This window comes from Halomonas sp., from assembly GCF_034520545.1.
In the GTDB taxonomy this organism is placed as follows: Bacteria; Pseudomonadota; Gammaproteobacteria; order Pseudomonadales; family Halomonadaceae; genus Halomonas.
Genome location: NZ_JAXHNN010000010.1, coordinates 1078608 through 1134572 on the forward strand (window position 1 = coordinate 1078608; position 55965 = coordinate 1134572).

At 65.0% G+C, this 55965-nt stretch carries 56 protein-coding genes and 1 tRNA gene (2 of these 57 running past the window's edge); 19 read left to right on the forward strand and 38 right to left on the reverse strand.

Features of this window, described 5'->3' with window-relative positions; all coding sequences use genetic code 11:
* From leuA to pgi, 7 genes are all read right to left on the reverse strand, one after another.
* Positions 1-1514, reverse strand: partial view of a 2-isopropylmalate synthase gene (leuA, locus tag U5L98_RS13730; RefSeq protein WP_322558823.1) — the 5' portion only. 193 nt of this gene lie to the left of the window's left edge; 1514 of the gene's 1707 nt are visible here — the first part of the coding sequence; the start codon lies at positions 1512-1514; its stop codon lies off the left edge, out of view.
* 337 nt (positions 1515-1851) lie between these two features.
* Positions 1852-2730, reverse strand: a complete 879-nt coding sequence (locus U5L98_RS13735) for an ion transporter (protein WP_322558824.1) — start codon at positions 2728-2730, stop codon at positions 1852-1854.
* A complete protein-coding gene (gene serB / locus U5L98_RS13740) occupies positions 2727-3941 on the reverse strand; it encodes a phosphoserine phosphatase SerB (RefSeq protein WP_322558825.1) in 1215 nt (404 codons plus the stop codon). The genes U5L98_RS13735 and serB overlap by 4 nt, the downstream gene beginning before the upstream one ends.
* Positions 3938-6190 (reverse strand): DNA topoisomerase IV subunit A, encoded by a 2253-nt coding sequence (gene parC / locus U5L98_RS13745; RefSeq protein ID WP_322558826.1) that lies wholly within the window; start codon positions 6188-6190, stop codon positions 3938-3940. The genes serB and parC overlap by 4 nt, the downstream gene beginning before the upstream one ends.
* A 160-nt stretch (positions 6191-6350) precedes the next feature.
* Entirely contained in the window at positions 6351-8231 is a 1881-nt protein-coding gene (gene parE / locus U5L98_RS13750) for a DNA topoisomerase IV subunit B (protein ID WP_322558827.1), read from the reverse strand.
* Between the two features lie 3 nt (positions 8232-8234).
* Complete coding sequence (locus U5L98_RS13755) at positions 8235-8903, reverse strand: YqiA/YcfP family alpha/beta fold hydrolase (RefSeq protein ID WP_322558828.1); 669 nt, start codon at positions 8901-8903, stop codon at positions 8235-8237.
* A 28-nt stretch (positions 8904-8931) separates the two neighbouring features.
* The gene (gene pgi, locus U5L98_RS13760) at positions 8932-10614 is read right to left on the reverse strand and encodes a glucose-6-phosphate isomerase (protein ID WP_322558829.1); all 1683 of its coding nucleotides are present in this window, start codon (positions 10612-10614) and stop codon (positions 8932-8934) included.
* Positions 10615-10699: 85 nt separating this feature from the next.
* On the opposite strand from pgi, the gene cmoA reads away from it, so the two are divergent.
* The 3 genes from cmoA (at position 10700) to U5L98_RS13775 (ending at position 12846) form a co-directional block, all read left to right on the forward strand.
* Positions 10700-11443, forward strand: a complete 744-nt coding sequence (gene cmoA / locus U5L98_RS13765; RefSeq protein WP_322558830.1) for a carboxy-S-adenosyl-L-methionine synthase CmoA — start codon at positions 10700-10702, stop codon at positions 11441-11443.
* Position 11444: 1 nt separating this feature from the next.
* Positions 11445-12437 (forward strand): tRNA 5-methoxyuridine(34)/uridine 5-oxyacetic acid(34) synthase CmoB, encoded by a 993-nt coding sequence (gene cmoB, locus U5L98_RS13770; protein WP_322558831.1) that lies wholly within the window; start codon positions 11445-11447, stop codon positions 12435-12437.
* A gap of 172 nt (positions 12438-12609) precedes the next feature.
* On the forward strand, positions 12610-12846 hold the full coding sequence (locus tag U5L98_RS13775; protein ID WP_322558832.1) for a hypothetical protein: 237 nt from the start codon (positions 12610-12612) through the stop codon (positions 12844-12846).
* Between the two features lie 149 nt (positions 12847-12995).
* On the opposite strand, the gene U5L98_RS19050 is transcribed toward U5L98_RS13775, so the two are convergent.
* The 8 genes from U5L98_RS19050 to U5L98_RS13810 all read right to left on the reverse strand — a co-directional run bounded on the left by U5L98_RS19050 (position 12996) and on the right by U5L98_RS13810 (position 19467).
* The gene (locus tag U5L98_RS19050) at positions 12996-13163 is read right to left on the reverse strand and encodes a DUF4160 domain-containing protein (RefSeq protein ID WP_416208247.1); all 168 of its coding nucleotides are present in this window, start codon (positions 13161-13163) and stop codon (positions 12996-12998) included.
* On the reverse strand, positions 13160-13834 hold the full coding sequence (locus U5L98_RS13780) for a zinc metallopeptidase (protein WP_322558833.1): 675 nt from the start codon (positions 13832-13834) through the stop codon (positions 13160-13162). The genes U5L98_RS19050 and U5L98_RS13780 overlap by 4 nt, the downstream gene beginning before the upstream one ends.
* Positions 13835-13867: 33 nt before the next feature.
* Positions 13868-15007 carry an App1 family protein gene (locus tag U5L98_RS13785; RefSeq protein WP_322558834.1) on the reverse strand — a complete coding sequence of 380 codons (1140 nt, stop codon included), beginning with the start codon at positions 15005-15007 and terminating at the stop codon, positions 13868-13870.
* A gap of 55 nt (positions 15008-15062) precedes the next feature.
* Positions 15063-16511: a sulfate adenylyltransferase subunit CysN gene (gene cysN, locus U5L98_RS13790; RefSeq protein WP_322558835.1), complete on the reverse strand. Its 1449-nt coding sequence runs from the start codon at positions 16509-16511 to the stop codon at positions 15063-15065.
* Positions 16511-17473, reverse strand: coding sequence for a sulfate adenylyltransferase subunit CysD (gene cysD / locus U5L98_RS13795; RefSeq protein WP_322558836.1), 963 nt, complete (start codon positions 17471-17473; stop codon positions 16511-16513). Before cysD ends, cysN begins: the two co-directional genes overlap by 1 nt.
* 122 nt (positions 17474-17595) lie before the next feature.
* The gene (locus U5L98_RS13800; RefSeq protein ID WP_322558837.1) at positions 17596-18369 is read right to left on the reverse strand and encodes a phosphodiesterase; all 774 of its coding nucleotides are present in this window, start codon (positions 18367-18369) and stop codon (positions 17596-17598) included.
* Positions 18369-18815, reverse strand: coding sequence for a DUF1249 domain-containing protein (locus tag U5L98_RS13805; protein ID WP_322558838.1), 447 nt, complete (start codon positions 18813-18815; stop codon positions 18369-18371). The genes U5L98_RS13800 and U5L98_RS13805 overlap by 1 nt, the downstream gene beginning before the upstream one ends.
* A 1-nt stretch (position 18816) precedes the next feature.
* Positions 18817-19467, reverse strand: a complete 651-nt coding sequence (locus U5L98_RS13810) for an NUDIX domain-containing protein (protein ID WP_322558839.1) — start codon at positions 19465-19467, stop codon at positions 18817-18819.
* 158 nt (positions 19468-19625) lie between these two features.
* Between U5L98_RS13810 and greB the strand changes: the two genes are divergently transcribed.
* Positions 19626-20165 carry a transcription elongation factor GreB gene (greB, locus tag U5L98_RS13815; RefSeq protein ID WP_322558840.1) on the forward strand — a complete coding sequence of 180 codons (540 nt, stop codon included), beginning with the start codon at positions 19626-19628 and terminating at the stop codon, positions 20163-20165.
* Here greB and U5L98_RS13820 read toward each other — a convergent pair whose 3' ends face one another.
* Together U5L98_RS13820 and U5L98_RS13825 are read right to left on the reverse strand one after the other, a co-directional pair.
* Positions 20166-21176 (reverse strand): methyltransferase, encoded by a 1011-nt coding sequence (locus U5L98_RS13820; protein WP_322558841.1) that lies wholly within the window; start codon positions 21174-21176, stop codon positions 20166-20168.
* Entirely contained in the window at positions 21173-21982 is an 810-nt protein-coding gene (locus U5L98_RS13825) for a methyltransferase domain-containing protein (RefSeq protein ID WP_322558842.1), read from the reverse strand. The genes U5L98_RS13820 and U5L98_RS13825 overlap by 4 nt, the downstream gene beginning before the upstream one ends.
* 130 nt (positions 21983-22112) lie before the next feature.
* Here U5L98_RS13825 and U5L98_RS13830 point away from each other — a divergent pair.
* A tRNA-Arg gene (locus U5L98_RS13830) sits at positions 22113-22189 on the forward strand.
* Between the two features lie 411 nt (positions 22190-22600).
* Here the strand turns inward: U5L98_RS13830 and U5L98_RS19055 are convergent.
* Together U5L98_RS19055 and U5L98_RS19060 are read right to left on the reverse strand one after the other, a co-directional pair.
* Positions 22601-22753: a hypothetical protein gene (locus U5L98_RS19055; protein WP_416208248.1), complete on the reverse strand. Its 153-nt coding sequence runs from the start codon at positions 22751-22753 to the stop codon at positions 22601-22603.
* Positions 22716-22982, reverse strand: a complete 267-nt coding sequence (locus U5L98_RS19060) for a diguanylate cyclase domain-containing protein (RefSeq protein ID WP_416208249.1) — start codon at positions 22980-22982, stop codon at positions 22716-22718. Before U5L98_RS19060 ends, U5L98_RS19055 begins: the two co-directional genes overlap by 38 nt.
* Here U5L98_RS19060 and U5L98_RS13840 point away from each other — a divergent pair.
* The 3 genes from U5L98_RS13840 to ligD (U5L98_RS13850) are packed head-to-tail and all read left to right on the forward strand — an operon-like array spanning position 22943 to position 25438.
* The gene (locus U5L98_RS13840) at positions 22943-23560 is read left to right on the forward strand and encodes a DNA polymerase ligase N-terminal domain-containing protein (protein WP_322558844.1); all 618 of its coding nucleotides are present in this window, start codon (positions 22943-22945) and stop codon (positions 23558-23560) included. The genes U5L98_RS19060 and U5L98_RS13840 overlap by 40 nt on opposite strands.
* Positions 23553-24554, forward strand: coding sequence for a non-homologous end-joining DNA ligase (ligD, locus tag U5L98_RS13845; RefSeq protein ID WP_322558845.1), 1002 nt, complete (start codon positions 23553-23555; stop codon positions 24552-24554). Before U5L98_RS13840 ends, ligD (U5L98_RS13845) begins: the two co-directional genes overlap by 8 nt.
* On the forward strand, positions 24551-25438 hold the full coding sequence (gene ligD, locus U5L98_RS13850; protein WP_322558846.1) for a non-homologous end-joining DNA ligase: 888 nt from the start codon (positions 24551-24553) through the stop codon (positions 25436-25438). Before ligD (U5L98_RS13845) ends, ligD (U5L98_RS13850) begins: the two co-directional genes overlap by 4 nt.
* A gap of 53 nt (positions 25439-25491) precedes the next feature.
* Here the strand turns inward: ligD (U5L98_RS13850) and U5L98_RS13855 are convergent, their stop codons facing one another.
* Positions 25492-27516, reverse strand: coding sequence for a TonB-dependent receptor domain-containing protein (locus U5L98_RS13855; protein ID WP_322558847.1), 2025 nt, complete (start codon positions 27514-27516; stop codon positions 25492-25494).
* 384 nt (positions 27517-27900) lie between these two features.
* Here U5L98_RS13855 and U5L98_RS13860 point away from each other — a divergent pair, with 384 nt between their 5' ends.
* Both U5L98_RS13860 and U5L98_RS13865 read left to right on the forward strand, forming a co-directional pair.
* Positions 27901-29061: a DcaP family trimeric outer membrane transporter gene (locus U5L98_RS13860; protein WP_322558848.1), complete on the forward strand. Its 1161-nt coding sequence runs from the start codon at positions 27901-27903 to the stop codon at positions 29059-29061.
* A 331-nt stretch (positions 29062-29392) separates the two neighbouring features.
* Entirely contained in the window at positions 29393-29611 is a 219-nt protein-coding gene (locus tag U5L98_RS13865; protein WP_322558849.1) for a hypothetical protein, read from the forward strand.
* Between the two features lie 136 nt (positions 29612-29747).
* Here the strand turns inward: U5L98_RS13865 and U5L98_RS13870 are convergent, their stop codons facing one another.
* From U5L98_RS13870 to U5L98_RS13910, 9 genes are all read right to left on the reverse strand, one after another.
* Positions 29748-30803 carry a hypothetical protein gene (locus tag U5L98_RS13870; protein ID WP_322558850.1) on the reverse strand — a complete coding sequence of 352 codons (1056 nt, stop codon included), beginning with the start codon at positions 30801-30803 and terminating at the stop codon, positions 29748-29750.
* 90 nt (positions 30804-30893) lie between these two features.
* The gene (locus tag U5L98_RS13875; protein WP_322558851.1) at positions 30894-31994 is read right to left on the reverse strand and encodes a porin; all 1101 of its coding nucleotides are present in this window, start codon (positions 31992-31994) and stop codon (positions 30894-30896) included.
* 409 nt (positions 31995-32403) lie between these two features.
* Positions 32404-33531 (reverse strand): ProQ/FINO family protein, encoded by a 1128-nt coding sequence (locus U5L98_RS13880; RefSeq protein WP_322558852.1) that lies wholly within the window; start codon positions 33529-33531, stop codon positions 32404-32406.
* Between the two features lie 159 nt (positions 33532-33690).
* Complete coding sequence (locus U5L98_RS13885) at positions 33691-34227, reverse strand: dihydrofolate reductase (protein WP_322558853.1); 537 nt, start codon at positions 34225-34227, stop codon at positions 33691-33693.
* Positions 34224-34997 (reverse strand): thymidylate synthase, encoded by a 774-nt coding sequence (locus U5L98_RS13890; protein WP_322558974.1) that lies wholly within the window; start codon positions 34995-34997, stop codon positions 34224-34226. Before U5L98_RS13890 ends, U5L98_RS13885 begins: the two co-directional genes overlap by 4 nt.
* 82 nt (positions 34998-35079) lie before the next feature.
* Entirely contained in the window at positions 35080-35331 is a 252-nt protein-coding gene (locus U5L98_RS13895) for a hypothetical protein (RefSeq protein ID WP_322558854.1), read from the reverse strand.
* A complete protein-coding gene (locus U5L98_RS13900) occupies positions 35328-35627 on the reverse strand; it encodes a nucleotidyltransferase domain-containing protein (RefSeq protein ID WP_322558855.1) in 300 nt (99 codons plus the stop codon). The genes U5L98_RS13895 and U5L98_RS13900 overlap by 4 nt, the downstream gene beginning before the upstream one ends.
* Before the next feature lie 53 nt (positions 35628-35680).
* Positions 35681-36469: a prolipoprotein diacylglyceryl transferase gene (lgt, locus tag U5L98_RS13905; protein ID WP_322558856.1), complete on the reverse strand. Its 789-nt coding sequence runs from the start codon at positions 36467-36469 to the stop codon at positions 35681-35683.
* A 142-nt stretch (positions 36470-36611) separates the two neighbouring features.
* The gene (locus tag U5L98_RS13910) at positions 36612-37742 is read right to left on the reverse strand and encodes a response regulator (RefSeq protein WP_322558857.1); all 1131 of its coding nucleotides are present in this window, start codon (positions 37740-37742) and stop codon (positions 36612-36614) included.
* A 105-nt stretch (positions 37743-37847) separates the two neighbouring features.
* Here U5L98_RS13910 and U5L98_RS13915 point away from each other — a divergent pair, with 105 nt between their 5' ends.
* Positions 37848-38624 (forward strand): NRDE family protein, encoded by a 777-nt coding sequence (locus U5L98_RS13915; RefSeq protein WP_322558858.1) that lies wholly within the window; start codon positions 37848-37850, stop codon positions 38622-38624.
* A gap of 77 nt (positions 38625-38701) precedes the next feature.
* Here the strand turns inward: U5L98_RS13915 and ptsP are convergent, their stop codons facing one another.
* The 3 genes from ptsP to U5L98_RS13930 form a co-directional block, all read right to left on the reverse strand.
* A complete protein-coding gene (gene ptsP, locus U5L98_RS13920; RefSeq protein ID WP_322558975.1) occupies positions 38702-40963 on the reverse strand; it encodes a phosphoenolpyruvate--protein phosphotransferase in 2262 nt (753 codons plus the stop codon).
* A gap of 83 nt (positions 40964-41046) precedes the next feature.
* On the reverse strand, positions 41047-41538 hold the full coding sequence (locus tag U5L98_RS13925; protein ID WP_322558859.1) for an RNA pyrophosphohydrolase: 492 nt from the start codon (positions 41536-41538) through the stop codon (positions 41047-41049).
* A 5-nt stretch (positions 41539-41543) separates the two neighbouring features.
* Positions 41544-41678, reverse strand: a complete 135-nt coding sequence (locus U5L98_RS13930) for a hypothetical protein (RefSeq protein WP_322558860.1) — start codon at positions 41676-41678, stop codon at positions 41544-41546.
* Between the two features lie 61 nt (positions 41679-41739).
* Here U5L98_RS13930 and U5L98_RS13935 point away from each other — a divergent pair, with 61 nt between their 5' ends.
* Positions 41740-42396 carry an HAD family hydrolase gene (locus U5L98_RS13935; RefSeq protein ID WP_322558861.1) on the forward strand — a complete coding sequence of 219 codons (657 nt, stop codon included), beginning with the start codon at positions 41740-41742 and terminating at the stop codon, positions 42394-42396.
* Between the two features lie 184 nt (positions 42397-42580).
* Here U5L98_RS13935 and U5L98_RS13940 read toward each other — a convergent pair whose 3' ends face one another.
* Positions 42581-43555 (reverse strand): malate dehydrogenase, encoded by a 975-nt coding sequence (locus U5L98_RS13940; RefSeq protein ID WP_322558862.1) that lies wholly within the window; start codon positions 43553-43555, stop codon positions 42581-42583.
* A gap of 220 nt (positions 43556-43775) precedes the next feature.
* Here U5L98_RS13940 and U5L98_RS13945 point away from each other — a divergent pair, with 220 nt between their 5' ends.
* Complete coding sequence (locus tag U5L98_RS13945; RefSeq protein WP_322558863.1) at positions 43776-44900, forward strand: efflux RND transporter periplasmic adaptor subunit; 1125 nt, start codon at positions 43776-43778, stop codon at positions 44898-44900.
* A 1-nt stretch (position 44901) separates the two neighbouring features.
* Positions 44902-47955 carry an efflux RND transporter permease subunit gene (locus tag U5L98_RS13950; RefSeq protein ID WP_322558864.1) on the forward strand — a complete coding sequence of 1018 codons (3054 nt, stop codon included), beginning with the start codon at positions 44902-44904 and terminating at the stop codon, positions 47953-47955.
* 26 nt (positions 47956-47981) lie between these two features.
* Here U5L98_RS13950 and rsd read toward each other — a convergent pair whose 3' ends face one another.
* Positions 47982-48485, reverse strand: a complete 504-nt coding sequence (rsd, locus tag U5L98_RS13955; protein WP_322558865.1) for a sigma D regulator — start codon at positions 48483-48485, stop codon at positions 47982-47984.
* Between the two features lie 295 nt (positions 48486-48780).
* Between rsd and U5L98_RS13960 the strand changes: the two genes are divergently transcribed.
* The 5 genes from U5L98_RS13960 (at position 48781) to U5L98_RS13980 (ending at position 53400) form a co-directional block, all read left to right on the forward strand.
* Positions 48781-49923 (forward strand): ABC transporter substrate-binding protein, encoded by a 1143-nt coding sequence (locus tag U5L98_RS13960; protein ID WP_322558866.1) that lies wholly within the window; start codon positions 48781-48783, stop codon positions 49921-49923.
* Positions 49924-50040: 117 nt separating this feature from the next.
* Positions 50041-50961, forward strand: coding sequence for a branched-chain amino acid ABC transporter permease (locus U5L98_RS13965; protein WP_322558867.1), 921 nt, complete (start codon positions 50041-50043; stop codon positions 50959-50961).
* The gene (locus U5L98_RS13970; protein WP_322558868.1) at positions 50954-51982 is read left to right on the forward strand and encodes a branched-chain amino acid ABC transporter permease; all 1029 of its coding nucleotides are present in this window, start codon (positions 50954-50956) and stop codon (positions 51980-51982) included. The genes U5L98_RS13965 and U5L98_RS13970 overlap by 8 nt, the downstream gene beginning before the upstream one ends.
* A complete protein-coding gene (locus U5L98_RS13975; protein WP_322558869.1) occupies positions 51975-52718 on the forward strand; it encodes an ABC transporter ATP-binding protein in 744 nt (247 codons plus the stop codon). Before U5L98_RS13970 ends, U5L98_RS13975 begins: the two co-directional genes overlap by 8 nt.
* Position 52719: 1 nt before the next feature.
* Positions 52720-53400, forward strand: coding sequence for an ABC transporter ATP-binding protein (locus U5L98_RS13980; protein ID WP_322558870.1), 681 nt, complete (start codon positions 52720-52722; stop codon positions 53398-53400).
* A 13-nt stretch (positions 53401-53413) separates the two neighbouring features.
* On the opposite strand, the gene U5L98_RS13985 is transcribed toward U5L98_RS13980, so the two are convergent.
* The 4 genes in view from U5L98_RS13985 to gshA are tightly spaced (at most 8 nt apart) and all read right to left on the reverse strand, a layout consistent with a single transcriptional unit that may run on beyond the window.
* Positions 53414-53797 (reverse strand): hypothetical protein, encoded by a 384-nt coding sequence (locus tag U5L98_RS13985; RefSeq protein WP_322558871.1) that lies wholly within the window; start codon positions 53795-53797, stop codon positions 53414-53416.
* Positions 53746-54285: an alpha/beta hydrolase gene (locus tag U5L98_RS13990; protein ID WP_322558872.1), complete on the reverse strand. Its 540-nt coding sequence runs from the start codon at positions 54283-54285 to the stop codon at positions 53746-53748. Before U5L98_RS13990 ends, U5L98_RS13985 begins: the two co-directional genes overlap by 52 nt.
* An 8-nt stretch (positions 54286-54293) precedes the next feature.
* Positions 54294-54830 carry a disulfide bond formation protein B gene (locus tag U5L98_RS13995; protein WP_322558873.1) on the reverse strand — a complete coding sequence of 179 codons (537 nt, stop codon included), beginning with the start codon at positions 54828-54830 and terminating at the stop codon, positions 54294-54296.
* Positions 54827-55965, reverse strand: the 3' portion of a protein-coding gene (gshA, locus tag U5L98_RS14000; RefSeq protein WP_322558874.1) for a glutamate--cysteine ligase. It continues 484 nt past the right edge of the window; only the last 1139 of its 1623 coding nucleotides appear in the window; its start codon lies off the right edge, out of view — the gene reads right to left on this strand; it ends in the stop codon at positions 54827-54829. Before gshA ends, U5L98_RS13995 begins: the two co-directional genes overlap by 4 nt.

Consider the following 55965-nt stretch of genomic DNA (forward strand, 5'->3'; position numbering starts at 1 on the left):
TGCTCGTGGTAGTCGATGATCTCCACGTCATGCCCGGCCGCTGCCAGCGCCTTGATGAAGGCAGCAAGCGGGCCATTGCCCTCGCCCTGGATGGTGCGACGCTCGCCGTCCTCCTCGATGGTCGCCTCCAGGTTCACCTTGGGGCTATCGGGCTCGGAAGAGAGGCGGTGGCCGACCAGACTGAAGGGTGAGGCCTTGGCCAGGTACTCGTCGACGAAGGCCTGGTAGATCATGTGCGATGTGATCTCGCGCCCCAAGCGGTCGGCCACCTCCTGCACCACATGACTGAACTCCATGGAAAGCCGCCGAGGCAGCTCGATGCCGTACTCCTGTTCCAACAGGTAGGAGACTCCACCCTTGCCGGACTGGCTGTTGACACGGATCACCGCCTCGTAGCTACGGCCGACATCCAGCGGGTCGATGGGCAGGTAGGGAACCCCCCAGATGGCATCCGGGTCGGCACGGCGCTCGGCCATGCCCTTCTTGATGGCGTCCTGGTGGGAGCCGGAAAAGGCCGTGAACACCAGATCACCGACATAAGGATGACGGGGGTGGACCGGCAACTGATTGCAGTGCTCCACCTCACGCATGATCGGCGTGATATTGGAGAAGTCGAGTCCCGGGTGCACGCCCTGGGTATAGAGGTTCATTGCCATCGTCACTATGTCGACATTGCCGGTCCGCTCGCCGTTGCCGAACAGGGTACCCTCGACACGATCACCGCCAGCCATGATCCCCAGCTCAGCGGCGGCAACGCCGGTACCGCGATCATTGTGGGGGTGCAAGCTGACGATCAGGCTCTCGCGGTTGGTGACGTTACGACAGAACCACTCGATCTGGTCGGCATAGTTGTTGGGTGTGGCAACCTCAACCGTGGCTGGCAGGTTGACGATCATCGGCTTGTCGACGGTCGGCCGGTAGACGTCCGCCACCGCTTCGACGATCTCCACGGCGAAATCCATCTCGGTGGTGGTGAACAGCTCCGGTGAGTACTGGAAGGTCCAGTTGGTCTCGGGGGCTTCCTCCATACGACGGCGAATCTGAGTGGTGGCATCCACGGCGATCTGGATGCACTCCTCCTTGCTGACATGGAAGACCACGCGGCGGAAGACCGGATCGGTGGCATTGTAGACATGGACGATGGCATTCTTCGCCCCCTTCAGCGCTTCGAAGGTACGATCGATCAGATGGGGCCGAGCCTGAGTCAGCACCTGGATCGAGACATCATCGGGCACCTTGTCCTGCTCGATGAGGGCACGCACGAAATCGAAGTCGGTCTGGGATGCCGAGGGGAAGCCCACCTCGATCTGCTTGAAGCCGATCTTGACCAGAAGGTCGAAGAGGCGCTGCTTGCGCTCCTGGTCCATGGGATCGATCAGTGCCTGGTTGCCGTCGCGCAGGTCGACGCTGCACCACTGCGGCGGCGTCTCGATGCGGCGATTGGGCCACTGGCGGTCGGGCAGGTCGACGGCCACGAATGGGCGGTACTTGGTGACGGGGTTATCGAGCATCATGGTGGCGTTCTCCCTGGTGTGCGGCGGCCTTCAGAAACGACGACGCCCCGCCGGCCGTGAGGCGAGCGGGGCATCGTGACGAGACGCCCGCACTGTCTCGACCATGACGTGCTCAGGATATGCACGAGAAGCATACTGACAGGAATCGGCAACAGCGGCAATGCATGGGGCAGGTACTGCGTGTGGTGGACATCGTGCGACCTCGTTTCAACCGGAACTTCGTACTAGCGGGTTGCGGGCTGGTCAGGCGATGGCGACGCCAAGGCGTCGCCCGTCGCGCTCAGCGAGCAGGCTAGTAGTAGTCGTAGATCGAGAACGAGGAAGCAAAATGTCATATTCATGCCTCTAGAGAATCAGTCTTTCTCGCTTCTGTCAACGTCGACATCTGCCGATGTCCGGCCATCATCGCCGCCTCCATGCGGTCGAGCTGGTCACGCAGCTGACGCACGTCGTGACGCAGGCCATGCAGTTCCGCGGCCTCGCCCTCGCCGCTCTCGAGCTCCATCTGCAGGTTTTCCTTCTGCATGACATCGAGCACGATGCCGATCATCATGTTCAGAAAGATGAAGGCAGTGAGGAAAATAAATGTCAGGTAGTAGATCCAGCTCCAGGCATACACCTCCTGAGTGGCGTACATGACGTCAGTCCAGTCCTCGAAGGTCGCCACTCGAAACAGGGTCAGCATCGCCGTCGAGATATTGCCCCACAGGAAGTCATCAATATCGGCGAACAGGAAGCTGCCGATGGCCGCGTAGATGTAGAAGATGATGAACATCAGCAGGGCAACGTAACCCATTCGCGGTATCGACTTGAACAGTGCAGCGATCAGCATGCGCAGCTCGGGAATCATCGATACCAGACGCAGCACACGGAAGATGCGCAGCAGCCGCGCCAGCAGCACCATCTCCGAGTCGTCCAGGGGAATCAGGCTAGCGGTAACGATGAGGAAGTCGAAAACGTTCCATCCCTTGCGGAAAAAGTCGCGCAGTCGCTTCTCGGCGGCCATGCGGATCAGGATCTCCACCAGGAAGAACACCGTAACCGCCACATCCATGGCCAGCAGCCACTGCTGGAAGGGGCTGACTTCCTCTTCGTAGGTCTTGGCGCCAATCAGCAGCGCTGAAACCACGATAATGGTGATCACCGTCAGCTCGAAGGCCTTGTGGGCGCGCAGCCGCTCGAAGCGATCGCGCCAGGTCTCGAAGCTTGTGCTCACGATTCCCTCTCCTCCAGATCCCCCTGGCGATAACCAATCAGATAGAGCACGGCATCCAGCCCCAAGGTGGAGATCGACTGGCGCGCTTCGGCCCGCACCAGAGGTTTGGCCCGGAAGGCGATGCCGAGCCCTGCGGCGGCGAGCATCTTGAGGTCATTGGCCCCGTCGCCCACGGCGATGGTCTGCTCCATGGCCAGGCCCTCGCGGCGAGCGATCTCGTGGAGCAGTTCGGCCTTGCGGTCGGCATCGAGGATCGGCTCGCGCACCTCGCCGGTGACCTTGCCATCTTCGATCAGCAGCTCGTTGGCATGGACTTCGTCGAATCCGAGCTTCTCCTGCAGGTGGCGGGCGAAATAGCTGAAGCCACCCGAGAGGATCGCCGTGCGATAGCCCAGTCGCTTGAGGTGCCACATCAGCCGCTCGAGGCCATCCATCAGCGGCAGGGATTCGGCGATCTCGGCGAGCACCGACTCATCCAGCCCCTTGAGCTTCGCCATGCGCTCGCGAAAGCTCTGCTGGAAGTCGAGCTCGCCACGCATGGCCCGCTCAGTGACTTCGGCGACTTCATCACCCACACCGTGACGCCGTGCCAGCTCATCGATCACCTCGGTCTGGATCAGGGTGGAGTCCATGTCGAAGCAGACCAGGCGGCGATGCCGGCGCCAGATGGAGTCTTCCTGAAGGGCAATGTCCACGCCGTGCATGGCACCCAGCGCCAGCGCCTTTTCGCGCAAGGCGTCGAGGTCGACCTCCTCACCGCGTAGCCAGCACTCCACGCAGGCGCCGTGCTCGGGCGTGCCACCGTCCAGCGGCTCGCGACCGGAGAGGCGGTGGATCAGCTCCACGGTCAGGCCGTGCTCGGCGGTCAACGCTCCCACCTCGGCCAGGATCCCCGCCGGCAGGTGAGGCGCCAGCAGGGTCAGGATCAGCCGCGGCTGGCTCGCCTGCACGCTCCAGCGCTGGTAGTCCTCGGCGCTCACCTGGATCGCCTGGATGTCCAGCCCCAGGGCCTCACCCGTCGCGGCCAGGGCGCCTTCCAGATCGCTCTCCTGGGCGAGCCCCACCAGGACCTCCAGGGAGAGGATGCCGAAGGTCACGCTCTGGTTGATGTCCAGCAGCCGGGCGCCGCTGGACGCCAGGGCCTTGCCGAGGCCAGCCAACTGGCCAGGGCGTGCCACACCGGTGGCGCGGATCAGTACTCGTCGTGTCATTCGGAAGCCTCCAGCCGGTCGACCTTCTGCAGGCCACGGGGCAGCTTGCTGCCGCGCCGGCCACGTTCGCCGCGATAGTAGTCCAGATCGGCGGCCTTGAGGGTCAGGTGGCGCTTGCCGGCATGCACCACCAGCGCCGCGCCGGCGGGCAGCACCACCAGGTCGCGCACGAACTCCTCGCGTCGGGCGGCCCGGGCGCCGGGGATGTCGATCATCTTGTTGCCCTTGCCCTTGCCCATCTCGGGCAGCTGCGCAAGCTCGAAGACCAGCAGCCGTCCCTCGTTGGAGACCGCGGCCACGCTGGCGCCCTCCCCGGCCGGCAGCTCCAACGGCGGCAGGACATTGCAGCCCTTGGGCACGCTGAGGATCGCCTTGCCCGACTTGTTTTTGCCGATCAACGCGTCGAGGGGCGCGATGAAGCCGTAGCCGCCGTCCGAAGCCAGCAGGAAGCGTCTGTCCGGCGGTGCCAGCATCAGACCGGCCATGTGGGCCCCGGCCGCCACATTGACGCGCCCGGTGACCGGTTCGCCCTGGCCCCGGGCACTGGGCAGGTTATGGGCCGACAGCGTGTAGGTCCGGCCGGTATCATCCAGCAGCACCAGCGGTTGGTTGGTCTTGCCCCGGACGGCGAGGTGGAAGCGGTCGCCGGCCTTGTAGGAGAGCCCGGTGGGGTCGATCTCGTGGCCCTTGGCGCTGCGGATCCAGCCCTTCTCGGAGAGCACCACGGTGACCGGGTCAGCGCCGACCAGCTCCACCTCGGAGAGCGCCCGTGCCTCCTCGCGCTCGACCAGCGGCGAGCGGCGGGCATCGCCGTGTGCCTCGGCGGCGGCACGCAGCTCCTCCTCGATCAGGTCGGTGAGCTTCGCCTCGCTACCCAGCAGCTCTTGCAGACGCTTACGCTCGGCCTCGAGCTCGTCCTGCTCGCCGCGGATCTTCATCTCCTCGAGCTTCGCGAGGTGGCGCAGGCGCAGCTCGAGGATCGCCTCGGCCTGGCGGTCGGAGAGTGCGAATGCCTCCATCAGTGCCGCCTTAGGCTCATCCTCCTCGCGGATGATGCGGATCACCTCGTCGATGTTGAGGTAGGCAGCCAGCAGGCCCTCGAGGATATGCAAGCGGTCCTCGACCTTGCCCAGCCGGTGCTCGAGGCGCCGACGCACCGTAGCACGGCGGAAGCGCAGCCACTCACCGAGCATGTCGGGTAGCGCCATGACCCGCGGGCGGCCGTCCAGGCCGATCACGTTCATGTTGACGCGGATGTTCTTCTCGAGGTCGGTGGTGGCGAAGAGGTGCGCCATCAGCGCCTCGATGTCGACCCGGTTGGAGCGCGGCTCGATCACCAGCCGCGTCGGCTCCTCATGGGTCGATTCGTCGCGCAGGTCGGCGACCATGGGCAGCTTCTTGGCCTGCATCTGGGCGGCGATCTGCTCGAGCACCTTGGCCCCGCTCACCTGGTAGGGCAGCGCGGTGACCACCACGTTGCCCTCCTCGCGCACGTAGCGGCCCCGCAGCTTCACCGAGCCGCGCCCGCTCTCGTAGAGCTTTCGCAGGTCGCTGCGCGAGGTGATGATCTCCGCCTCGGTGGGAAAGTCTGGCGCCGGCATATGTGCGAGCAGGTCCGTCGTGGTGGCCTGGGGGTTGCGCAGGAGGTGGCAAGTGGCCTCGACCACTTCGCTCACGTTATGGGGGGGAATGTCGGTCGCCATGCCCACGGCAATGCCGGTGCCGCCGTTGAGCAGCACGTGGGGCAGACGCGCCGGCAATACCACCGGTTCGTTCATGGTGCCGTCGAAGTTGGGGGTCCAGTCCACGGTGCCCTGGCCGAGCTCTGCGAGCAGCACCTCGGCAAACTTCGACAGCCGCGCCTCGGTATAGCGCATGGCGGCGAAGGACTTGGGATCATCGGGGCTGCCCCAGTTGCCCTGGCCGTCCACCAGCGGATAGCGATAGCTGAACGGCTGGGCCATCAGCACCATGGCTTCATAGCAGGCGCTGTCGCCGTGGGGGTGGAACTTGCCCAGCACATCGCCGACGGTGCGCGCCGACTTCTTGTACTTGGCACTGGCACCCAGCGCCAGCTCGCGCATGGCGTAGATGATGCGCCGCTGCACCGGCTTCATGCCGTCGCCGATGTGCGGCAGCGCCCGGTCGAGGATGACGTACATCGAATAGTCGAGGTACGCCTTCTCGGTGTACTCGCGCAGCGATAGGCGCTCGACGTCGCCCTCCGCTACCTGGATATCCATACTCATAGCTCGGTGGCCTTATTCACACTTGTGGAGTCATCGAGGACTGCGCCCCCTTCAACTTCTGTGATGAGCTGTAAGCCGTAAGCTTTAAGCTGTAAGTCACCCCACCTGCACAGGTGTTTCTTACAGCTTATGGCTTAAAGCTTACAGCTCCCCGAAGGGGCTAGACCTCTATATCCGCCAGGTTGCCGTAGTCTTCGAGCCAGCTCTTGCGGTCGCCGGCGCGCTTCTTGGCCAGCAGCATGTCCATCATCTCCATGGTGCCGTCGCCGACCTCGCGGGTGAGCTGCACCAGGCGACGGGTGTCCGGCGCCATGGTGGTCTCGCGCAGCTGCAGCGGGCTCATCTCGCCCAGCCCCTTGAAGCGCTGAACATTCACGGTGCCACGCTTGCCCTCGAGCTTGCGCAGGATCGCCGCCTTCTCGCTCTCGTCCAGGGCATAGTGGACCTCCTTGCCCAGGTCGATGCGGTAGAGCGGCGGCATGGCCACGAAGACGTGGCCGGCATCCACCAGCGCCGGGAAGTGACGCACGAAGAGCGCGCACAGCAGGGTAGCGATATGCAGGCCGTCGGAGTCGGCATCGGCGAGGATGCAGATCTTGTGGTAGCGCAACTTGGAGAGGTTATCACTGCCCGGATCCATACCCACGGCAACGGCGATGTCGTGGACCTCCTGGGAGCCGTAGATGTCGTGGGATTCCACCTCCCAGGTGTTGAGGATCTTGCCGCGCAGCGGCAGGATCGCCTGGGTCTCGCGGTTGCGTGCCTGCTTGGCGCTGCCGCCGGCACTGTCGCCCTCCACCAGAAAGAGCTCGCTGCCGGCAGGATCCTGCCCCGAACAGTCGGCCAGCTTGCCGGGCAGCGCCGGGCCCGAGGTAACCTTCTTGCGCGCCACCTTCTTTGAGCTCTTCTGGCGACGCTGGGCGGCATTGATCACCAGTTCGGCCAGAGCTTCGGCCTGGTCCACGTGGTGGTTGAGCCACAGCGAGAAGGCATCCTTGACCACACCGGAGACAAAACCGGCCACGGTGCGCGAGGAGAGCCGCTCCTTGGTCTGGCCGGCGAACTGCGGGTCGAGCATCTTCACCGAGAGCACGTAGGAGACCCGCTCCCACAGGTCCTCGGCGGTAAGCTTGACGCCGCGAGGAAGGAGACTCCGGTACTCGCAGAACTCGCGCAGCGCATCGAGCAGGCCGGCCCGCAGGCCGTTGACGTGGGTGCCCCCCTGGGTCGTAGGGATCAGGTTGACATAGCTCTCGAGCAGCGGCTCGCCGCCCTCAGGGAGCCACTGGATCGCCCAGTCTACGCCGTGCTCGTCGTCGGCGAAGTGGCCAATGAAAGGCGAGGCCGGCAGCACCTCATAGCCGTCTGTGGCCTGGGCCAGGTAGTCGCGCAGGCCATCCGCATACTGCCAGACACTCTCGTTGCCGTCGGGCTCGACCAGGGTGACCTTGAGCCCCGGGCAGAGCACCGCCTTGGCGCGCATCAGGTGCTTTAGGCGTGAGAGCGAGAGCCTGGGACTGTCGAAATAGCTCTCCTCGGGCCAGAAGCGCACTACCGTTCCGCGGGCACGTTTGGGGGCACTGCCGATCACCTGCAGGGGAGACGCCTTGTCGCCGTGCTCGAAGGCCATGCCGTGGCGGCTGCCATCGCGCAACACCTCGATTTCCAGACGCTTGGACAGGGCGTTGACCACCGAAACCCCGACCCCATGCAGGCCGCCGGAAAAGCGATAACTCGATTGGGAGAACTTCCCGCCGGCGTGAAGCCGGGTCATGATCAGCTCGACGCCGGAGACGCCGTGCTCGGGATGGATGTCGATGGGCATGCCACGGCCATCGTCGGAGACCTCGACGCCGCCGTCCTCGAACAGTCGCACGCTGACCTCCCCGGCATGGCCGGCCAGTGCCTCATCGACGCTGTTGTCGATGACCTCCTGGACCATATGGTTGGGCCGCGAGGTGTCGGTATACATGCCGGGGCGTTTGCGCACCGGCTCGAGGCCGGAAAGGACCTCGATGGAGCTGGCACTGTATTGCGTCATGCATCACCCAAAGTGGTTGCGATCATACGTGGCGCCCTCTATTCCGCGGGACTCGCTACCTGACCACCCTGGCGCCAGGCGATGGCCGCCATGGGCGAGGATCGAAGGCAGGTAGTCGGCCAGCGCCGCGAAGCCGTGATCCCCCTGCGAATGCAAGATGGTCCTGGCACCCCGATACAGGGCGAAGGCATCGGCCGGATCCAGGGTCTCGTCGGCGGTTCCCAGCAGCAGCAGATAGCGCTCGGCCATGACACGCTCGGGTGTCAGCGCCTCGAGCTCCTCGAGGTGCGCGGCCTCGATAACGAAGCGCTCGCCGGTATAGGCGTTGTCGAAACGCTCACCGAGCCAGTCTGACACCAGCCGGGCCGGGTTCACCGCCGGATTGATCAGCACCCCCGCCAAGTTGTGGCGCTCGGCGATCAGGCTCGCCAGGAAGCCGCCCATGGAGCTGCCCGCCACCAGCGGCTGTTCACCCAGTTTATCGAGCCGGGATTCCGCCAGCGCCAAGGCCGCCGCGGGCCGGTGCGGCAGCTGTGGCGTTGCGCAGGGCAAGCCGAGTGAGGCACAGACATCACGTACCAGCGCCGCCTTGGGCGAGCCGCTGCCACTGTTGAACCCGTGCAGGTAGAGGACCCCACTGGCGGCCGGTGGATGCCGGGCGGCACTCAGCATACCGCAACCCCTGTACATGCAGCCAGTGTCATCGCGCGCCGCGCTCCGCCGCCCAGACAGCCTCGATCAGCCCCCGGGTCGAGTCGTCCATGTCGGCGATGTCCGCCTGGTGCTCGAGGATCCGCTGGGTCTCGCCGGCGATCTGCTTGCCCAGCTCCACGCCCCACTGGTCGAAGGGATTGATGTCCCAGATCCTTGCTTGAACGAACACCTTGTGCTCATAGAGGGCGATGAGCGCACCCAGGGTCGACGGCGTCAGCCGTTCGAGGAGCAGGGTACTGGAGGGCTGGTTCCCACGATAGCGCTTGTGCACCGGACGCGGGCCGTCGTCGTCGATGGCCTCGTCGCCGAGCATCAGTACCCGCGACTGGGCGAAGCAGTTGGCCAGCGCCAGACGATGCTGGCTCTTCAAGTGCGCTCGGGTGGCACTATCCTCCACTTCATCGTAACGGCGCAGGGGAGCAATGAAGTCACACTCCACGGCCTGAGTCCCCTGGTGAAGCAGCTGGTAAAAGGCATGCTGGGCATTGGGCCCGAGCTGGCCCCAGAGCACCGGGCAGGTGGAATAGCCGACCTGGCACCCGTCGTGGGTCACGGATTTGCCGTTGGATTCCATCTCCAGCTGCTCGAGGTAGGCGGCGAAGAATTCCAGCCGACCGTCGTAGGGCAGGATCGAATGGGCACGAATATCGAGAAAGTTGACGTTCCAGATTCCCGCCAGGGCAAGCAGCACCGGCAGATTGTCGGACAGCGGCGCCTCACTGAAGTGGCAATCCATGGCATACGCCCCGGCCAGCAGCTCGCGGAAGTGCTGCATGCCCACCATCAGGGCAATGGGCAGGCCAATGGCCCCCCACAGCGAATAGCGGCCGCCCACCCACTCCCAGAATTCCAGTTGGTGGTCCTCGGCGATGCCCCACTCGTGCATCTTATCGGGGCTCGCCGAGACACCAATGAAGTGCTGGCGCATCACCAACTCGGCGTCGACGCCCTCCTCGCGATTGACACCCATCAGCCGGCCCATCAGCCAATCCCGCGCAGTGCGGGCATTGGAGAGAGTATCGATGGTGGTGAAGGACTTCGACGAGAGCACGAAGAGGGTCGTCTCGGGATTGAGTCGTGCCAGATAATCGGCCAGTTGGGAGCCGTCCATGGTCGAGGCGAAGTGTACATCGATGGTGTGCACACCCTGCGGTCGATAGTCGGCCAGGGCATGCGTCACCATCAGCGGGCCAAGGTCCGAGCCGCCGACCCCCAGGTTGACCACGTCGCGGATCGCCCGGCCGGTGGCGCCACGCCACTGGCCAGCGTGGAAGCGCTCGACCATGGTGGCCATGCGCTCGAGTGTGGCGTGCACCGAGGGCACCAGGTCCTCGCCCTCCACCATCAGGCTGGCCTCCGGCGGCAGCCTCAGCGCGGTATGCAGGGCCGGCCGGTCCTCGCTACGGTTGACCCGCTCCCCGGCGAGCAGGCCGCGAATCGCCTCGGGCACCTCCGCCTCCCGAGCCAGGGCGAGCAGCCGCTCCAGGGTCTCGTCACGCCAGCGCTGCTTGGAGAGGTCCAGGGTCAGCCCTGCGGCCTGGCGAGTGAAGACCGCGTGACGCCCCGGCGCGCCGGAGAACAGCTCACCCAAGTGGGTGGAGCGCATCTCTCGGGCGTGCGCTGACAGGGCCTGCCAGGCCTCGCGCTGGTCGATCGTGGGATGTGGCATGACCTCCTCCTGGACGTCCTGTCGTGCAGCCGGCGCGGGCACGGCGTAGAATAACGCCCCTTTCCCACGATAACCGGTCGGTTCCATGAGTGACGCATCTTACCGTGACGCGATCTTTTCGACACCCCTGGACCGAGTAGCACGCTTTTCGTTCGATGAGAAGGTCGTCGCCTGCTTTCCCGACATGATTCGCCGCTCGGTGCCCGGTTACGGCCAGATTCTGGGCATGCTGGGCCTGATCGCCGCCCGCCACCTGCGCCACGGTGCTCATGTCTACGACCTGGGATGCTCACTGGGCGCCGCCGGCCTGGCGCTGGCAGGGACGCTGCCCCCGAGCGCCTTTCGCTACACCGGGGTGGACCTTTCCCCAGCGATGGTGGCCCGCGCCCGGGAAACCCTTGCCGCTGAATGCCCCGACCACGCAATGGAAGTGCGCGAGGGCGATATCCGCACCCTAGATTACGGCCCAGCCGGCATGATCGTGCTCAACTTCACCCTTCAGTTCCTGGAACCCGGGGAGCGCGACGCGGTAATCGACCGGCTGTTCCAGGCCCTGGAGCCGGGTGGCGTGCTGGTGCTCTCGGAGAAGATCAAGGCCGCCGACGAGCAGGAGAACGCCTGGCTGGTGGAGCGCTACCACGACTTCAAGCGTGCCAACGGCTACAGCGAGATGGAGATCAGCCAGAAGCGCACCGCCCTGGAGAACGTGCTGGTGCCGGACACCCTGGCGGGCCACCACGAGCGCCTGGCCCGAGCCGGCTTCTCTCGCGCCCACACCTGGTTCCAGTTCCTCAACTTCGCCTCGCTGATCGCCTTCAAGGACGCCTGACATGCCGATCGCGCCCGAACACCGCGCCCTCTACCGGGCCTTTATCGACCAGGGGCTGGATGCCTGGCTGGCCCTCCTCCCCGAGCAGCTGGCCAGTGGACTTGACCGCCAGCGTTTTGGTGATATGCCGGCCTGGGAGAAGGCCGTGGCCAAATTGCCGACGCTGCCAGATGAGCGCCAGGTGTGCCTGGATGCCGATACCATCGCGGTCGAGGCGAATCTCGGTGACAGCCGGCGCCGCCAGTGCGAGAACCTGCTGAAGAAGCTCGCCCCCTGGCGCAAGGGGCCCTACCGGCTCGGCGGCGTCCCGATCGACACCGAGTGGCGCTCGGACTGGAAATGGCAACGAGTGGCGCCGCACCTGGCGCCGCTGGCCGGGCGCCGTGTGCTGGACGTAGGAGGCGGCAACGGCTACCACGCCTGGCGCATGGCCGGCGAAGGCGCCGCCTTCGTACTGGTGATCGATCCCTCGCCGCGCTTCTTCTGGCAATTCCGGGCGGTGCGCCACTTCGTCGGCGACGCCGATGGCGGCCGCACCCATTTCCTGCCGGTGGGTATCGAGGACGTCCCCGAGAAGCTCGGCTTCTTCGATACGGTATTCTCCATGGGCGTGCTCTACCATCGTCGCTCGCCCCTGGAGCATATCCAGCAACTCAAGGAGGCCCTTCGCCCAGGCGGCGAGTTGGTACTGGAGACCCTGGTGGTGGAAGGCGACGAGACGACGGTGCTGCTACCCGGCGAGCGCTACGCCGCCATGCCCAACGTCTACTTCCTGCCTTCATCGGCCGCGCTATGCCAGTGGCTCGAGCGCTGCGGGCTCACCAATGTGCGAGTGGTGGACGAGGCGGAAACCACCACGGAAGAGCAGCGCGCCACCGAATGGATGACCTTCCAGTCGCTGGCCGACTTCCTCGACCCGGACGACCCCACCCTGACCCGCGAAGGCTATCCCGCTCCGCGACGGGCGGTGCTTATCGGCAATCGGCCGGGGTGATGCCCGCTTCTTCACCGGAGCGAGCAGGTGGCCAGGCGCTGACGGTAATCGCCACTTCCGCGGGCGGGCATTGATGCCAGCCCGTTGGGCTCTATACTGAAAGGCAACCGGATACCAAAGCTGCCTTCGGGCGACAGGCTTCCTCTATTTCCCATCGCGTCAGGAGACCTCCATGCAAAATCCCAAGACCGTGATCAAGAAAGAACAGCGCAAGAGCCTTTTTATTCTCATGATCATGGCAATCTACAGCCTGTTGTTCGGCACGGCGATCGTGATTGGCCTGAGCCGTGGCAATCCTCAAATGGCCTCCAACGCCGGCTGGATCATGATCGGTATCGGCATACTCAGCGTCGTACTGTATATCTCTGCTCGCCGCCGTCCCACCAGGTATAACGAGCCCCCTTCCTGAAGCGGGTGGCTCACGAAGCGCCGCAGGCTTACCCGCCATCGCCGTCTATTTAGCGGACGGCAGGTCCACGTGAAGACGCTCTTGCCGGGAGGGAGGGAAAAGTCGCGCCGACTGCGAGCGGCTCGGACTCAAGGTTCAAAGTGTGCATACTATGCCCTCAGAAACTCGTCCCGGTGCCGTTCGACCAGCTTTCGTAACTGGTTGATCTCGTGGGCACGCAGGCGCTTGCTCGATTGTAGCTCTACAGGCTCCAGCCAGAACTTCGCTATCTGCTCGCCGGCCGTCAAGTGAATGTGAGGCGGCTCTCTTTCTATCAACGCCGCAGAATCACCAGCCAGCGCCCCAGGTTGAGAATGCTGGAAAGTGACGCCGCGACATAGGTGAAGGCGCAGGCGGTGAGCACATGGCGGGCACCGGGCATGTCGCGGGCAGGGATATACTCCTTGAGCAGCGGCAGGGCACGCTGGAAGCTGGCATCGAACTCCACCGGCAAGGTCACCAGGTGCACCAGGGCCGCGGTGCCGAAGCTGATCAGCGCGGCAGCCACCACGATGGCCAGCCCTCCAGGCAGGCGAGTCAACACGAACAAGAAGGGGGCGGCCATCATCAGCAATGCCCCGATCTTCTCGGCCTTCTGCGCCACCGCCACCAGCCGCGAGCGAGCCAGCAGCGGCGCGTAGCCCTGCTGGTGCTGAATGGCATGACCCACCTCGTGTGCCGCTACCGTCACCGCGGTGAGCGAACGGCCCCGGTAATGATCCGGCGAGAGCCGTACACGGCGCGCCTCGGGGTCGTAATGGTCGCCCTGCTCGGTCATTTCCACCCTGACACCCTCAAGCCCGAGACGCCGGACCAGGTGGTCGGCCAACTCGCCTCCCGTGCCGGGATACTCCTCTCGCCCACGGGCATGGCGCGCCAGAACCCACTTTGCCCAGACGTTGGGCAGCAGGAAGAGGGCCAGCAGCAGGGCAATCAGCAGTACCACCATGTGAGGTCTCCTAGGGCGTGATCACGGGACAGATCAAGGCGTGTCTCTGTCTGGCTCCATCACGTCCCGGCGAACGGCTTCCAGGCCGTGGATGGAGATATAGCCCCGCGCATGGGCATGTTCCGCCATCAGCAGACTGTCAGCCGCCAGGATGAGTTCACATCGGGTATGGCGTATCTGGTCCCGCAGCGCCTCGATGGCGCGCTCCCGATCCGGCTTGTCATCCACCCGGCGGATGTAGATCTCCTCGATGCGGCCGGGATGCTCCTCGACGATCCGCTTGTAGACCTCGGGATCGTGCTGGCCACTGTCGCCCACCAGGATGCAGGGTATGCCCTCGAACAGGGCCAGCATGCGGGTGATCACCGCTTGCTTGTGATCCTCCGCCCGGCGCGGCCAGGGATGGCGCAACGACAGGCCCCACTCGCGCAGGAAGAGGATGGGCCCCACGGGGATACGGTTAAGCTGAAAGAAGGTCTCGAGCACCTCGTAGATCGCCCAGGGCCCCCGTGACACATAGAGGATGGGCCGCTGGCCCTGTTCGTCGGCACCGCGATGCAGGGCCTGGTAAAGCGACGCCACTCCCGGGAAGGCCGTGCGGCGGTGGGGCTTCTCGACGAAGAGCCGGTAGAGCATGCCGAGCTTGTGGGCGACACCGGTGTACATCACCGTATCGTCGATGTCGCTTATCACCAGCAGGTCTGTCTCCGGCACGGGGATGAAGACCTCGGTCGTGGTGCGTACCGGCGTCTCCTTCCTGGCCCTCACCTGTAGGTCGGCATGGTGCCAGCACTCTTCCTTTGGCAGATTACCGCTGAGCGGCAGCTGAATATGGAAGTAGCCGTCGTGATCCGTAGTGACGGTGGCACTGTCCTCCCCCAGGCGCACCTCGACAGTGGCATTGGCCTGTCCGCGACGCGTGATGCGGCGAACCACGTCAGCCAGGTCACGAAGTATGCCCCGCCGAGGGATCACCCGGCCGAGCCCCACCTGGCGGTAGACCCGCCCCATGAGAAAGACCCTCTCCCGTGAGCCGTAGCCCCGGTAGGGGTGCACCACTAGTCCACCATGGCCATGATCGCGTTTCATCGGCTTGGCGAGGGTATACACCAACCGCCTCATGAAGCTGGTGACATGGCGTATCGCCACCCTCAGGCGTGACAAGGGAGACATCCGCTTCCTCCAGGCCCCTCGCCCCCCGCTGCAGCAGGCGACCTGGGCCTCCGATTCATTTCACTCGACCCAACAGCTCGCGCATGTCCTTCGCCTCCCAGTGCGGAAAGTACTTGCGCACCAGGGCGTTGAGCTCCAGCTCGAAGCCGGCCCAGTCCACCTCCCCTGAATGGCGGTCTCCTGAGCGAGCGACGCCGCGGACCATTCCCGCCCCCACTGTGACATTGGTAAGTCGGTCGATGACGATAAAGCTACCCGTGCCCGGGCTGGTGGCGTAGTCATCCAGAGGTACCTCGGCGGTCAGTTCGACCCGGCAGCGAGCGATGGCATTGAGCTCGAGGCGTTCTGCCGGGAGGCGCTCCAGGCTGTTGACGTCCACCTGATGGAGGATCTCGCCGACCTGCCCCGAAACGGAGCGCCCGGCCAGGCGGATATCGACCTGGCGCCCGGGGGCGAGTGGCTCGTCATGCATCCAGACGATATCGGCCTCGAAGGCATCGGCCATGGCCACCTCAGCATCTGCGGCAACGATCCAGTCGCCCCGGGAGATGTCGATCTCGTCCTCCAGCGTCACGGTGATCGCCTGGCCCGGCCAGGCGGCTTCCAGGTCGCCGTCGAAGGTGACGATGCGCGCCACCGTCGAGGTCCGGCCGGAGGGCAATACCTTGATCGCCTGACCTGGGCGCAGGATGCCAGCCTCAAGGGTGCCAGCATAGCCGCGAAAGTCCAGGTCGGGGCGGTTGACATATTGCACCGGCAAACGCAGGTCGGTCAGATTGCGATCGCGGCTGACCTCGATGCCCTCCAGCAGCTCGAGCAGAGGCGGGCCGGGTTCTCCATCGGCAGAGTACCAGTGTGTGCGCTCACTGCGGTTGACGACGTTGTCGCCCTCGAGCGCCGAGAGTGGCACGAAGTGGATGTCCGGTGCGGAAAGCTGCTCGGCGAAGGCCAGGTAGTCGGCGACGATCTCGTCGAAGCGCGCTTGGTCGAAGTCCACCAGGTCCATCTTGTTGACCGCGATCACCAGGTGCTGGATGCCAAGCAGGTCGGCGATAAAGCTGTGTCGTCTGGTTTGCGTTTGAACGCCATACCGCGCGTCGATCAGGATGATCGCCAGGCTCGCCGTGGAGGCGCCGGTCGCCATGTTGCGGGTGTACTGCTCGTGGCCCGGGGTGTCGGCGATGATGAACTTGCGCTTGTCGGTGGAGAAGAAGCGGTAGGCCACATCGATGGTGATGCCCTGCTCCCGCTCGGACTGCAGGCCGTCGACCAGCAGCGCCAGGTCCACCGTCTCGCCGGTGGTTCCGCTCTTCTTCGAGGCCTGGGTGATCGCCGCCAGCTGGTCGTCGAAGATCATCTTTGAGTCGTGCAGGAGCCGACCGATCAGGGTCGACTTGCCGTCATCGACGCTGCCGCAGGTGATGAAGCGCAGCAGGTCCTTATTCTCGTGCTCGTGCAGATACTGCTCGATGTTGTCGGCGATCAGGGTCGATTGGTGTGACATCAGAAATAGCCCTCGCGCTTCTTCTTTTCCATTGAGCCGGCCTGGTCGTGATCGATGGCGCGGCCGCTGCGCTCGCTGGTCCGCGTCAGCAGCATCTCCTGGATGATCTCCGGCAGGGTGTCCGCCCGTGACTCAACCGCGCCAGTCAGCGGATAGCAGCCCAGGGTGCGGAAGCGAACCCACTTGTCCTCGGGGACTTCACCTTCGGCCAGCGGCATGCGCTCGTCATCGACCATGATCAGCATCCCATCACGCTCGACCACCGGCCGCGGTGCGGCGTAGTAGAGTGGCACGATGGGGATGCCCTCGAGGTAGATGTACTGCCAGATATCCAGCTCGGTCCAGTTGGAGAGCGGGAAGGCGCGGATCGATTCACCCTTGTTGATCCTGGCGTTGTAGAGGTTCCACAGTTCAGGTCGCTGGTTCTTGGGGTCCCAGCGGTGATGCTTGTCACGGAAGGAGAACACACGCTCCTTGGCGCGGCTGGCCTCCTCGTCGCGGCGCGCCCCGCCGAAGGCGGCGTCGAAGCCATACTTGTCCAGCGCCTGCTTCAGGGCGGCGGTCTTCATCACATCGGTATAGCCGCTCGAGCCATGCTCGAAGGGGTTGATGCCGGCGGCACGCCCCTCCTCGTTGATGTGCTCGATCAGCTCCATGCCGGAGTCCGCTGCCATGCGATCGCGGAACTCGATCATCTCGCGGAACTTCCAGGTGGTATTGATGTGCATCAGCGGGAAAGGCGGCGGCCCGGGGTAGAAGGCCTTACGCGCCAGGTGCAGCATCACCGAGGAGTCCTTGCCGATGGAATAGAGCATCACCGGATTGTCGAACTCCGCGGCCACCTCACGGATGATGTGGATCGACTCGGCCTCGAGCTGCTGGAGATGGGTCTGCCTCTCTGGCGACGTAGCCAGAGCGGCCTCGACGGCGCTCTCGCGTGACGGTGCGTTAAGACTGCTCATGGCCCGGCTACCTCGCATGACGTTTGGCGGGTGTAATAATGCGAGACAGCGTAACGCCGGACCGATAATAACCCAAAAGAATTAATAACTATCTTTTTATACCCATATCAACAATCCGTCCATCACGGGTCGATGCGCTTAATCCAGGTCTCCAACTCCCCCTCGCTGAGCTCGATGAGGCGATAGCCGGGACGCGCAGCCTCATCGAGGGCGAAGGTCGACGAGCCAGGCAGGAAGGGATCGACGGTGGAGGGGCAGCCGTAGGCCGACACCTCGCGATCAACCAGGACCTGGACGCCATGAAAAGCTTGGTGGACATGGCCGAAGAATACCGCCTTGACCTGACGGTGGGGTGCGACAACACGCCAGAAGGCCTCGCCATCGGCCAGTCCGATCTCGTCGAGCCACGCCGAGCCGACGGGCAGCGGCGGATGATGCATCGCCAGCAGGGTCGGCCGGTCATCGGCAGCAAGACGAGTCGCCAACTCGCCCAAAGCCTTCTCGCCCAACTCGCCGTGGGGCTGGCCACTGACATGGGTATCCAGCTGCAGCACCCGCCAGCGACCCAGGTCCAACTCGTCGTAAAGCTCGCGACACTCTTCCATCAGCGCCGGCTGGTCGTGGTTGCCAGGCAGCCAGTACCAAGGGGCGTCGAGGCGGGACAGCGCTTGCTCCGCCAGCCGGTAGGAGGCCGCCGTTTCGTCCTGGCTGATATCACCGGTGACAAGCACCAGTTCCGGCCGCTGCCGGTTCACCGCATCCACCACGGCCTCAAGCTGGCGCAGCGGGAAGCCCGCCCGGGCGCGGACCGCGGAGTCGGCCTTGAGGTGGAAATCGGTGATCTGGGCCAGTCGCATCGGCTCGGCGTCCTTCATCATCAGGGCTGCTTTCTTCATCAGGGCAGCTGGGGCAAGTCCAGGGAGTGGCCATGAGCCAGGCCATGGTCCAGCCACTCGCCGAGAAATCGGTTGAGCTGCAGTTTTTCGTCGGGCTGGTGCATGCGCGAGTTGGGATAGCGGTAGCGGCCGTCGAAGTGACGCTGGCGCTGGAAGTCGGTGACCTCGGCCATGCGTACATCGTGATAGAGGTGCACCCGCATGCGCGGGGTCTCGATCAGCGAATCGAGGATGCCGCGCTGGGAAACCCGTACGATACTGGTATAGGGGGCACGCTCCTGGAGCTTGAGGCACAGTTCACCCACGCGCCGGCCATGAGTGACCAGCTCGACCTCGCGGGTCTCGCCGACCTCCAGATCGCCCAGCAGCCGGGTCAGCCGGATGAAGTTGGCGGTACACTCGCCCTGTAGTGTCTTCAGGTCGGTGACATAGGCGTTTCTCGGCACGCTACCTCCTCGCTCGCAACGATGCGCGTTCACCGACCAGCCAGTAAAAGCCGATCAGGCTCATGGCATTGTCGAGTCGACCGGCCTGCAGCAATTCCCAGGCTCGGGTAAACGGTAGCACATGAACGCGGATGTCCTCGTGTTCCTCGTCGAGCCCGTGCACCCCGCCGAGACCACGGCTGTCAACCAGGCCACAGAACAGAGTAACCCGCTCGTCGCAGGCCCCGGGGCTTGGATAGTAGGTATGCAACTCGATCAGCTCGCCCACTTCGCAGCCGGCCTCCTCCAGGGTCTCGCGGCGCGCCACCTCGGCGACACTCTCGCCGGCCTTGACCAGCCCGGCCACCACTTCCACTTTCCAGGGAGAGTCGGGGTCATCGAGGGCACCGGGTCGAAACTGTTCGATCAGCACCACATTGTCACGCTCCACATCGTAGAGCAGCACCCCCACGGCATCGTGCCGGTGATGCACCTCGCGCACCACCCTGCCGCTCCAGCCGCCCTCGAAGAGGCGATGACGCAGATGCAGCTCCTCCAGCCGGAAGAAGCCCTGGTGCAGGCAGCGACGCTCGGCAAGGTCCACGTCGGCGGCCGTGAAGGGCGCCGAGAGGGTCAGATCCTGATCGTCTGCGGGCGGGCGTTTCTCGCTCATGCCAGTCTCCGGATCGCAAAATATTTCATTATCGTGGCCCTGCCAGCGAATGCCAACCGCGTTCAAGCTTACGCCAGCTTGCCCAGCTGTGAACCGGCTTGGCTACACGGCTTACTTGGCGTATGTTCGCCGCCAGATACCGGAGTGCGAGAAACCCCATGAAAGGTCGCAACATGACGCGCTGGCGGGACCCGGCCAAGGATCCGCGCCAGGAACCCAAGAGCAACCTGATCACTGTAGAAGGGGCCGAGCGGCTGCGGGGCATTCTTGACCATCTCTCGCGGATCAAGCGCCCTGCCCTCTCGACCAAGGTAGGTGAGGCGGCGGCGCTGGGCGACCGCAGCGAGAATGCCGACTACACCTACAACAAGAAGGAGCTCAATCGGGTCATCGCCCGCATCCGTTACCTGACCAATCGACTCGACGAGCTCACGGTGGTGGACCGCCTTCCGGCGGATACCGGCAAGGTCTTCTTCGGCGCTTTCGTCACGCTGGAAGATGAGGAAGGCGAGGAGTTGCGCATCCGCCTTGTTGGTCACGACGAGACCGATACCACGAAGCGCTGGATCAGCGTGGATGCCCCGCTGGCGAAGGCCCTGCTCGGCAGGGCACTGGACGACGAGGTGACGGTGGCCGCCCCGGGCGGCGAGACCACCTACGTGATCACCGACATCGCCTATCGCGGCCCGCAGTCCTGATCAGGCCTTCACCGCCCGATAGACCCGAAACCGCCGGTCGTCGGCCAGCACCTCGAAACCACCGAACGCACGCTCCAGCAGATCCGGATAGGGCAGGAAGGCATTGGCCACCAGCAGCAGCTGACCGCCGGGTCGCAGATGATCCGGCGCCTCGAGGATCAGCCGCCCCGCCGGGCCATAGTCGATCGCCCGCTCCTGGTGGAAGGGCGGATTACTGACGATGGCATCGAAGCGCCGAGCCCCCAGCGCCGAGTAGACGTCGCTTGCCAAGACCTCGCCCTCGAGGCCGTTGGCCGCCAGGGTGCGCCGGGTCGCCTCCACCGCGAATTGGCCCACATCCACCGCCGTGACCCGCGCCCCGCGCCGGGCCAGCCAGGCCGCCAGGATACCGTCGCCGCAGCCCATATCGAGGACGTCACCTGCCGTCGCAGGAAGAACAGCGGGCAGCGTCTCCAGCATCAGCCGGGTGCCGTCGTCCAGCTTGCCGTGGCCGAACACCCCGGGATGGCTGACCAGACGCAGACTCTCGCCTCCCAGATCGGCCTCGAAGGCGGTCCAGACGGCGTTCGGATCGATGCCCACCCGGTCTAGACGGGTCTCATAGAGACCGCAGCGCCGGGCGCTGTCCAGCTTGCGACAGCCCAGCCCCAGGGCCGCCAGGGCCTTGAGGACCCGCTTGATGCCGCCATGATTCTCTCCCACCAGCTGCAGTGGGGTGCCCGGCGGCAGATGGGCACAGAGCCACAGCAGCCACCATTCGCCCAGGGCGTGGCTCTTGGGCCAGAACAGCACCGCCCCCCGGGGGGCCAGGTCGACGCCATCGAAGGGTGAGTGCGCCGTCAGCCCACGGGTTCGCCACGTCGTGAGAAGGGCCTGGTCGGCGGAGAGCAAACTCCCCTCACTCTCACCCTCCTCCAGCCAGGAATCCCGCGGCGGAGCCACCCACAGCCAGCCTCGGTAGTCGGCGTCCTGTCGTGCCAGCAGCTGGCAGACGGGGGTCTCGGGACTCATGCGGTGGCCTCTTCGGAGGAGCGTATGGGGCGCTCCAAGGTATAGAGCAAGTAGCGGCCCAGCCGCCAATGGGGATCGACGCGGCAGTAGCGCTGCTCCAGCGCCAGCAATTGCTCGCGGTCGGCATCGCTCTCCGGGGGTCGGCGCAGGTAGTCGGCAAAGACCCGGATGCCCGCTACTTCCCGGATCGCGAGGCCATTCTCGCCGCTCCAGGCCTCGATCTGGCCATGGGTCAGCGGCGAGATCGGCGTCAACCGCTTGCGCAGCCCCTTGCCCTCGAGCCGGTCGGCCAGGGCCTTCTCCAGGTTGCCCTTGACCACGTTGGACAGCCTCAGCGCATCGCGATTGAACACCATCAGCGAGAGCTGTCCACCCGGCGCCAGCAGATTGGCCAGGGTGGCCAGGGCCCGGCGCGGATCCGCCAGCCACTCCAGCACGGCATGACAGACGATCAGCGGCCAGGGGCCTGGTGCCATCTCGGGCAACGCCTGAAGCGGCGCCTGCAGCGGGCTTACATCATGGCCTGCCAGCTGCTCCCGCGCCCGAGCCAGCATGTCTCCGGCGGGCTCGGCCAGGGTCACGGCGTGTCCACGCGCGGCGAACCATTCAGCCTGCTGACCCAGGCCGCCACCCACGTCGAGCAGTGGCTGACCATGGAGGTCGAGCATCTCGGGTAGCAGGTGATCGAGCAGCGCCAGCCGCAGCTCGCCGCGGGCCCCACCATAGAGGCTCGAAGCGAACTTGTCGGCCAGGCCGTCGAAATGGCGGTCACCAGCCGGCGAGAGAGGGGAAGCGGATTCAGACATGCCGGCCACCGGTCACGGATTTGCCGCGCATTCTACCCGGGAATCACGCCAGACTCATGGCCCGCGACAGGGCCGTGGCTCGCTACGGGTTTATCTCGGCGGTTCAGGCGCTTATACTTCGCTCCGTCGCGCCCCCATAGCTCAGCTGGATAGAGCGTCCCCCTCCTAAGGGGAAGGTCCCAGGTTCGAATCCTGGTGGGGGCACCAAGAAAATCAATGAGTTGTCTGCATCTCTCGCCTCTCCAGCACCCTCAAAATCGCTTCCGCCCCCTAGCTCGCCCCCTAGTTTTAGTAGCACTGCCTGTTATCCAGCTTGTCTTTTAGTCAACTCTCAGGCCAGTAGCAGGTTAACGGAACGAGTATTTCATTCCACTCCTTCCGACACACCTTTGCCGAAGCGGCCCGGCGCGGGAAGATGCCAGGAGGCGAGACCATCCGTGACGACGACATCAGTTGGATACTCGGCCATGCCAATGGTCCGATGACGTCCCGATATGGCCGTGGACAAGACTTGGCATATTTACGCGACATAATCGAAGGGGTGGCCTACCCCGAGGTTGAATCAACGATGTCGGAACACGTCGTTATGACGAACCTGATCGCGAAGATAAAGGCCTCTCAAGAGTAATGACGGGCGCTGGCGACTAACTCCTTGGCCAGATCCTCATCATGACAGTGATCGGCAACGTCACCGATGGTGACAATACCCACAAGATCCTTGTCGGTAGCATTGTTAAGCACCAGCAGCCGCTGCACCTGCTGTTGCTGCATATTCTTGAGAACAGCAGTCAGGTCTTCGTCTTCGGAGGTGTTCGGTGAAGCGCACGATGCTCTCGTCTCCGGCCTGGTGGTCGAGTATAGCGTTGGCCGCCTTGAAATGATCCCGGTCGATCAGCACCAGAGCAGCCTGAGAACCAGTGGAACACCACCTCGACGCGCCAGGGAACAACAAAGGCCCTCGTGCTCGCTTTACCAAAAAAACGTCATCCCTTTTTGCCACCAGCGCCAGCGCCTATAGTCAAGAGAGAGCGCGACATCGAACCCGAAGGCGAGGAAGGCAAGGTGGGCAAGCAACGTACGTTCGTCATCCACAAGCACGACGCCAGCCAGCTGCATTACGACTTTCGCCTGCGCATCGGTGATGCCCTGGCCTCCTGGGCCGTGCCGAAGGGCCTCTCCACCGCCGCCAACGAAAAGCGGCTGGCGATCCGGGTGGAGGACCATCCGCTCGACTACGCCGACTTCGAGGGCGTCCTTCCCGAAGGCCAGTACGGCGCCGGCACAGTGATGGTCTGGGATCGGGGAACCTACGAGCCGCTTCTCGATGATGACAAGCAGAGCATGGAGGACGCTCGCGAGAGCGGCGCGCTCAAGTTCGCGCTCGACGGCGAGAAGCTCAAGGGCGGCTACGCCATGGCGCGCACGGGCACGCGCGAGGGCAAGGAGCAGTGGGTGATCTTCAAGCTGGACGACGAGCACGCCGATGCACGCCGCAAGCCGACGAGCACCGAGCCGGACTCGGTAAAGACAGGCCGCTCGCTGGAGGAGATCGCGTCGGAGGAGGACGAAGATGCATGACGCCCTGGCGGCGCTTCCCGAGGAGGCGCGTTCGAGGCTGAAGAAGGCGCCGCAACCCGGCTTCGTCGAGCCGATGAAGGCGACCCTGGTACACGCACCTTTTTCCGACCCCGACTGGATCTTCGAGCGCAAGCTGGACGGCGAGCGCTGCCTGCTGCACAAGAAGGGGCGCACGGTGACGCTCTACTCGCGGAACGAGAAGAAGAAAAACGCCACCTACCCCGAGATCGCGGACGCCGTGGGCAGGCTCGACGCCAGCTGCATCCTCGATTCGGAGATCGTGACCTTCGACGGCAGGGTGACGAGTTTCAAGCGGCTGCAGCAACGCATCCACAGAAAGGATCCCGGTGGGGAGATGCTCAGGGAGTGCCCTGTCTACGGCTACGTCTTTGATATCCTCTATCTCGACGGCTACGACCTGACCGACCTTTCCCTGCGTGAGCGCAAGAAGGTCCTGCACAGGGCCATCAAGGGCGAGGATCCGTTACGTCTTCTGCCCCATCGTAACGAGGAGGGAGAGGCCTACCTCCAGGAGGCATCGCAAAAGGGCTGGGAGGGCTTGATCGCCAAGGATGCCCACTCCGGCTACGTGCACAAGCGCTCGCGCAAGTGGCTGAAGTTCAAGTGCGGGCACCGGCAGGAAATGGTGATCGCCGGCTACACCGAGCCAAAGGGCGAACGGGTCGGCTTCGGCGCGCTGCTGCTCGGCTACTACGAGGACGGCAAGCTGTGCTACGCAGGCCGCGTGGGCACCGGCTTCGACGAAGCGTTTCTGAAGGACTTCCACGCGGCGATGCAGCGCAAGGAGCGCAAGACCTCGCCCTACGCCGATGACGTAGCGGAAGAGGAGGCCATCCACTGGATCGAGCCGATCTTCGTCGCCGAGGTGGGCTTCACGGAGTGGACGCAGGCGGGCCGCCTTCGGCATCCGCGCTTCCTCGGCCTGCGCGACGACAAGGCACCGGAAGAGGTCAGGAAGGAGAGCGCCCGATGACGCCCGACGAGATCGAGATATCCCACCCCGACAAGGTACTGTTTCCCGCCGCAGGCATCACCAAGCGCGACCTCGCCGACTATTATGCGCGCATTGCTCCGCGGCTGCTGCCCTATGCCAAGGGCCGCCCGTTGACGCTGCGCGTGTTTCCAGAGGGCATCGAGGAAGCGGGGTTTTTCAACAAGAACGCGCCCGATCATTTCCCTGACTTCATCACGCGTATTAAGGTACCTACCCGCGAAGCCGGCCGGGAGGCCGCCCTCATGTCCAGCGCCGACGAGGCGGCGGACCTGGTGTACTTCGCCGGACAGAACGTGATCGAGCTTCATGCGGCGCTCTCGACGCAGGCGGATATGGAAAACCCCGACCAGATCATTGTCGACTTCGACCCCTCCGATGACGATTTCGACAAGGTGCGCAAGGTCGCGCTGACGTTCAACGCGCTGCTGGAAGAGAGGGAACTCCCTGGATTCTGGAAGACCACGGGCTCGTCGGGCCTGCATGCCCATCTCCCCCTTCGTCCCGAACGCCCCTTCGCCACGGTCAAGGCGTGGGCGACCACACTCGCTCGCAGGCTTTACGACGAGATGCCCGAGGAGACCACGCTGGAACAGCGCAAGGACAAGCGCGGCAACAAGGTCTTCATCGACGTGCTGCGCAACGACTACGGACAGACGGCGGTCCTGCCGTACTCGGTGCGCGCCAGGAAAGGCGCCCCGGTCGCGATGCCGATCCGCGCCGACGAACTGGAACACGCCGACCTGACGCCGGACCGCTATACCCTCAAGAACGCCTTCCAGCGCCTCGCCCAGATCGAGGATCCCTGGCAAGGTTTCGCGCGCCGACGCATCGGGGCGCAGCGGCTGGCGGAGGCGGTCAGCTGAGGAGAGTCGTGCTTTCCTGCTGACTGGGCACGCCTGCCAGCAACGCCACCAGCCTAGAAGGTATAGTCCACACCCACCCAGAGGCTGCGGCCGGGCTCGTTCAGCGGCAGGGCCAGGCTCTCCGGGTCCTCTGACAGGAAGGGGTCGCCGGCGCTGCGGTTGCGGTTGAGGAAGTCGCTATAGGTCTTGTCGAGCAGGTTGCTGATGCCGGCGCGCAGCGTCATGGCCTGCCAGTGCCAGGCCGCCTCGGCATCCAGCACCACGTAGCCCGAGGTGGCCACCTCGTCCGGTCCCAGGCGGTCCTGGGCGTCGGAGAAGCGCGCGGTGAGGCCGGCCTCCCAGGCCTTGCGCACATGGAACTGCGAGAGCCGGCCGCGCAGCGGCGCGATATCGGCCAGAGCCCCGCCGTCGTCCAGGTTGTCGCCGCGCACCCAGCTCAACTGGCCGCGCGTCTCCCAGTGCCCGGCCCAGCGCAGGTGACCGGAGAGCTCCATGCCATAGAGGGTGGCGTCAATATTGCGGTAGGTACTTACCCCATTTGTGCGGTTGTCACGATAAATATAGTCGTCAACCCGATCGGCAAAGATTGCTACCTCGAAACCGGCATCTTCAAGCCGACGCTCGATGCCCAGGTCCAGCTGATGATGCACCTCAGGGTCGAGGCGGGGGTTGCCCACCCAGTCGCCCTTGGCGAAATAGCGTTCAGTCGCGTCGGCATCGCGTTCGGCACGGCTCAGGCTGGCGTAGAGGGTGTCGGTGTCGTTGAGGCGCTGCTCGCCGCGCAGGAAACCGCCCACCAGCCAGGCATCATGATCCAGATCGCCCGCCACGCCATATTCGCGGCGGTAGAGATCGGCCGCCACCACGCCGGTATCGCTGGCCTGGTCGGCGGCATCGGCGCTGGCCTCGGAATAGTCAACGCGCAGGCCACCGCTCAGGGTGGTGCGCTCGCCCAGGTAGTGGTCCAACTCGGCGAACACCCCGGATTGACGGGTGGTCACGTCGGGCCAGGAGAGGAAGGCCACCTTGTCGGCGGTGTCGTTGATGATCCGCGCGTCGCGGGCATTCTGGAGCACGTTGATCCCGACCCGCAGGTCGCTGTCGGCCAACTGCTGCACGGCCATGCTCTTCCAGGTGAGGGTGTCGGACTCGGTGGGCGAGCGCATCTTCATGGGCATCCCCTTCTTCACGGGCGGCTCTCGCAGCGAATAGTTATCCATCACATGATCGATGGCGGTGAACTGCAGGCGGTTCTCCATCCGCAGGGTGTCGGAGAAGGCGTGGTCGAGGCGGGCCCGAACGGTATCGTTGTCGCTCTGGGGGGAGTCCATGCCGGCCCCGGCGAACTTGACGTCGCGTTCCCGCACGCCCTCATAGCCAACTGCCACCTCGGTGTCGGCCGTAGGCGTGAAGCCCAGGGTGAGGCCACCGCTAGTGGTCTCGAAGCCACTGTGAATGCGCCGGCCGTCGCCATCTTCGTAGTCGTTGGCCTGCTGGCGCTCGCCGAACAGCCGCCAGTAGCCGTTCTCGTTGCCGGCCACCAGGTGGGCGTAGAGACCGGCCCGCTCGCCGTTGTCGTCGAAGCTCGCCCCCACGCTGCCCTGCTGCTGCACGTCGCGGCCCTCGAAGTCCGGCACGGTGCGCTCGAACAGCACGGTGCCGCCGCTGCCGCCAGCCCCATGCTGCAGGGTCGTCACGCCCTTGCTCACCGTCACCCGGTCGAAGCTGTGCAGCGGTGCATAGGCGGTGGGTGGATCCATGCGGTTGGGACAGCCGCCAAAGACGTAGCCACCGTCCACCAGGATATTCAGCGCATTGCCCTGCTGGCCGCGAATCACCGGATCGAGGCCGTGACCGCCCATGCGGATCGCCTCGATACCGTTGATGCGGCGCAGCCACTCGCCGGCATCGGCCGCCGGCGCCGGCGACTGCCGGGGGAAGAGCGAGAGCTCACCGGGCACGGTGGCCCTACCCTCGATGATCATGGTGGCGAGGGTCTCGGTCTCGGCGTGGGCGGCACCGCCCCAGGCGGCGATGCAGGCCATCATCGTCAGGCGGCGGAGAAGTGGCGTGGTCATGGTCCCGTACTCTCTGGAATTTATTTATAAGGCACGGGAATATTAAGTCGTGATGAAATGACCGGGAATGGGTCAGGATGCCGCATGAGCCACCCGGTGAAATGCGAGATGCCCAGGCCCTGCTGGACGATGTGACGCCCTGGCTGGAACGCTGCGGCCAGATTACCGGGCCGCCTCATCACAGCGGACCTTACAGAAAAGTTCCTCATCCTTTTGTCGCAATCTGTACATCTCGCAATTGTCACGATTCCTTAAGGTCGCTATGTTAGCACCTGACGTCAACGGAAGTTTTCGCAGTACGAGTGCCTGACGTTTACGTCAAGGTCACTACAATAAATCGATCTGCCTCCCGCAGGGGCAGTCACGCATCGAAAGGAACAGCAAGTGACAATTCAAAATCGCCTCAAGCAGACCGCCCTCTTCTCCGCCAGCGCCCTGGCCCTGGCAGTAGCCAGCGCTTCCCACGCATACGATTTCGAGGTAGGTGACACCACTGCCAGCGTCTCTGGTTATGTCAAACTGGACATCATCCATGACGTCGATGCCAACATGGGCGATACCGTAAGGCACAGCGCCATCCGTCTGGATGGCGTCGATGGTCCTGATGGCCATACCGACTTCCACGCCAGACAGAGCCGTATCGGCTTCAGGACCTCCACTCCCATGAATGGCAGCACTCTCAAAACCACCATTGAGGGTGACTTCTTCGGTAGCAGTGCAACCGGTAACCCCGACCTGCGCCTGCGCCATGCCTACGGCAGCTGGAACGGCATCCTGGCCGGCCAGACCTGGACCAACTTCGGCGGCTTCCTGGGCACCACCCCGACCATCGATTTCCTTGGCCAGGTGGGCCAGGGCAACATCGGTCGTCAATCCCAGCTGCGCTACACCACCGGCGGCTTCTCGGTCGCACTGGAAGAGCCAGGCACTATCGGCAGCAATATCGACATGGATAACCGTCTCAACGTCAATGATGATGTCAAGAGCGGCCTGCCCGACCTGACGCTGCGTTATCATGCCGGCACCGGCGATGTGAGCTACGGCGCCTCCGCCGTCATGCGCGAGATCGAGTATTACAACAGCGCCAATGACAGCGATGAAAGCGCGTTTGGCTGGGGTATCAATCTGGAAGCCAGCGCAAAAGTCGCTGAAGGTGTCACAATCCGCGGTGCGATCACCCATGGTGACGGCCTGGGCGGCTACTTGTACGGCTCACCGGGCCAAGCCGGCTACATTGATAATAACGGCGATGTGGAAGGCATCGAGGGCACAGGCGGCACCTTCGGTGTGAGCATGGCGGCGGGTTCCGGCAGCGTGAACCTGGCCTACGGCATCGCTACGGCAGATCTTGATAGCGGCGTTGACGAAGGCGCCTTGTCCACTACCACTACCGACACGGTGGAAAGCATTTATCTCAACTACATGTGGTCGCCCGCGGCGCGCATCAGCTATGGCGTTGAAGCCGGTTACCATACTCGTGAAACCCACAATGGCGACGAGGGCGACGCCGTGCGCCTGCAGGGCATGGTGAAGTACAGCTTCTAAACCAATCCGATGGCGGGGCCAGCTCCCGCCATCGTTGCGATAGCGCTTTACAGCACAAGCAACTGCCTATTCGATCCTTGCGCCCCGGCCCACTCGGTCGGGGCTTTTTTCATGACAGGTGAACGTCCACCTCGGCAGCCGGTAAAGAAACCATGCTGCCAGCATCATCGACTCGCGCCTGAATTCGGACGTCCGGGCTGAACTGAGGTGGTCTCTAGCGAGACGGCGACAGCACCTCCTCATCCCTTGTAAGGCTGAGCGATGTCGTGACACCAAGCAGCAAGACCTGACGTCAGGTCTGTTCAACTACACACGTTCAAGAGGTGTCACCATGAACATGAAGCTTCTGACCGCTGCACTGCTCGCCAGCCTGATGATGGCCGGTTCCGCCCTCGCCATGGATTCCAAGGCCGTCGAAGAGCACATGGAAAAGATCAACGACGACTACATCCAGACCGCCGAACAGGAAGGTAAGGTGGAAGCGCTCGAGCAGAAGGTCGAACAGCTCGAGGAAATGATCCAGATGATGTTGGACGATCAGGACGCTTGAGGGCCATCCCTTCAGCAATGCCTGACAGGAAAGATCCCGGCGCAAAGGCGCCGGGATCTTTTTATGGCGTTGCACTATTGCTAACCAAGGCATTCCTGACCGGGGCGTTCCTGCCCGGGACGCCCCGGTCTCAGGATTAGCGCCGGTTCAGCTGCTGCACCTTGAGCTCGTAGTTGTTGACGCCTGTCATGGAGGAACCGAACTTCTGGCCCTGCACGCGAATGCGATAACGGCCTGGCGCCAGCTCGGTAGTCATGTCGACGTCGCCGTCGAAGCCCTCACCGGCGCCTTCCGCCACCACGCGGCCGTTCTCGTCCAGCACCTCGAGTTTGATCCGGTAGGTATCCTCGTAACCCGTGGGGTAGGTCGAGGTGGTGATGGCTACGATGCCGCGCTCGGCCATGTCGAACGTCAACTTCTCACCGCTTGCGCGGATCTTGACGTCTGTGACGATGGTCTCGAAACGCCGCGGTGAGGTCTCGGCGGCTTCCGCCGCCGGGGCTTGAGTCGCCTGCGCCTCGGTATCGGCTACCTCGGACGACTGGCCTTCGGCAGAAGCGGCCGCCCCGGCAGCGCCTGCCGTGCTCGCTGCCGCAGCGGCTTCCTGGCGCGAACCGCCGAGGGTGGCCACGCTATCCTCGCCGCGCACGAAAACGCTACGGCTGCTCTCGCGGCCGTTACCTATAAAGGCAAACCCCTCGCCGTCGCTGATGCCATCTTCCACTGGGCGGCCCTGGTCATCCAGGCCCGTAACGGTGATATAGAAGCTGTTGCCTGCCCTGCTGCGAGTGCCGTACTTGCGGCCCTCCACGCGTAGCGTGTAGTCACCCGGCTGCAGGCGCTGCCGCATGGCCAGCCCGCCATTCTGCCCCAGTGCCTCGCCACGCGCGATCTCTCGCCCCTGGTCGTCCAGCAGCACCGCGGCTACGCGGTAGTCTTCGGAAAACCCACCCGGCACGCGGCTCTCGAAGAGATACTGGCCGGCCTCGTTGACCGTGAAGTCATGCTCATTGGGGCTACCGTAGAGAAAGCTGCGGCTGCGGGCATCGTTCTCAGACTGCAGGAAGCCGGTGAGGTCGAGCTGCTTGCCCTCTTCACGGAAACGCTCTTCCATTTCGCTGGCCAGCGCCGCGGCGCTGCCGAAGGACAGGCCCAGCGCCAGCAGGCTGGCAGTGAAAATCGGCTGTTTCATGGGACCTCTCATCAGACAATAAAAAAGCCGACCCCTGAGGATCGGCTTTCGGTGTTCCACTCATCGAGCAGGGCTGCCCTGCCAGAGAATTTAGAACAAGTAGGTCACGCCGACGCCGACACCGTCGTCTTCGTCGAATTCGCGATCATAGAACGCCACTTCGGACCAGACGTACATGGCATCGGAGATGTTGTAGTTGGCGCCGAGGATGACCTCGTTGTAGGTCTCGTCACGATCCTGCTCGTCCTGAACGGTCTCGTCCAGCTCGCTCAAGAAGGTGCCGGCGCCCACGTCGACATACTGGTAGGCGGCGTAGATATCGCCGTTGCCGTAGCCGTAGCGCGCACCCAGACCGTAGAAGTTGGTGCTGTCGCCGTCAGAGATATCGGAATCGAAGCGCTCCAGCTTCAGTGCCACGCGCAGGGTGTCGACGGTGTACTGGGCAGTAATACCATACTGGTCACCCACGCTGTCGACTTCACCAGTGTTAATATCCTGATACTGAACATTGTCCAGATTGTCGTAGACGGCGGCGATGGAGAAGGCGCCGGCGGTGTACTTGGCGCCGCCGAAGAAGGAGGCGTTGCCAGAGCCAGAGATGTTTTCAGCCTCGGCATCCCCCTTGTACTGGGTACCCACGGCGAACTGCATGCCGCTGAAGGACGGCGAGGTGTAGGTCACCTTGTCAGTCTCGCGGATACCACCAGCCCCAGCAGCGACAGTGGAATCGGAAACGTCGAAGCCTTCGTTGTTGGTGATCGGATCCTGAATCCAGTCGTCGATCAGCTGGTCGTAGGAGCCCAGGCGGACGTCACCGAAGTTGCCCTTCAGACCGACGTAGGCCTGGTCACCGGAATCGGTAGCATCGTTGGCCGTCTTCATCTCGTCGGCCTGGATGTCGTCAAACTCGAGCTTCATATAACCGGTGAGGCCGTCGTAGATGACGTGCTCGGCGGCAAAGCCGAAGGTGGTGCCGTTATCGGCAATACTGTCGGAAGACTCAGTAGTGCCATCCAACTCACCCGTCTCAGGATCTTCAAGAATTACGGCTGAATCGGTGTTGTAGTAGGCAATCTGGATGTTGCCGTAGATGTCGAGCTTGGTGCCGTCCTGGTTGTAGACGGTAGCTGCCTGGGCGCCGGAAGCGGCCAGGGAGGCGGCGATAGCAGTCGCTAACAGTGTCTTTTTCATTGCGATAGTTCCTTATTGACTAGCTTGCTGTTTCGATCGTGGCTGCCCGTTCTTGATGAGCGGGTCAGCGGGCTTGGCCGGTCTTGGTGCCGGTTCTCGTGCCTGCAGGCTCCCTCCCGGGAGGTGGCAGGTCGCGAGCCAGACCTCGGCAAAGCCTTGTTATAGTCCAATGCTCGCAAGAAGAACTCTATACCGGGATATACGGGAACGCAACAAGAAAAAACACTGTTTTCCTTCGTTGCGCACCTTCCCCCTTCGGCGCTCCCCCCTGCCCTTGCGATGCAGCCGCCATCCCGGCGAACCCGGTGCCTGCTCGGCCTGCCATGGCGATCCGGCATGCGAATCAAGCACCTGGCACGATGAGCAAGTTCATCATGCCCCGCGAATATGACAAAGACAAGTCAACGGCTCAGTGCTGGTTGTGCTTGGCGAGCAGTGCGGAAAGCTTCTCTTCCAGGGTAGCGGGTTCACTGCCCGTCGGGGCGTCTTGTCCGGCACTCTCGGCCGCGGCGGGAGCCCGTCTGAGGGAGGGGGCGGCCGCCTTGGCAGCCTCGGGCTCGGGGGCCTCGGCCGAGGGCTTGCCGCCCTTGGCGGCATCCCCCTTCTTGTTACCGCGCTGCCGGGCCACGCGACCCCGCTGGCGGCGGTCGGCCTGCAAGCGTTCTAGCTTCTTGCGAGCATGCTCGGCGGCAGCGGCATCTACCCGGCCAGCCGGCTCACCGCCCAGGTCGAGGCGCTCGGCGCCTACACGCACCGACTTGAGGTAGCGCGGCAGGTTGACGTAGCAGGCCAGCGCCCGGCGCACCAGCTTCTCGGGCCAGGGCTCGCGGGCGGTGAGCGCCTCGTGAATGCCCACCTGGAGCGGCCGGGTATGGCCCTTGAAGAAGGTCGTGGAGTAGCGCTGGTACCACTGGTCCAGCAGCGCCTGGGGCGATGGCGCTTCTTCGGATATCGTCTCGCCAGGAGGCGCTTCTCCAGGAAGAGGCGCGGATGGCATGTTCGGTTCGGCAACGGGCTCAGCGGCACCTGGAACCGGTTCCGACGCCGAAGAGGCACTCGTCTCCGAGGTGGCGGGCTGCTCCCAAGCGGCGACGTCAGCCTCAGATTTTCCGGGACGATGGCCGATCAGCGCGGAGAGCCCCTGGGCGCGCCGCGACTGACGATGGAAGAGCGGCGCACCGGACTCGACGGGTTCGCGCTCGAGCAGGCGGCGGTTGTGCGCCTCGAGTTCGCGATTCTGTTCATCGAGCTCACGGTTCTCCTCGGTGAGCTCCAGGCGGATGGCTTCCAGCTCAACGAGACGTGCTTCCAGTTCGACGCAGCGCTGAGCCTGGGCCTCCCGGCCGGCCTGTTCCTCGCGCGCCTCGGCGGCCAGCTCGGCATTGTTTGCCTCCAGCTCGACTCGACGGCGTTCCAGCTCGACCAGCCGGGTATGCAGAGCATCCTGTTGGACGCGGGATTCCCGCAATACGCCAAGCAACGCCGCAGCGCGGCGCTCCAGCTGTTCCAGCAGGCGGGTTGAGCGTTCCTCGATCACGTCCTGGTCCTCCCATGCACCTTCCCGGTGATTCCTGGGGCCGCAGCCGACTGTCGCCGACCACGACACCTGCTGTTCAGTCTGTGCCAGGTATGGCGTGGTGACAAATGTTACCGGCCGGCAACGCCATCAGCGGCGATGCCCGTAACATCGATGCCCTTAACATCGACGGTACTGCACGAACTGGTAGGCCGGCTGGCCCTCGGCGGGCTCGCCGGGCACACGCTGCACCTCCTGCCACTCGGCGATGTCGAGCTCGGGGAAACGAGCGTCGCCCTCCACCTCGACATCCACCTCGGTGATGTAGAGCCGACTGGCGTAGGGCAGCGCCTGAGCGTAGATCTGCGCGCCGCCCATCACCATGATCTCATCGACGCCGTCGATGGTGGCCTGCTGGTCGGCCAGGCTCAGCGCGGCGGCGAGATCGTGGCAAACCCGGATACCGTCATGGTGAAAGCCGGGGTCGCGGGTCACCACGATATTGAGCCGCCCGGGCAGCGGCCGGCCGATGGATTGATACGTCTTGCGGCCCATCACCAGCGGCTTGGCCTGGGTCATGCGCTTGAAGAACTTGAGGTCTTCCGGCAGATACCATGGCAGCTGGTTGTCCACGCCGATCACCCGGTTCTTGGCCATGGCGGCGATCATCGCCACGGGAATCAGCGTCTCGTTGGTCATGTCATCGGCTTCGCTCATACCGCCACCTCGGCCTTGATATGGGGGTGCGGGTCGTAGCCCTCGATGGCGATATGCTCGAAGCGGAAACCGAAAAGATCATCGACGCCGGGGTCGAGCACCAGCCGGGGTGCCACGCGCGGTGTGCGCGAGAGCTGCTCCTCGGCCTGCTCGAGGTGGTTGAGGTAGAGGTGGGCATCGCCCAGGGTGTGTACGAAGTCGCCAGGCTCGAGCCCCGAGACCCGGGCGATCATCTGGGTGAGCAGCGCGTAGCTTGCGATATTGAAGGGCACGCCCAGGAAGATGTCGGCGCTGCGCTGGTAGAGCTGGCAGGAGAGCCGCCCCTCGGCCACATAGAACTGGAACAGGCAGTGGCACGGCGGCAGCGCCATCTCGTCCACCAGCGCCGGGTTCCAGGCTGAGACGATCAGCCGCCGCGACTGAGGGGTCTCGCGGATCTGCTCGAGCACCTTGGCGATCTGATCGACGTGGCCGCCGCGGGGGTCTGGCCAGCTACGCCACTGGTAGCCGTAGACCGGGCCGAGGTCGCCGCTCTCATCGGCCCACGCGTCCCAGATGCGCACCCCGTTCTCCTTCAGGTAGGCGATGTTGGTGTCGCCGGCCAGGAACCACAGCAGCTCATGGATGATCGAGCGCAGGTGAAGTTTCTTGGTGGTAACCAGCGGGAAGCCGCGGGAAAGATCGAAGCGCATCTGATGACCGAACAGCGAGCGCGTACCGACGCCGGTGCGGTCGTCGCGCTCAACGCCGCGGTCGAGCACCTGGCGCATCAGGTCGAGATAGGGCTGTTCGAGAGCGGGCAGGGTATCGTCGGTCACGGCGGCATCATGGCTGGTAAATGGGCAGAGGATTCTACAGGAACTCACTGCTGATGTTGATCCGGCAGCACCAGCGGCTCGGGCAACGAGGTATCCAGAACGCCTCCAGCCTGACGGCCTCCTCCGGGTGCTGGTCGAGGCCTAAGACCCAATCACTATCCAGAACGTTACCACTGCCGAACAACGTCTCCCAGCTATAGCGGAGATGACGTCCCTCGCGCTCGACGATATCCAGAGACCAGAGAAACCGATCGATAGGCAGCAGCTGCTTCTTGTCATGGGTCATAACCGCTGCCCTGTCTGCATGGCGTGGCGATGAACGGGGTTCAAGGCGGTAGAGGGGTCGATCACCAGAATGTCGATCGGCCGATCCCCGATGCGCAGTTGCAGTCGTGCCGTGAGGGTCAGCGTCTTCTCCACCTTGTTCTCTATCTCGCGAGGGCTTTCCACCAGCAGATCAATGTCTCCTCCCCTGGTGTCATCCTCCAAACGAGAGCCGAACAGGCTGACACCCACCTCATCGCCAAACACTTCAGCCGCGGTCCGCTTGATGATCGCGATCTGCTCGTCAGAAAGCCGCATGCTCAACCTCCATTTCCATCACCTACACGTCGGACCACCCATAAATCATAGGTCTACAACTTTGCATCAACCGGTTGACCACGCGACCAGGCAATCAGTGTGATGCCGGCGGCGATCATCGGCAGGGTCAGCAGCATGCCCATGGTCACCCAGCCGAAGGCCAGGTAGCCGATGTGGGCGTCGGGCAGGCGCACGAACTCCACCAGGAAGCGGAACAATCCGTAGAGCGCGAGGAAGAGCCCGGAGACCAGCCCGCGGGCGCGCGGCCGGGCCGAGACCCACCACAGCACGACGAAGAGCACTACGCCTTCCAGAAACGCCTCGTAGAGGGACGAGGGATGGCGCGGCTCTGGCCCCATGCCGGGAAAGGGCATGCCCCAGGGCAGGTCGGTGACGCGGCCTGGCAACTCGTGGTTGATGAAATTACCGATGCGCCCAGCCCCAAGGCCGATCGGCACCAGGGGCGCGACGAAGTCGGTCAGCGTTAAGAAGGCGAGCCCTTTCTTCCTGGCGAACCACAGTGCGGCGAGCAGCACCCCGACCAGGCCCCCATGGAAGCTCATGCCGCCATCCCAGACACGGAAAATCCACAGCGGGTCAGCGAACCACTGGGGCATACCATAAAAGAGCGCATAGCCGAGCCGGCCACCAACCACCACGCCGATGGCGGCGTAGAAGATCAGATCACCGATATCGTCACGGGTCAGGCCGATGCGCTCGGCACGCTGGCGCCCCAGGAACAAGGCGGCGACAAAACCGACGACGTACATCAGGCCATACCAGTGGACCTGGAAAGGCCCGAGGGAAATGGCCACGGGATCAATATCGGGATAGCTCAGCATGGAAGACCTTTGAGTAACTTAGCGATCATAGGAGGAACTCGAGCCTCACTGCCGGCGGCAGGATGGCGGTGAAGCGTTGCAGCGTCGAAGCCAAGCCTATGCCAGACAACCGTCAGACAGCTCGCAAGGCTCGTCAGCAGGTTCATGCCGGCCCGGGCTCCAGGAAGGCTGGCAGCCAGCGACGCACCAGGTCGGCCAGCGCCTGGGGGCGATAGGGCTTGGCCAGGTAATCATCCATGCCGGCCTGATGAAAACGATAGCGATCCTCGTCGCCGGCGTTGGCTGTCAACGCCACCAGAATGCTGCGCTGGCCATGGGCCATGTCGACCTCTCGGTCGCGCCAGAGACGGCTGGTCTCCACGCCATCCATGCCGGGCATGAAGATGTCCATCAGCACCAGATCGAAGTGGCCACCCTCCAGCCGTGACAGGGCCTCCTCACCGCTGGTGGCCGTCTCGACGTCGAGCCCCTGGCGCTCGAGCACCTGGCGAGCGAGGGTCAGGTTCACCGGACCATCGTCGACGATCAGCACACGCCCTCTTCCGGCCGCGAGCGGTGGGGCTGACGCCTCGAGCGTGTCGGCGGCGTCACCCAGGTTTTCCAGCAGGACCACGGCGTCAGCCAGGCGCTCGCGGAGCGCCAGAAGTGCGACATGGTCACGCTCATCGCCACAGCGGCGCAGGGCCTCGCTCTGGAGCAACTCGGACAGGGCATTCATCAGCGGCCCCAGCGACTGCTGAAGATGGGAAAGATAATCGGACTTGAGGCGCGACTCTTCACGGGCCCGCGCCCGGCCAGCCTCCAGCCGCTCGACCTGGCCTCGGCGAGCCTGAAGATCGCTTGCCAGGCTTCGCTCTGCCGCTCGGCTCTCCTCGAGTTCGCGTTGCCATCCCTCGACCAATGCCTCGCAGTCGGCCGACAGTGCCTGGAGGCGCTGGGGCAGCGGCAGTTCGTCGCCGGCCTGGGGACGATGGTGGCCGGCCAGCCAGGTCTCGATGTCGACCAGGGCGTCGTTGACATCGCGCTGGATATCGCCCAGGCGCTGTCGCAGCAGGGCCAGAAAGACCGCCACGTTGAGACTGCTGCCGAGCAGCAGTGCCAGCAGCAGCCAGAAGGTGGCCCCCCAGGGGGCGTAGGCGGGCATCAGTAACCACAGCAGGGCACCGACCACCAGGCAGAGCGCTACCAGGATGGCCTGGGCGAGCAGCACCGGCCAGAGGATCGGCCAGACGAGGCGCGACCAGAGGCGGTCCAGGCGAATGTCGTCCTGCATTGTCATCCCTGTGCAAGCACGATAGTGAAGGAAGTGTACGCGGCCAGCCCCGGCCTGTCATGACGCCGCCTTCCCTCCGGCCGACCGGGCGGCTAAGCTGGCGTCATGTGCCTGATAGCCTTTGATCATCGCCCCGGCAGCGCGTGTCCGCTGCGCCTCGTCGCCAACCGCGACGAATTCCATGCCCGCCCGACTGCCCCCCTGAGCCGGTGGGACGATGCCCCCGATATCCTCGGCGGTCGCGACCTGGAAGCCGGCGGCACCTGGCTGGCGGTGCACCGCCGCGGCCGATTTGCCGCCATCACCAATCTGCGCGACCCTCGCCTCAAGGTACCGTCGGGAGCCCCCAGTCGTGGCGCTCTGGTGCGAGAAGCCCTGGAATGCGATGACCTGCCAACCTGGCTGGATCACCTGGCGGGCGGAGCCGCTCGACACTTCGCGGGTTTCAATCTGCTGGCCGGTGACGGGGAGACGCTCTGGCACCTCCATCGAGGGCTCGACGGCATCCAACTGAGGCGCGTTCCGCCGGGCCTGCACGGCCTCTCCAACGCCAGCCTGGACACCCCTTGGCCCAAGCTGATCGCCGCCCGCCAGGGGCTTGCCGCCAGCCTGCAACATGGCCACTGGCCCGAGGATGCTCTGGCCACGCTCGGCGACCCCCACCCCGCCGATGACGACCAGCTACCTGAAACCGGCGTGGGCCTCGAGACCGAGCGCCGACTCTCGCCTCCCTTCATCGTCGGCAGAGAGTACGGCACCCGCGCCTCTACCTGGCTGACCTGGCATGCTGACGGACGAATCGAGATCGGCGAACGGCGCTTCGGGCCGAACGGCGTCAGGCTAGGAGAGAGCGTGGAGGAGCTGTCGACTAGCCAGCCGTAGGGGCTCAACCCCTTCGTGCTGCAAGTCGAGACGTCGAACCGAGCGCTCCTACAAAGGTGCGCCGAAGCAACGGGGAATCAATCGCGGGGCGGCAGCAAGTGACCGAGATCCCAGCCCTCAAGGCGTTCCGCGAGGTGGCGGCGCACCTCTCCGGGCGTATCGAGCCTGAGGGTTTCCGTGACCAGCTCGCGAGCACCGTCGAGGGACACCCGGCGGATCGCCGCCCTGACCCGCGGCAGACTGGGGGCATTCATCGACAGTGCATCGAAGCCCATGCCCATCAGCAGCAGCGCCCCCGCAGGATCACCGGCCATCTCGCCGCACACCGAAGTCGGCATGTCCAGGCGCCGGCCATCCTCGGCGAGCCTGGCCATGGCCGACAGCACCGCGGGATGACAGGCATCGTAGAGCTCGGCGACCCGGGGATTGTTGCGATCCACCGCCAGCAGGTACTGGGTAAGGTCATTGCTGCCCACCGAGAAGAAATCGGCCCGCCTGGCCAGCGCATCGAGCTGGTAGAGAGTGGCCGGCACCTCCAGCATCACGCCCACCGGAGGACGATTCACCGTCACGCCCTCCTCGCCGAGTTCGACGATGGCACGGTCGAGCAGACGCAGCGCATCGTCGACCTCGTCGACGTTGGTGACCATCGGCAGCAGCACCTGGAGGTTGTCCAGGCCCTGAGACGCCCGCAGCATGGCGCGCAGCTGCACCATCAGCACTTCGGGATGATCGAGGGTAACCCGAATACCGCGCCAGCCCAGGAAGGGGTTGGCCTCCTCGATCGGGAAATACGGCAGGTCCTTGTCACCGCCGATGTCGAGGGTGCGCATCACTACCGGCAGAGGGGAGAAACTCTCGAGCTGGTCGCGATAGAGCCGCGTCTGCTCCTGTTCGCCGGGGAAGCGCTCGGTGATCATGAACGGCACTTCGGTGCGATAGAGCCCCACCCCGGCGACCCGCGACTTGAGCGAGGCCACGGTGTCCACCGCCAGGCCGGTGTTCACCATCAGCGGCATGTCGTGGCCGTCCGGGGTGCGGCTGGGCAGGTCCTGCTCGTGCTCCAGCACCGCCATCAGCGCCCGTTCCTCGTCGATCAGGCTCTGGTAGTGGCTCTCGAGCTCCGCCCCCGGGCGCACGAAGAGGCGCCCGCGGTGGCCATCCAGCACCACCCAGTTGCCGCCAAGGCGTGGCAGCGGCAGATCGACCATGCCGAGCACGGTGGGAATCCCCATGGCCCGCGCGACGATGGCCACGTGAGAGGTGCTGGAGCCGCGCACCGAGACCAGACCGGCCAGCTTGTCGCGGGGTACCTCGCCGAGCATCGCCACGCTGATCTCATCGCCCACCAGGATGGTGCTGTCGGGGTAGACCTCCGGCGTCTGCGGCGTATCTTCCTGGAGGTGGGCCAGCACTCGCCGCCCCAGGTCGCGGACATCGGCGGCGCGCTCGCGCAGGTAGTTGTCATCGACCCGCTCCAAGTACTGGACATGGCGCCGAACAACGTCGGCCAGGGCGCCGGGAGCCCACTGCCCCTCGCGAATGCGCTTCTCGACCTCCTGAGAGAGCGCCGCCTCGCCGAGCATCTGCTGGTAGACGTCGAACAGCGCCAGCTCCTGGGTGGAAATGCGACTCGCCAACCGCTCGCCCGCGGCCCGGATCTCCTTCCGCACCCGGCCGATGGCTTCCTTGAGCCGGGCGATCTCGTACTCCACGTCTGTGGGAATCAGGTCAGGCACGCTGTTGAGGTCTGCCGGGGCGGCTATCACCACGGCCTCGCCGATGGCCATGCCGGGCGAGGCTGCCACGCCGGTGAAGCGCGCCTGTCCGCCCGGCACGCTCGGCCGGTTGAGCCCGCCCGTGGCAAGGGCGTGGGCCAGCACGCCCGCAAGCTGGGCGGCCATGGTGACCAGAAAGGCCTCGTCTTCTTCGTCGAAGCGGCGCTTTTCCGTCTGCTGAACGACCAGCACCCCCAGCATGCGGCGCTGGTGGATGATCGGCACGCCGAGGAAGCTCGAGTAGCGCTCCTCGCCGGTGGCTTCGAAGTAGAGGAAATAGGGATGGGCGTGGGCATATTGCAGGTTCAGCGGTTCCTCGCGCTTGGCGACCAGGCCCACCAGCCCCTCGCCTATCTGCAGGCTGACCCGACCGACGGCCTCGGTGCGCAGCCCGATGGTCTCCATCAGCACCAGCCGATCGACGCTCCGGTCGAAGAGGTAGAAGGAACATACATCGGTGCGCATCGCCTTGCGGATGCGCCGCACCATGGTGGCCAGGGCCGCTTCCAGATTGCGGGCCCCGTTAACCTCCTGGATGATGCGTCGCAACACCTCGAGCATCGGCGTCTTCTTTTCCATCGTGGTTATCTCTCGCCTCGCTGAGGAATGCCGTCGCCGTCAGGCGCTCGGCTCATCCATGGCGCTTATCCATGGCCAAGGGCCAGCCGTTGCGCCCGGGGGGAGAGCTCGCGCAGGGCGCGGCGATAAACCTCCCGCTTGAAGGGCACGACCTGCCCAAGGGGATACCAGTAACTGACCCATCGCCAGCCATCAAACTCCGGCTTGCCGGACATGTCCATGCAGATCCGGCTCTCCTGGCAGCGAATCCTCAGCAGGAACCACTTCTGCTTCTGGCCGATACACACCGGCCTGGCGTGGGTACGAACCATGCGTCGCGGCAGGCGATAACGCAGCCAGCCCCGGGTGCAGGCAAGGATCTCGACGTCCTCGGCCGTGAGGCCGATTTCCTCGTGCAGCTCACGAAAGAGAGCCTGTTGCGGAGTCTCGTTAGCCTGAATGCCTCCCTGGGGAAACTGCCACGCATTCTGTCCTACCCGACGCGCCCAAAGCAGCTGCCCCTGCTCGTTGGCGATGATGATGCCAACATTGGGGCGAAAGCCGTCAGCGTCGATCACGGACTTCACCTTATGAATCCAGTATTGACGCCATTCTTCCACAGGGCCGCAAAGGGCATCAATACGACCATGCTGTTAGCAGGAAATGCGTTGTCATTGGCGCCGGCCTGGCGCTCGAAGCCCGGCAGCGCTTCTGCCATAATCTCCGCCCTTGTCACGACCATGAAACACGCTCGATCATCAACACACGAGGGGAATGCAGTGAGCCTGGCCATCTTCGACCTGGACAACACCCTGCTGTCGACCGACAGCGACCATGCCTGGGGAGAGTTCCTGCTGGAACAAGGGGCCGTGGATCCGGTGGCCTACCGCGAGGCCAACGACCGCTTCCTGGCCGACTACGAGGCCGGCACCCTGGATATCCAGGCTTTTCTGAAGGTGGCGCTGCGGCCACTCACGGAGCACAGCCCCGAGCAGCTCGCCGCCTGGCACCAGCAGTTCATGGCCAGCAAGATCGAGCCACATATCCTTCAGAAGGGCGAAGAGCTCGTGGCCCGCCACCGTACCCGCGGCGACACTCTGCTGATCGTCACCGCCACCAACCGCTTCGTCACCGGCCCCATCGCCGAGCGTCTGGGTATCGACGAGCTGATCGCCGTGGAGCCGGAGGTGGCCGACGGCCGCTATACCGGTCGTGCCACCGGCATCCCCAGCTTCCGTGAGGGCAAGGTCCAGCGTCTGGAGGCTTGGCTCGCCGACAAGGAACTGACCCTTGACGGCAGCTGGTTCTACAGCGACTCCCACAACGATCTGGCCCTGCTGGAGCAGGTCGACCATCCGGTGGCGGTAGATCCCGACCCCAGCCTGCGCGAGGTCGCCGATGCCCGCGGCTGGAAGATCATCAGTCTGAGGGACTAGCTGCAAGCCGCAAGCTGCAAGCTGCAAGCTGCAAGCTGCAAGCTGCAAGCTGCAAGCTGCAAGCTGCAAGCTGCAAGCTGCAAGCTGCAAGCCAAGAGTATCAATCCTGCCTATTGAAAAACCCCACAAGCCTGAGCTTGCGGGGTTTCCTTGCAGCTTGATCCTTGTAGCTTGAAGCTATGAATTAGCCCAGCAGATGATCGACGGCAGCACGCTCTTCGCGCAGCTCGTCTTCGGTGGCCTTCATGCGGCCACGGCTGAACTCGTCGACCTCGAGACCCTGGACGATCTCGTACTTGCCGCCCTTACAGGTCACCGGATAGGAATACATGATGCCGGGCTCTACGCCATAGCTGCCATCGGCGGGAATGCCCATGCTCACCACTTCATCGGTGCCCAGCGCCCAGTCGCGCATGTGGTCGATGGCCGCAGAAGCCGCAGAGGCCGCGGAGGAGGCACCACGCGCCTTGATGATAGCGGCACCGCGCTGCTGGACGGTGGGAATGAAATCGTTCTCGTACCAGTCGCGCTCGACCAGGTCGAAGGCCGGCTTGCCGCCAACCTTGCAGTGGGCCAGATCGGGGTACTGGGTTGCGCTGTGATTGCCCCAGACGATCATCTGCTCGACGTCGTTGACGTGCTTGCCGGCCTTCTGGGCCAGTTGGGTCTTGGCGCGGTTGTGGTCCAGACGCATCATCGCGGTGAACTGGCCGGCGTCCAGGTCCGGGGCGTTACAGGAGGCGATCAGGGCGTTGGTGTTGGCCGGGTTGCCCACCACCAGCACGCGCACGTCACGGCTGGCATTGTCGTTGATCGCCTTGCCCTGTACGGAGAAGATCTCCGCATTGGCTTCCAGCAGGTCCTTGCGTTCCATCCCCGGACCGCGCGGACGGGCGCCGACCAGCAGGCCAAAATCAGCGTCCTTGAAGGCGACGTTGGCATCGTCGGTGGCGACGATGTCCTGGAGCAGCGGGAAAGCGCAGTCGTTGAGCTCCATCACCACGCCGTTGAGGGCGTCCATGGCCGGCGGAATCTCCAGCAGTTGCAGGATGACCGGCTGGTCCTTGCCCAGCATGTCGCCGGAGGCGATGCGGAAAGCGAGCGAATAACTGATCTGGCCGGCAGCACCGGTGATGGCAATACGGACGGGGTCTTTCATGATGGCTCCTTGGGTTTTCAACGCGCGAGCTGTCGCCGTGAGGATGAGCCGGGCAGGCACGATGCTTGCCCGGCCGAAACTCGAATCGCAAAGATGGTATGCCTGCACTGCACAAAACTCAATTCGACCTGAGGATAGGGGCAAGGGGCAAGGGGCAAGGGGCAAGGGGCAAGGGATGATATGATGGCGTCCCGATGTTTCGCTACAAGGAAATGTTTGAATGCATCGCCGTTTCGCGCTCCCCCCGCTCTCCGTCCTGTTTGCCATTGGGCTGGCCTGCCTGCTGCTGGTCTGGCTGGCACTGGGTGACATCGAGGCGTTCCGCGAGACCGCGCCCGAGGGGGGCGACACCGCGGAACCGGCGTTGACCCGAGTGGAAGTAGTGGAGCGCCAGGCACAAGCCCACTCTCCCCGCCTGGTGCTCCAGGGCCAGCTCGAGGCCCATCGCGAGGTAGAACTACGCGCCCGACAATCAGGCCGAGTAGAGGCATTGCCCGTCGCCCTGGGGGAGCGAGTCACCCAGGGCGAGACGCTGCTGGCCTTGGCCCGCGAGGAGCTCCCCGCTCGACTCGAGCAGGCCGAAGCCGAACTGGCCCTGGCGCGGGGCGAGCTGGCGGGTGCCGAGGAACTACGCCGTCGCGAGCTGATCTCCAACCCCGACTACCTGCGCCGGCAGAGCGGCGTCAGCCGGGCACTGGCCGAGGTCGCCGCCCTGCGCCGCCAGCTCGACGACACCCGCCCCGAGGCACCCTTCGACGGGGTCCTCGACCGCCTCGACGTGGAGCTCGGGGACCTGGTCCAGGCCGGCGAGGCCTGGGGGCGGCTGGTCGACGACGCGCGCCTCACCGCCCACGCCGCGGCCCCCCAGCGGGATGCCCTGTCGCTGACCCCCGGGCTGCCCGCCGAGATCCAGCTGCTCGACGGTACCCGTCTCGCTGGCGAGCTAAGCCACGTGGCCAGCCGCGCCGATGAAAGCACCCGCAGCTTCCGCGTCGAGGCCACGCTGGACAATCCCGAGGGGCGCCGCTTGGCCGGCGCCAGCGCCACCCTGGTCATCCGTCTGCCCGAACGCCAGGTGCACCGGCTCTCCCCTGCCCTGCTCGAGCTCGATGGAGACGGCCAACTAGCGGTGAAGCACCTGGACACCGACGACAGGGTGCTGCTTACCCCTATCGAGCTGGTCGGTGCCGATACCGAAACCGCTCGGGTGGCAGGCCTGCCTGAACGGGTCCGACTGATCACTCTGGGCGGCGGCTTCGTGGACGCCGGCGATCGGGTGCAGGCCGTCCCCGTCGAGTCGGCCACCACGCGGAATGGCACGAACGCTACCGAGGAAGCGCGCTGACATGCGCGCCCTGATCGAGGCGGCACTGGATCGCTCACGCACCACCCTGCTGCTGCTGGTCGCCTTACTGCTGGCAGGGCTGGCCGCCTGGCAGGCGATCCCCAAGGAGGCCAACCCCGACGTCACCATCCCCATCATCTATGTGGCGATGTCGCTGGAGGGCGTCAGCCCCGAAGATGGTGAGCGGCTGCTGGTGCGCCCCATGGAGCAGGAACTACGCAGCATCGAAGGGCTGCGCAAGATGACCGCCCAGGCGAGCGAGGGCCGTGCCGCCGTCACTCTGGAGTTCGATGCCGGCTTCGATCCCGACCAGGCGCTGACCGACGTCCGCGAGAAGGTCGACATCGCCAGCGCTGAGCTGCCCGCCGAGGCCGACGAACCACGCGTCATGGAGGTCAACGTGGCGCTCTTCCCGGTACTTTCCATTGGCCTCTCGGGGCCGCTGGAGGAGCGCCGGCGACTGGCCGTGGCGCGCCGCCTGCAGCAGGAAATCGAGGGCATTCCGGCGGTGCTCGAAGTGGACATCGGCGGCGACCGCGAAGACCTGCTGGAGGTCGTCGTCGACCCTCTGGTGCTCAACAGCTATGGAGTCGACTTCGACACCCTGTTCAACCTGTTCAGCCGCAACAACCGCCTGGTGGCGGCGGGCAGCCTGGACACCGGGGCCGGCCGTCAGGCGCTCAAGGTGCCGGGGATCATCGAACGCCTCGAGGACGTCATGGCGATGCCGGTGAAGATCGACGGCGACCGGGTGGTGACCTTCGGCGACGTGGCATGGATCCGCCCCACCTTCAAGGACCCGGAGGGCTTCGCCCGCATCGACGGCCAGCCGGCCCTGGTGCTGGAGATCTCCAAGCGTGCCGGCGCCAACATCATCGCCACCGTGGCCCAGGTGCAGGGGCTGCTCGACGAGGCTGGCGACCTGATGCCCGACGAGCTGGAGGTCACTACCATCCTCGACCAGTCCGAGACCGTACGCGACATCCTCTCGGAGCTGCTCAACAACGTGGTCACCGCGGTGGTGCTGGTGCTGGTGCTGATCCTGGCCGCCATGGGCCTGCGCTCGGCGCTGATGGTGGGTCTGACCATTCCCGGCGCCTTCCTCACCGGCATCCTGCTGATCTGGGCACTGGGCTATACCCTCAACATCGTGGTGATGTTCGCCCTGATCCTGGTCGCCGGCATGCTGGTGGACGGCGCCATCGTGGTCAGCGAGCTGGCCGACCGCCACCAGCGCCAGGGCCAGCCGCCGCGTGAGGCGTGGGTTCAGGCCGCCACGCGCATGAGCTGGCCGGTGATCGCCTCCACCGCCACCACCCTGGCGGTCTTCGTGCCGCTACTGTTCTGGCCCGGCGTGGTGGGCCAGTTCATGAAGTATCTGCCCATCACGGTGATCCTCTGCCTGCTGGCGTCACTGGCCATGGCACTGGTGTTTCTGCCCACCCTGGGCGGTGTCTTCGGCGTGCGGCGCACTGCCGCCACCCGCGACACCGAGCTGATCACCGCCGGCGGCCGGCTCTACCGCACCTTGTTGGCCCGCCTGCTCGCCCGGCCGGGCCTCACGCTGGTGGTCGCCCTGCTGCTGATGGCCCTGATCTACACCGGCTACGCCCGCTTCAACCACGGCGTCGAATTCTTTCCCAGCGTCGAACCCGACACCGCCCAGGTGCTGGTGCGCGCCCGGGGCGACTTCTCCGCCATGGAGACTGATGCCGTGGTGCGACGCGTCGAGGCGCGCCTCACCGGCATGAGCGAGGTCCAGGCACTGTATGCGCGCTCCTTTGCCGTACCGGACCAGCAACTCGGCAGCGACGTGGTGGGGGTGCTGCAGTTCCAGCTGATCGACTGGCAGAAACGCCGCCCGGCAAGCGAGATCCTGGCCGAGATGGCCGAACGCACCCGCGATCTGCCGGGCATCCAACTGGAATTCCGCGAACAGGAGTCGGGGCCGGCCGGCGGCAAGCCCATCGTGCTGGAGATCAGCGCCGAGAACCCGGACCGGGCCGATCAGGTCGTCAACTCGCTGCGCCGGACCATGGTCGAACTGGGCGGCTTTCGCGACATCGAGGACAACCGCAGCCTGCCGGGCGTCGAGTGGCGGGTGAAGGTGGACCGCGAGGCGGCCGCCCGCTTCGGCACCGACGTGGCAAGCGTAGGCAGTGCCGTGCAGCTGATCACCACCGGACTGCAGGTGGCCAGCTACCGTCCGGCCGGGGTCAACGACGAGGTGGATATCCGGGTGCGCCTGCCGCGGGGGACTCGCTCGCTGGACCAATTGGGCCGCCTGACGCTGAACACACCCCGCGGACAGGTGCCGATTTCGCACTTCGTCTCGCTGGAACCCGCTCCCAAGGTAGGCACCCTGCACCGCATCGACGGCCGCCGAGCCATCACCCTGGAGGCCGATGTCACCGCCGAGCAGCGCCCCGACGAGCGCCTGGCGGCATTGAGGGCAGCCATGGAAGAGCCTCCCGAGGGGGTGAGAGTCAATGTGGCCGGCGAGCAGGAAGACCAGCAGGAGGCGATGCAGTTCCTGGCCACAGCCTTCCTGGTGGCGATCTGCCTGATGGCGCTGATTCTGGTCACCCAGTTCAACAGCCTCTACCAGGCGGCACTGGTGCTCTCGGCCATCGTCTTCTCCACCGCAGGGGTGCTGCTCGGCCTGCTCGCCAATGCCCAACCTTTCGGTATCGTCATGGTAGGGATGGGCATCATTGCCCTGGCGGGGATCGTGGTGAACAACAACATCGTGCTGATCGATACCTACAATCAACTACGCGGCGAAGGGTATTCCTCCAGGGAGGCGGCTCTCGAGGCCGGTGGCCTGCGCCTGCGGCCGGTGCTGCTCACCGCCGTAACAACGGTACTGGGTCTCATGCCCATGGTGCTGGGCGTCAACGTCGACCTGATCACCCCGAGCTTAGGCCTGGGCGCGCCCTCCACCCAGTGGTGGACGCAGCTCTCCAGCGCCATCGCCGGTGGCCTGATCTTCGCCACCGGCCTGACCCTGCTGCTCACGCCCTGCATGCTGGTGCTGGGCCCGAAGGGGCGGTGAGGGTGTGACGAGTGAGAGATTACCCCTCACTCCTCGTATGAGCGCAGCTCCACGACAGAGGCATCCGGCGCATGGGCCGCGTGCAGGCGGGCGATCAGCTGGTCCTCGAGGTTGAAGCGCTCGCTGAGCCCTCTACTCAGGCGATCGAGCCAGGCGGGAAGTCGACGCAGGTGGTGCTCGGCACGAGCAGGGCTGTCGTAGTCGCGGTCGAAGGAGAGCACCAGTTCGGTGGACATCTCCAGGCGCTCGAGCAGACGGTCGGCGAGTTCCAGGGCCTGGTGGTCATCGAAGGCTTTCGCCTCTTCCCGCAACTGCGGATAGACCTCGAAGTGGCCAGCGCTGATATAGTCCATCAGCACCTCGCTGAAGGTGTTGACGCGCTCCGAGTTCACCGTCTCGAGTTCGGCATCACAGGCCTGCTTCAGCGCAGCGAAATGGATCAGCAGCTCTCGGCGCTCGTGCAGCCAGCGATCGATCAGCTCGTGAACGCCGCCCCAGCGCTCCAGGGCATTCTTGCAGTCTTCCAGCATGGGTGCCTCCCTTGCCCGATGCGGCCAGCCACTCGGGGAACTCGAGCCGCGAAATGCCAGACTCGCGCCTGCCGAGCCCGCTGTCAATCCTGCTGCAATGGCATTGCCGAGATCGCGCTTGAGTCGCCGCGACCTGGCCACGAGGATGGGCAGGGCGTGCGCTCTTTCGGCACCGCGAGGGGAGCGTGGAGAGCTCAACGCGGCATTCGTAGTACATTACATCGGCATCTTGTGTTCACAGTCGCCATCACTGTGCAGCCGCCATGACACCAACAGAATTCTGGAGGGGATTTCCATGAACACGCTGACCCGCGCCGGCCTCGGCCTACTGATGACGACCGCCGTGGCCACGGCCCAGGCCGAGGACGTCAAGATTGGCATGATCACCACCCTGTCGGGGGGCGGCTCCCATCTCGGCGTCGATGTCCGCGACGGCTTCATGCTCGCCATGGACAAGGCGGATCGCGACGACATCGAGGTGCTGATCCAGGACGACGCCCGCCGCCCAGACATCGCCAAGTCACTCTCCAACGAGTTCATGCAACGTGATCAGGTCGACATCCTGACCGGCATCATCTGGTCCAATCTGGCCATGGCCGTGGTGCCCTCGGTCGTCCGCCAGGGGACCTTCTACCTCTCACCCAATGCCGGCCCCTCGGCGCTCGCCGGCAAGATGTGCCACGAGAACTACTTCAACGCGGCCTACCAGAACGATAACCTGCATGGCGCGATGGGTGCCTACATGCGCGAGCAGGGTTTCGAGAACCCCCTGCTGATGGCGCCGAACTACCCTGCCGGCACCGATGCCCTGGCCGGCTTCAAGCACCTCTTCGAGGGCGAGGTCGCCGACGAGATCTACACCCAGCTGGGCCAGACCGACTACGCCGCGGAGATCGCCAGGATCCGCGCCAGCGATGCGGACAGCCTGTTCTTCTTTCTTCCCGGAGGCATGGGCATCTCCTTCATGAAGCAGTGGGAGAACTCGGGGGTGGAGATGCCGGTGTTCGGGGCGGCCTTCTCGTTCGACGAGACGATCATCAAGGCGGTGGGCAGCGCCGCGATCGGCGCCATGAACACCTCGCACTGGGCCTATGACCTGGACAACGCGGCCAACCAGGCCTTTGTCGAGGGCTTCCAGGAAGCCTACGACCGCATGCCGACCCTCTATGCGGCCCAGGGCTACGATACCGCCCGCCTGATCCTGAGCGCCCTGGACAAGGCCCATCCGAGCGACAAGGACGCCTTCCGCGAAGCCCTGCGCGCGGCCGACTTCGACTCGGTACGTGGCGAATTCCGCTTCGGCCCGAACCACCACCCGATCCAGGACATACATGTCCGCGAGGTGGTCGAGGGCGAGGACGGCGAGCCGACCAACCGCCTGGTCGGTATCGCCGTCGAGGACATCCAGGACGTCTATGCTGAGCAGTGCCAGATGTAGGCCTTGCGGCCAGTGAGAGGTTAGCGCCGCTGCGCGGCTTGTGAGGGGTGAGGGGTAACTCTTCACCCCTTCACTCTTCACTCTTCACTCTTCACGCTATTCCAGAGATTACCTGACGTGACCGTTACCCTGCTGATCGAGCAACTGATCAACGGCCTGCAGCTCGGTACCATGCTCTTCCTGATGGCCAGCGGCCTGACCCTGGTATTCGGCGTCATGGGGTTGATCAACCTGGCCCATGGCTCCTTCTACATGGTCGGCGCCTATGTCACCGCGCTGACAACCGCCTCGACCGGCTCCTTCCTGCTGGGCCTGACCGCCGGCGTCATGGCGGCCTCAGCGGCAGGCGCCATCGTCGAACTGCTGGTGATACGCCGTCTCTACGGGCGTTCGCACCTTGATCAGGTCCTCGCCACCTTCGCGCTGATCCTGATCTTCTCCGAGGGCACCCGCTGGCTGTTCGGCTCCTCGCCGCTATGGCTCAGCCCCCCCGAGGCGCTGAGCGGGTCGGTGGCCCTGCCCGGCGGTTCTCGCTACCCCGTCTATCGGCTGGTGATCATCGCCGTGGGGGTGGTGGTCGCCACCGGCCTCTATTTGCTGATCGCGCATACTCGGCTGGGTATGCGTATCCGCGCCGGCGAGAGCGACCGCGAGATGATCGGCGCCCTGGGCGTCAACATCCGGCGGCTCTACACCCTGGTATTCGCCCTGGGTGCCGCCCTGGCGGGCCTGGCCGGATCACTGGTCGGCGCCCTGCAGTCGGTGCAGGTGGGCATGGGCGAGCCGGTGCTGATCCTGGCCTTCGTGGTGATCGTGATCGGCGGCATCGGCTCCATCAAGGGTGCCCTGCTCGGTGCCCTGCTGGTCGGCATGGTGGATACCCTGGGCCGGGTCTTCCTTCCCGCCCTGTTCGGCCAGTTCATGAGCCCCTCGGAGGCCGCCGGTGCCGGAACGGCCCTTGCCGCCATGCTGATCTACATCCTCATGGCGGTGATTCTCGCCTTCAAACCAAAGGGACTCTTTGCCGCGCATGACTAGGCCCCATTCGACGACCGCACCCGCCGCGAGTCCAGCGGGCGGGAGCCACTGGCTGAACCGCCGGCGACTGGTACACGGTGTACTGCTTGCATTGATGCTGCTGGCCCCCATCGCGGCCCACCTGCTGGGCGAGATCTACTACGTCAACCTCGCCTCCCGTGTCGCCCTGGTGGCCATGGCCGCCGTGGGGCTTAACCTGGCCATCGGCTTCGGTGGCATGATCAGCTTCGGCCATGCCGCCTACTTCGGCCTGGGCGGCTATGTGACCGGCATCAGCGCCCACCATGCGTTCGACGGCAGCCTGGTGATGGGCCTTCCCGGCAGCGACAACATGCTGGTGATCTGGCTGGCGGCCGTGCTGCTCTGCGGCCTGCTCGCCCTGGCGATCGGTGCCATCTCGCTGCGCACCACCGGGGTCTACTTCATCATGATCACCCTGGCCTTCGCCCAGATGGCCTACTACTTCGCCAACTCCTGGCCCGACTACGGCGGCGAGGATGGCCTGCCGATCTACCTGCGCAACGCTCTGCCCGGTATCGATACCAACGACGCCCTGAGCTTCTTCCTGATCTGCTTCACGGCTCTGGTGCTCTCGCTGGCACTCACCTCGCGGCTGATGACGTCACGCTTCGGGGCCGCCCTGACCATGGCAAGGCTCAACGAGACTCGCCTGGCCACCGCCGGCATCTCGCCCTTTCCCATCCGGCTGGTGGCCTTCGTCATCTCGGCGATGATCACCGGGCTGGCCGGTGCCCTCTACGCAGACCTGAACGGCTTCGTCAGCCCCTCCATGCTGAGCTGGCACCTCTCCGGCGAGCTGATGGTGATCGTCATCCTGGGGGGCGTCGGCCGCCTCTATGGGCCGCTCGCGGGATCCATCCTCTTCGTGATGATGGAGACCCTGCTGGGCGGGCTGACCGAATACTGGCAGTTCTTCCTCGGCCTGTTGCTGTTGGGCGTGGTGCTGTTCGCCAAGCAGGGCGTGATCGGCTGGCTGGCCGGGAGGGAGCGCCATGAGTGAGCGCGTGCTGTCGATCTCCGGCCTGCACAAGCGCTTCGGTGCCCTGCAGGCCACCCACGACGTGTCGCTGGAGCTGAGCGCCGGCGAAATCCATGCCTTGATCGGCCCCAACGGCGCCGGCAAGTCGACCCTGATCGCCCAGATCGCCGGCAGCCTCAGGCCCGATGCCGGCGAGATCCACCTGGGGGCACGCGACATCACCGCCCTGGGGGTCGCCCGACGGGCTCGCCTCGGCCTGGGCCGCAGCTTCCAGGTCTCGTGCCTGGCCGAGCCTCTCAGCGTGCTGCGCAACGTGATGATCGGCGCCCAGGCATTGCAGGGGCACAGCTTCCGCTTCTGGCGACCGGTGGACAGCGACGCGAGCCTGCTGAATCCCGCTCGCGCGGCCCTGGAGCGCATGCACCTCGCTCACCGTGCCGACACGCCGGTCGCGGAACTCTCCCATGGCGAGCGCCGCCAGGTGGAGGTGGCCTGTGCGCTGGTACTGAAACCCCGGGCCCTGATGCTGGACGAGCCCATGGCGGGCCTCGGCCCCGAGGGGACAGCACGGCTTACCGAACTGCTCGAGACCCTGAAACAGGAAGTCCCCATCCTGCTGATCGAGCACGACATGGACGCCGTGTTCCGGCTGGCGGATCGTATCTCCGTGCTGGTGGCGGGCAGCGTCATCGCCCATGGTGACAGCGCCACCATCCGCCGGGACCCGCGGGTCCGCGACGCCTACCTGGGAGAGTGAAATGCTCGAGATCACCGACATCGAGACCTTCTACGGGCCGTCCCAGGCGCTGTTTGGCGTCAGCCTCCATGTCGAGGGCGGCGAGATGGTAGCCCTCATGGGGCGCAACGGCATGGGCAAGACTACCACCATCCGCTCGCTGTTCGGTCTGACCCCAGCCCGAAGCGGGCGTATCGTGTTCGAGTCGCGGGACCTGCGTCGCCTGCCGGCCTTCCGCATCGCCCAGTGCGGCCTGGGGCTGGTGCCGGAGGGGCGCCGCTGCTTTCCCAACCTCTCGGTGCGCGAGAACCTGGTCGTCACCGCCCGCCCCGGCCCCTGGACCCGGGAGCGCGTCGAGGGCCTCTTCCCACAGCTCGCCGAGCGGCGCCGCCAGATGGCCGCCACCCTCTCTGGCGGAGAGCAGCAGATGCTGGCCATCGGCCGCGCCTTGATGACCAATCCCCGTCTGCTGGTGCTCGACGAGGCGACCGAGGGCCTGGCCCCGGTGATCCGCCAGGAGATCTGGTCGGCACTGAGAGTGATCAAGGCGCAGGGGCAGTCGACCCTGATCGTCGACAAGTCGTTGGGTGAACTGCTGCCGGTGGTCGACCGCTGCACCATCCTGGAAAAGGGACGCACGGCCTGGACGGGGCCGCCCGAGGCTCTGGACAGCGGTGTCCGCGACCGCTACCTGGGTGTCTAACTGCCCTTTGCGCTCAGGAATGGAAGGCGGTGATGCCCTCGACGAAGCGCCCACCGGGGCGATAATGGTCGAGCAGCGAAAAGTGGTCATCGCCTTCCAACACGGCCGACTCGACGCCGATGCCCTGCCCGCTCAGGTGCTCGGCGTAGTCTTGCATCTGGCGCGCGAACTCGCTGGACTCCTTCCCACCGGCGACCAGTCGAACTTCGGCCGGAACATGGCAGAGCTGGAGAACGGGACTGTAGTCGATCACGTCGCGCCCGGTGAGCTGCAGCTTGGGCTGCAGCCATGACCAGGGAAAGGGCGCCAGGTCATAGAGGCCGCTGATCGACAGGGCACCGCGGATCAGGTCATTGGGCAGGCCATACTCTCCTTCCCAGTCGGTCGCCAGCAGCATCCCGCACAGAGGTGCCCACCGGCGGAGTGCCCCGAGATGCTGAGTTGGCCCGGGTCGACCCCCAGTGACGGCGCATTGCGATGGACCCATGCCAGCGCCGCGCGACTCTGACGAACCACTTCGCAGAAGCGCACCGTCGGACACAACGCATAGTTGACCACCGCCACCGTGATCCCCGACGCCACCAGACCATCCACCACGAAGCCGAACTCCTTGTGGCTGAGCGAACGCCAGTAGCCGCCGTGGAAGAAGAGGTGACAGGGGGCCTCGCCCTCCGCTCTCTCCTCCCCCACACCCTCGGCATGGAAGATATCCATGCGCTCGGCAAGCGTCGGCCCGTAGGGCACATCGAGGGTCACCCGGTGGCGTTCTCGGGACGCCACGCTACGCGCGCGCCAGCCCTCGAGAAGGGGCGCCGGATCGCGTCCCCGCATGGGATCGTAGGCGCGGTCGATCTCCTCTTGAGTGGCCAGGCTGCGATAGCGCATGGTTCTGCCTAGCCCAGCCAGCGATAGCCGCGGTGCGGGCGGTTGGCCGCCAGCAGCAGGCCCAGCGGGGCCAGCGAAAGCACCAGGAAACCGGCCAGGGTCCAGCCCGGCAGCGAGATGCCAAGCAGCAGGAAGTCGATCTCGGCGCATTCTCCCGAGCCGGATAGCACCTGGGCCAGCACCTGCTGCAGGGGCAGAATCTCCATCATGTAATCGAGCCCGGGTCCGCAGGTCGGAACCTTATCCGCCGGCAGCGACTGCAGCCAAAGGTGGCGCCCCGCCACGGCGATGCCCCCACCCACGGCGGCCAGCGACAGCAGGCCGTAGATCACCGCCCCCAGGCGCCCGGCGGGGTTGTGGATCGCGGCGACGAGGAACACCGCCGCGGCGGCCAGCACGGCCACCCGCTGGAAGACGCACAGCGGACAGGGTTCCAGCCCCACAAGGTGCTCGAGCCCCAGGGCTACGGCCATCATCAGCACGCAGAATGCCAGGCCCGCAAGGCTCCAGTCGCGCACGGAAAGCCGCCGCAGGTCATCGATCATGAGGTTTCTCCCGTCTGTAGCGGCGTGATACTTCGCACCTCACGGGCTCGTTCGAAGTAGCGGGCCAGGAAGGCGTCGAAGTCCTCTGTCTCCAGCGCCTCCAGGTCATCCTGCTGCATCTGGGAGGTCGTCACCAGCTCGTCGAAGAGTGCCTCCCGGGCCGGATCCATGGGTGTGTCGCGAAAGTCCTTAGCCTGTTCCCGGGCGAGGCCCAGCATGACCTCGACGAAGGATTCACCGCTCGATTCGAGGCGTGCCAGCAGACGGGCGGAGGGCGTCAGGGCGGGATCTTCCAGGCGTGGCGCCAAGGCCGCCAGCGCTTCCGCGTGGGGCTCGCCTTCTTCCAGCCGGTCGAGCAGTTCCGCCACCGCCATCATCTCGGCGACGATCTCGCCGCCCCAGTCGGCGATGGAGCGGTGCCGGCCATCCTGCAGCAGGCGCAGCGCCGGGTCCCGGCCGCGCTCGACCACCAGGCGGCGGTTGTCGTCCAGCCGATCGCACTCCTCGTCGGGAATCCAGGGGCTCTCGCTGAGCAGGCACCACATCAGGAAGGTGTCGATGAAGCGGATCTGGGGCTCGTCCACCCCCAGCGGCAGGAAGGGGTTGAGGTCCAGGCAGCGTACCTCGATGTACTCCACGCCGCGGGCCTCCAGCGCCTGGCTGGGGGTCTCGTCGTGGCGTGTCACCCGCTTGGGGCGGATGTCGCTGTAGTACTCGTTCTCGATCTGCAGGATGTTGGCGTTGAGCTGGCGCCACTCATCGCCCTCCTTGACGCCCAGTTTCCTGTAGTCCTGCCAGGGTGTGGCAATGGCGTGGCGCAGGGTATTGACGTAGTTGGAGAGCGAGTTGAAACAGATCTTCAGCTGCTCCTGGACCTTGTTCTGGTAGCCCAGGTCCGACATGCGCAGGCTGGTGGCATGGCGCGACACCAGGGTGTCCTCGTCGTGCCGCTGAAGCTTCTCGGGCAGCTCGCCGCTCGGCAGGAAGCTGCTGTCCAGCGCCGACGATGCCCCGAACAGGTAGAGCAACAGCCAGCTATGGCGGCGGAAGTTGCGGATCAGGCCGAAGTAGCGCGCCGAGCGGTAGTCGCGAAGGGGGGTGTCCAAATCGCCCTCGAGCTCGCGCAGCAGCTCCC

Excerpts from the sequence above, each read along its gene's own strand:
- serB (WP_322558825.1), bottom strand. The coding sequence starts at position 3,941 with ATGACACGACGAGTACTGATCCGCGCCACCGGTGTGGCACGCCCTGGC.
- parC (WP_322558826.1), bottom strand. The coding sequence starts at position 6,190 with ATGAGTATGGATATCCAGGTAGCGGAGGGCGACGTCGAGCGCCTATCG.
- parE (WP_322558827.1), bottom strand. The coding sequence starts at position 8,231 with ATGACGCAATACAGTGCCAGCTCCATCGAGGTCCTTTCCGGCCTCGAG.
- U5L98_RS13755 (WP_322558828.1), bottom strand. The coding sequence starts at position 8,903 with ATGCTGAGTGCCGCCCGGCATCCACCGGCCGCCAGTGGGGTCCTCTAC.
- pgi (WP_322558829.1), bottom strand. The coding sequence starts at position 10,614 with ATGCCACATCCCACGATCGACCAGCGCGAGGCCTGGCAGGCCCTGTCA.
- cmoA (WP_322558830.1), top strand. The coding sequence starts at position 10,700 with ATGAGTGACGCATCTTACCGTGACGCGATCTTTTCGACACCCCTGGAC.
- cmoB (WP_322558831.1), top strand. The coding sequence starts at position 11,445 with ATGCCGATCGCGCCCGAACACCGCGCCCTCTACCGGGCCTTTATCGAC.
- U5L98_RS13775 (WP_322558832.1), top strand. The coding sequence starts at position 12,610 with ATGCAAAATCCCAAGACCGTGATCAAGAAAGAACAGCGCAAGAGCCTT.
- U5L98_RS13780 (WP_322558833.1), bottom strand. The coding sequence starts at position 13,834 with ATGGTGGTACTGCTGATTGCCCTGCTGCTGGCCCTCTTCCTGCTGCCC.
- U5L98_RS13785 (WP_322558834.1), bottom strand. The coding sequence starts at position 15,007 with ATGTCTCCCTTGTCACGCCTGAGGGTGGCGATACGCCATGTCACCAGC.
- cysN (WP_322558835.1), bottom strand. The coding sequence starts at position 16,511 with ATGTCACACCAATCGACCCTGATCGCCGACAACATCGAGCAGTATCTG.
- cysD (WP_322558836.1), bottom strand. The coding sequence starts at position 17,473 with ATGAGCAGTCTTAACGCACCGTCACGCGAGAGCGCCGTCGAGGCCGCT.
- U5L98_RS13800 (WP_322558837.1), bottom strand. The coding sequence starts at position 18,369 with ATGAAGAAAGCAGCCCTGATGATGAAGGACGCCGAGCCGATGCGACTG.
- U5L98_RS13810 (WP_322558839.1), bottom strand. The coding sequence starts at position 19,467 with ATGAGCGAGAAACGCCCGCCCGCAGACGATCAGGATCTGACCCTCTCG.
- greB (WP_322558840.1), top strand. The coding sequence starts at position 19,626 with ATGAAAGGTCGCAACATGACGCGCTGGCGGGACCCGGCCAAGGATCCG.
- U5L98_RS13820 (WP_322558841.1), bottom strand. The coding sequence starts at position 21,176 with ATGAGTCCCGAGACCCCCGTCTGCCAGCTGCTGGCACGACAGGACGCC.
- U5L98_RS13825 (WP_322558842.1), bottom strand. The coding sequence starts at position 21,982 with ATGTCTGAATCCGCTTCCCCTCTCTCGCCGGCTGGTGACCGCCATTTC.
- U5L98_RS19055 (WP_416208248.1), bottom strand. The coding sequence starts at position 22,753 with ATGCAGCAACAGCAGGTGCAGCGGCTGCTGGTGCTTAACAATGCTACC.
- ligD (WP_322558845.1), top strand. The coding sequence starts at position 23,553 with ATGCATGACGCCCTGGCGGCGCTTCCCGAGGAGGCGCGTTCGAGGCTG.
- ligD (WP_322558846.1), top strand. The coding sequence starts at position 24,551 with ATGACGCCCGACGAGATCGAGATATCCCACCCCGACAAGGTACTGTTT.
- U5L98_RS13855 (WP_322558847.1), bottom strand. The coding sequence starts at position 27,516 with ATGACCACGCCACTTCTCCGCCGCCTGACGATGATGGCCTGCATCGCC.
- U5L98_RS13865 (WP_322558849.1), top strand. The coding sequence starts at position 29,393 with ATGAACATGAAGCTTCTGACCGCTGCACTGCTCGCCAGCCTGATGATG.
- U5L98_RS13870 (WP_322558850.1), bottom strand. The coding sequence starts at position 30,803 with ATGAAACAGCCGATTTTCACTGCCAGCCTGCTGGCGCTGGGCCTGTCC.
- U5L98_RS13875 (WP_322558851.1), bottom strand. The coding sequence starts at position 31,994 with ATGAAAAAGACACTGTTAGCGACTGCTATCGCCGCCTCCCTGGCCGCT.
- U5L98_RS13885 (WP_322558853.1), bottom strand. The coding sequence starts at position 34,227 with ATGAGCGAAGCCGATGACATGACCAACGAGACGCTGATTCCCGTGGCG.
- U5L98_RS13890 (WP_322558974.1), bottom strand. The coding sequence starts at position 34,997 with ATGCGCCAGGTGCTCGACCGCGGCGTTGAGCGCGACGACCGCACCGGC.
- U5L98_RS13895 (WP_322558854.1), bottom strand. The coding sequence starts at position 35,331 with ATGACCCATGACAAGAAGCAGCTGCTGCCTATCGATCGGTTTCTCTGG.
- U5L98_RS13900 (WP_322558855.1), bottom strand. The coding sequence starts at position 35,627 with ATGCGGCTTTCTGACGAGCAGATCGCGATCATCAAGCGGACCGCGGCT.
- lgt (WP_322558856.1), bottom strand. The coding sequence starts at position 36,469 with ATGCTGAGCTATCCCGATATTGATCCCGTGGCCATTTCCCTCGGGCCT.
- U5L98_RS13910 (WP_322558857.1), bottom strand. The coding sequence starts at position 37,742 with ATGCAGGACGACATTCGCCTGGACCGCCTCTGGTCGCGCCTCGTCTGG.
- U5L98_RS13915 (WP_322558858.1), top strand. The coding sequence starts at position 37,848 with ATGTGCCTGATAGCCTTTGATCATCGCCCCGGCAGCGCGTGTCCGCTG.
- ptsP (WP_322558975.1), bottom strand. The coding sequence starts at position 40,963 with ATGCTCGAGGTGTTGCGACGCATCATCCAGGAGGTTAACGGGGCCCGC.
- U5L98_RS13930 (WP_322558860.1), bottom strand. The coding sequence starts at position 41,678 with ATGGCAGAAGCGCTGCCGGGCTTCGAGCGCCAGGCCGGCGCCAATGAC.
- U5L98_RS13940 (WP_322558862.1), bottom strand. The coding sequence starts at position 43,555 with ATGAAAGACCCCGTCCGTATTGCCATCACCGGTGCTGCCGGCCAGATC.
- U5L98_RS13945 (WP_322558863.1), top strand. The coding sequence starts at position 43,776 with ATGCATCGCCGTTTCGCGCTCCCCCCGCTCTCCGTCCTGTTTGCCATT.
- U5L98_RS13950 (WP_322558864.1), top strand. The coding sequence starts at position 44,902 with ATGCGCGCCCTGATCGAGGCGGCACTGGATCGCTCACGCACCACCCTG.
- rsd (WP_322558865.1), bottom strand. The coding sequence starts at position 48,485 with ATGCTGGAAGACTGCAAGAATGCCCTGGAGCGCTGGGGCGGCGTTCAC.
- U5L98_RS13960 (WP_322558866.1), top strand. The coding sequence starts at position 48,781 with ATGAACACGCTGACCCGCGCCGGCCTCGGCCTACTGATGACGACCGCC.
- U5L98_RS13970 (WP_322558868.1), top strand. The coding sequence starts at position 50,954 with ATGACTAGGCCCCATTCGACGACCGCACCCGCCGCGAGTCCAGCGGGC.
- U5L98_RS13975 (WP_322558869.1), top strand. The coding sequence starts at position 51,975 with ATGAGTGAGCGCGTGCTGTCGATCTCCGGCCTGCACAAGCGCTTCGGT.
- U5L98_RS13980 (WP_322558870.1), top strand. The coding sequence starts at position 52,720 with ATGCTCGAGATCACCGACATCGAGACCTTCTACGGGCCGTCCCAGGCG.
- U5L98_RS13985 (WP_322558871.1), bottom strand. The coding sequence starts at position 53,797 with ATGCTGCTGGCGACCGACTGGGAAGGAGAGTATGGCCTGCCCAATGAC.
- U5L98_RS13990 (WP_322558872.1), bottom strand. The coding sequence starts at position 54,285 with ATGCGCTATCGCAGCCTGGCCACTCAAGAGGAGATCGACCGCGCCTAC.
- U5L98_RS13995 (WP_322558873.1), bottom strand. The coding sequence starts at position 54,830 with ATGATCGATGACCTGCGGCGGCTTTCCGTGCGCGACTGGAGCCTTGCG.